Origin of the sequence: Edaphovirga cremea (assembly GCF_003332275.1) — a bacterium.
Lineage (GTDB): Bacteria > Pseudomonadota > Gammaproteobacteria > Enterobacterales > Enterobacteriaceae > Edaphovirga > Edaphovirga cremea.
Genome location: NZ_QOVA01000007.1, coordinates 1 through 57,671 on the forward strand (window position 1 = coordinate 1; position 57,671 = coordinate 57,671).

Here is a 57,671-nt window from a genome sequence, read left to right on the forward strand (position 1 = left end):
CGCCAGCAGGAACACGAGAATTATTTCATTCTTTGAATGGTGAAGGTAAAGAATACAAAGCCGGTTCAATTCTGCTTTTGGTTGACCCTGATAAGCAGGACAGTGAACAGATCGCCCACATGCAGGCGGCAAAAGAGCGCATTGATGCAGCATTAACGCCACTTACTCACCAGGAGGCCAACTTCCTGCATCGCAATAAAGATACCATTGATCTCTTCACCTCCCACACCAGCATGTACGGGGGCATGGCTGCTGAAGCTGCTGGAAAATATTTTGAAAGAGTGGAAGGTATTTTATCCAAAATCCAACAAACCTATAAAAATAAGTATATCAGCAGCGGTTCGTTAATCAGCCAACAATTCTTTATTGAACGACGCCAACTGTTCAATGAGCTGGACAGCGTCTTGAACGACTTCACGCGTTACAAAATTGGCCTTAAAGATTACCCCGATATCAAGCGGGCCTTGGGTCTTTCTTCAAGCTCAATCACTCACCGCTGGAACCAGACAGGTGTTGGGGATATTGAAGGTTATGCAACATACATGGAGAATGCAGCCAAGTATGTAAAGCTCATGAAAAAAGCTGGCTACGTAGGTATCGCCCTTGATGGTGTTAACCGTCTGGATATGATTTATGAAGCCTGCACGGTAGGAAGCGACTGTGAGAAAACAACTTACACAGAGATAGGTAGCTTCAGTTTAGGTGTAAGTGGTGGGGTATTTGCAGGAAGGCTTGCCGCTGGTACTACATCTACGGCAGTTTGTACATTTGCACTTGGGCTACTAACTATTGAGGCTGGTGGAGCAGGAATGCTTGCATGCGGCGTAATTTTTACAGGAGCTGCGGGATATGCTGGTGGAGAATTAGGTGGAAAATTTGGAGAAAAATTAGGGGAAAAAGTTTACGAGGTTACTAAATGAAAATAACAGTGCCTGATCTGCTGATATTTGCGATTTCAGGTGTGATGATTATCTCATTCATAGGGCTAGTCACTCTATCTTCCTTAAACAAAAAACGTTTTCTGGAAGTTTGCCAACTGTACAAATTGCGATTTGGTTCACTACCATTAGCTGCGGAACTATTGAAAGAGGCAGGTATCATTGGTTTCACCTCCGGTTATTCCACAAAAATAGATTTCATTATCAATCCTTTGATTTATGGAAAGAAATCCATCCATAGCAAGTATGATGATGTGGAGTTTATGCGAAACTTACCTGTTAATTTAAGACGCTGGTTTATCGCTGAGTTTCTATGTTCACTGTTTGGATTTGTTGCACTGATAGTTGGAGGGATATGCCTGCTTCTTGAATAAAATAGAGATAACTTCTTCTATCATCAGCTCAAAATCGGGCTTCTACGCCCGATTTTCTTGACTTCAAAGAAAACTGCTGAAAGTTTTCTACTCTACCGTTGGTTCTAGTTAGCTTCAACAGCACCCAGCCGTAACCAATCAGCAAGAAAATTATCAACATCCTCTTTGCTGGCTTTCCTGACCCAGGCGATCTCCATCTTAAACGCCTCTTCACTCATCGTTCAAATACCCGACACGGCCTTCACAGGCGTCGGGGGGGCGTTGTATCAGATTCGCACACCGTCCCGCGTTAGCGGAACGGTGTAGGGTCGCCAGCACCTTCGCGCACCAGCTCGGGCGAGGATTCGGTCAGATCAACGACCGTTGTGGGTTGTTGACCCAGGAAACCACCGTGGATGATCAGATCCACCTGCTTGCCCAGATGATCCTTGATCTCTTCCGGATCGGACTCAGCAAAATCATTGCCCGGCAACATCAACGTGGTCGACATCAGCGGCTCATTCAGGACTTCCAGCAGTGCCAGGGCGATCGGGTTTGACGGCACGCGCAGACCAATCGTCTTACGTTTTTCGCTCATCAGGCGACGCGGAACTTCTTTTGTCGCTTTGAGAATAAACGTGTAGTTACCCGGTGTATTGTTTTTCATCAGCCGGAATGCGGCGTTATCCACATACGCATAGGTGGAAAGTTCAGACAAATCACGACAGACCAAGGTGAAATTGTGGTTACTGTCCAACTGCCTGATACGGCAGATCCGCTCCATGGCCGCTTTCTCTTCCAGCATGCAGCCAAGTGCATAACCGGAATCGGTGGGATAGACAATCACTCCGCCTTTACGCAGCACATCCACAGACTGGTTAATCAGTCGCGGTTGCGGATTGTCGGGGTGTATATAAAAAAACTGGCTCATCACATACCTCTGTCTTCTTTTGTTCTGTCATCTACTGCTGATTAACACAGAGGCCATCAGCAAGGACACCACCTCATGGGTGCTTCCTTGGTCACGACCTCTGTAACATTCAGGTCATTGCGAACGTGCTGGCAATATCCAGTCACGCCATACGGGTTCAACGCCGCCGGGAAGCCACAGCTTTCTGCCGAGTTCAATCCATGAGCACGGTTGATGGAAATCCGAGCCCTGCGAACCCAGCAGTTGGTAATCTGCAGCGTATTTTGCCAACTGGCTGCGCTCATTCGGTGCCTGCTGGCACTGGGCGACTTCCATCGCGTCCCCACCTTGCGCTTTAAACCAGATCATCAATCTTTTTAGCCATTTGGCGGAAAGATCGTAACGGCCCGGATGCGCCAGCACCGCCTGTCCGCCAGATTGATGAATAACATCAATAGCCTGTTCTATTGTACACCACTGCGCGGGAACGTAACCGGTTTTGCCTTTTGCCAGAAAGTTTTTAAATACCTGGGCCATATTGTCGGCTACGCCGGCCTGTACCAGAAAACGTGCAAAATGCCCTCGGGTCAACGCGCCACCATCGGCCAACCGGCGAGCACCTTCCAGTGCACCTGCGATATGCGCCTTTTCCAAGCGACGGGCGATCTCTTCCGCCCGCTGATGACGGAACTCCGTTTGTTGCGCCAGCAAGGACGTTAATGCCGGATGGCTTTTATCTACCCGCAACCCGACAATGTGAATCTCGTGATGTTCCCACAGCGTTGAGATCTCCACGCCATCAATCAATATCAGGGGTAATTGCTGTAATTCAATGGCACGGGCAGCCGCAGCAAGCCCATCCGTCGTGTCATGATCGGTAATCGCCAGCACACCAACGCGCATCTCTACCGCACGCAGAACCAACTGTTCGGGAGTGAGGTAACCATCAGAAGCGGTAGTGTGGCTGTGCAGATCGAAGAGCGTAAATGCGGACGGCTGGGGAGTCTGTTCAGTCAAAATCGAATTCCGGAAAAAGCATTAATCCTTATCATAACCGTTAAGCACAGCAGACGTTAAATAATCTGTCTATGCCCATCCGACTTCGCCCACCTGCAACGTGAGTAACTCAGGTTAAAACGCTATTTTTTTCTGAATAAACAAAAGGAGTTGACATATCTCCTTCGAACTAGTTAACTAGTACACAAGTTCACGACAACAGAGTGCCTGATGATGAAATACAACCTGACTTCTCTTTTAAGCTGGTGGCGTAACTTCCCTTCGCGGGCGGTGTAATCGCGCATACCTGTCATCAGACATTGCAGATACCCGAAGCCCGCACGCAACGCGGGCTTTTTTGTGGATAAAATTTAGTGGAACTTCCAATGCAAACATCACGACCAAATCTCGAACTACTGACAGCGGAAGCCTGTTATCGCGATGATCCTACAGCGATTTTTAGTCAGCTTTGTGGCGCACGCCCTGCCACGCTGTTATTGGAATCTGCCGATGTCACCAGCAAGCAGAATTTGCAAAGCCTGCTGGTTATCGACAGCGCATTACGTATCACTGCGTTGGGCCGTCAGGTCTCTGTTCAGGCACTTACCAGTAATGGCGCCTCCCTGCTGCCATTACTCGACGACGCATTGCCCGCAGAAGTGACCATCGACGTGCGTCCAAACGGACGTGAGCTCACCTTCCCGGTTATCAACGCCATGCAGGATGAAGATGCCCGCCTGCGTTCATTGTCCGTTTTTGATTCCTTGCGCCAGCTTCTGACGCTGGTCAATACCCCGGAGAATGAGCGCGAAGCCATGCTGCTTGGTGGCCTGTTTGCCTATGATCTCGTAGCTGGATTTGAAGAGTTACCTGAATTACGCCAAGATCAACGTTGCCCGGACTTCTGCTTCTATCTTGCAGAAACCTTGTTGGTTATCGATCACCAGCATCGTTCGGCAAAACTGCAAGCGAGTATCTTTACGCCGTCGGCCACTGAAAAATCTCGTTTGCAGCAGCGCCTTGAGCAACTGCAACATCAGTTGATGCTGGCTCCGCGTCCGATCCCGCATCAGACCGTGACCGACATGGCACTGAGTTGTAACCAGAGCGATGAAGAGTACGGCGCGGTCGTCAGCCAGTTGCAGCAGGCAATCCGTGCAGGGGAAATTTTCCAGGTCGTCCCTTCACGTCGCTTCTCCCTGCCTTGCCCATCAGCGTTGGCGGCCTACCACACGTTGAAAGATAACAATCCCAGCCCTTACATGTTCTTCATGCAGGATAATGAATTCACGCTTTTTGGTGCCTCGCCGGAAAGTGCCCTGAAATACGATGCCAGTAACCGCCAGATCGAAATCTATCCGATAGCCGGTACCCGCCCTCGTGGCCGCTATCCTGATGGTTCGCTGGATCGCGATCTCGACAGCCGCATCGAGCTGGAAATGCGTACCGATCATAAAGAGCTGGCTGAACATCTGATGCTGGTCGATTTGGCGCGCAATGATCTGGCGCGAATCTGCGAGCCTGGCAGCCGCTATGTCGCTGACCTGACCAAAGTCGATCGCTACTCCTTTGTGATGCATCTGGTGTCACGCGTCGTCGGCAGCCTGCGCGCCGATCTCGATGTGCTGCATGCGTATCAGGCCTGCATGAATATGGGTACGCTCAGCGGCGCGCCAAAAGTTCGCGCCATGCAGTTGATTGCCGCCTCTGAAAAAAGCCGTCGTGGCAGCTACGGTGGCGCGGTGGGATATTTCACTGCCCGTGGCGATCTGGATACCTGCATTGTGATCCGTTCGGCGTATGTGGAGGACGGTATCGCCACCGTTCAGGCTGGCGCGGGCGTCGTCCTTGATTCAATCCCACAGGCTGAAGCCGACGAAACCCGTAATAAAGCGCGCGCCGTGTTACGTGCCATTGCCACTGCCCACAACGCCACGGAGGTGTTCTGATGGCCGATATCCTATTGCTCGACAACGTTGATTCCTTTACCTACAACCTGGTCGATCAACTGCGCGCCAACGGCCAGCGGGTAGTGATTTATCGCAACCTGATCCCGGCAGACACCATCATTGACAAATTACAGCAGATGGAACAGCCGGTGCTGGTGCTCTCCCCAGGTCCTGGCACGCCAGCCCAGGCCGGATGTATGCCCGAGTTGTTGCAACGCCTGCGTGGACAATTACCCATTATCGGCATCTGTCTGGGGCATCAGGCCATTGTGGAAGCTTACGGGGGCCACGTCGGTCAGGCCGGTGAAATTCTGCATGGCAAAGCCTCCGCCATTACCCATGACGGCCAGGGCATGTTCAGCGGGATGATGAATCCGCTGCCCGTTGCGCGTTACCACTCACTGGTCGGCAGCAATATTCCCGCGGATCTGACCGTCAATGCCCGTTTCGGCGAGATGGTGATGGCAGTCCGTCATGATGACGATCGCGTTTGCGGTTTTCAGTTCCATCCCGAATCCATTTTAACCACTCAGGGTGCCCGTCTGCTTGAACAGACACTGGCCTGGGCGTTGGCGTAATTTAAGGAGCTGACCATGCAAGCGATTCTTGAAAAACTCTACCGTGCTGAGCCAATGAGCCAGCAGGAAAGCCAGCAACTGTTCACCTCCATTGTGCGCGGCGAACTGGAGCCATCACAACTGGCGGCCGCGCTGATCAGTATGAAAGTACGCGGTGAGAGCCCGGCTGAAATTGCCGGAGCCGCTGAGGCACTGTTGGCCGATGCCCAACCCTTCCCGCGCCCCGATTATGCGTTTGCCGACATTGTGGGTACCGGTGGCGATGGCTCCAACAGCATCAATATTTCCACCGCCAGCGCGTTTGTGGCAGCCAGTTGCGGGGCGAAAATCGCCAAGCACGGCAATCGCAGCGTATCCAGCCGGTCGGGGTCATCCGATTTGTTGGCCGCTTTCGGTATTCGTCTGGATATGGCTGCCGAAGACTCACGCAAAGCACTGGACGAACTCGGCGTCTGTTTCTTGTTCGCACCGCAATATCACACCGGATTTCGCCATGCGATGCCGGTTCGTCAGCAACTGAAGACCCGCACGGTTTTCAACGTACTCGGCCCGCTGATTAATCCGGCTCGTCCACCGCTGGCGTTGATTGGCGTGTACAGTGCGGAACTGGTTTTGCCGATTGCCAAAACACTCCGCGCGCTGGGTTACCAACGTGCCGCTGTCGTTCACGGGGGTGGCATGGATGAGGTCGCCATTCACGCACCTACCCAGGTAGCCGAACTGAATAATGGCGACATTGAAAGCTATCAGCTCACGCCGCAAGACTTCGGTCTGGACAGTTTTCCCGTGGAGTCATTGTTGGGCGGCGCACCGGAAGAAAACCGTGACATTCTGGCACGCTTGTTACAAGGTAAAGGCGAAAAAGCGCACGCGACGGCAGTGGCTGCCAACGTGGCACTTTTGCTCAAGCTTTTCGGCCAGGAAAACTTACGACACAACGCGCAGCAGGCGTTGGAAATGATTCATAGCGGTCAGGCTTACCAGCGCGTAGGCGCATTGGCAGCAAGAGGATAAGTGATGCAGCAGGAAACCGTGCTCCACAAAATTGTTCGCGATAAAGCAGTGTGGATCGCCGCAAGAAAAGAACAACAACCATTGGCCAGCTTTCAGAATGAGATTACCCAGAGTGAGCGCAGCTTTTATCACGCGCTCAAGGGCGCCAGAACCGCGTTTATCCTGGAATGCAAAAAAGCGTCGCCGTCCAAGGGATTGATTCGTGAAGATTTCGATCCGTCGGCTATTGCTTCGGTCTATAAAGAGTATGCCTCGGCCATTTCAGTGCTGACGGATGAAAAGTATTTTCAGGGAAGTTTCGATTTTCTACCGTTGGTCAGCGCTGCCGTCACCCAGCCGGTTTTATGCAAAGATTTTATTATCGACCCCTATCAAATCCATCTGGCGCGTCATTATCAGGCCGACGCCATTTTGCTGATGCTCTCCGTGCTCGATGACGATCAATACCGTCAACTGGCCGCCGTCGCTCACAGCCTGAATATGGGCGTTCTGACTGAAGTGATCAGCGAAGATGAGCTGGCACGGGCGGTCAATCTGGGTGCCAAAGTCGTGGGCATCAATAACCGTGACCTGCGCGATCTCTCTATTGACCTCGATCGCACCCGACGTTTGGCTCCACAGTTGCCACATGGCGTGACGGTGATCAGCGAGTCTGGTATCAATCGTTATGCACAAATCCGCGAGTTGAGCCATTTCGCCAATGGATTCCTGATTGGCAGTGCGCTGATGTCGGAAGAGGATTTGCAGGCAGCGGTTCGCCGGGTGATCCTGGGTGAAAACAAAATCTGCGGTCTGACCCGGCCTGAAGATGCCAAAGCGGCACATACCGCTGGCGCACTGTTTGGCGGCTTGATTTTTGCCCCCCGGTCGCCGCGCTGCGTTGATCTGCAGCAGGTTCGCAGGGTTCAGCAGGCCGCACCGTTGAAATATGTTGGTGTATTCAGCGACCAGGCGATCAACGAGGTCAGCCATGTCGCCACTGAATTGGCGTTGACCGCCATTCAGTTACACGGGGCAGAAGATCAGAATTACATCAATCAGTTGCGTCAGGCGTTGCCTGCACATTGCCAAATCTGGAAAGCGCTGAGCGTCAAAAACAGTCTCCCTCCCCGCGATCTTCAGCATGTCGATCGCTACGTGTTGGATAACGGCACCGGGGGCAGCGGGCAGCAGTTCGATTGGTCCGTCCTTGCCGGTCAATCGCTGGAAAACGTGCTGCTGGCGGGCGGTCTGAGTGCAGATAACTGCGTGGACGCCGCGCAACTCGGTTGCGCCGGGCTGGACTTCAATTCAGGCGTAGAAAGCGCGCCGGGCATCAAAGATGCCAACAAGATCACGGCAGTGTTTCAGACACTGCGCGCTTACTGATATCCCGCGGAGAAGTCAGTATCTCATGGATAGGTAAGCAGGCCAGATAATCAGAATCAACCGACAGGATAAGAGACCCATGACACTACTTAACCCCTACTTTGGCGAATTTGGCGGCATGTACGTACCGCAAATTCTGATGCCCGCCTTGAAGCAGTTGGAAGAAGCCTTTGTCAGCGCGCAGAGCGATCCAGAATTCCAGGCTGAATTCCTGGATTTACTGAAGAATTATGCTGGCCGCCCCACGGCGTTGACGCTGTGTAAAAATCTGACCGCGGGCACCAAAACCAAGCTGTACCTGAAACGCGAAGACCTGCTGCACGGTGGCGCGCATAAAACCAACCAGGTGTTGGGTCAGGCCCTGCTCGCCAAGCGCATGGGCAAAAAAGAGATCATCGCGGAAACCGGCGCAGGTCAGCACGGCGTCGCCTCCGCACTGGCCAGCGCCCTGCTTGGTCTGAAATGCCGCATCTATATGGGTGCCAAAGACATTGAACGCCAGTCACCGAACGTTTTCCGCATGCGCCTGATGGGAGCCGAAGTGATCCCTGTCCATAGCGGTTCTTCTACGCTGAAAGACGCATGCAACGAGGCGCTGCGCGACTGGTCTGGCAGTTATGAAACGGCGCATTACATGTTGGGTACCGCAGCGGGCCCGCACCCTTACCCAACCATCGTACGCGAATACCAGCGCATGATCGGTGAAGAAACCAAAGCGCAGATGCTGGAGCGTGAAGGTTGTCTGCCGGATGCGGTGATCGCCTGCGTCGGCGGTGGCTCCAATGCCATCGGTATGTTTGCCGATTTTATTGACGAACCCTCCGTCGGTCTGATTGGCGTCGAACCCGCCGGTCTCGGTATCGAATCGGGTCAGCACGGCGCGCCCTTGAAGCATGGCCGCGTGGGCATCTATTTCGGGATGAAATCACCGATGATGCAAACATCCGAAGGTCAGATTGAAGAGTCCTACTCGCTTTCTGCCGGGCTTGATTTTCCCTCTGTCGGGCCACAGCACGCTTATCTCAACAGTATTGGCCGCGCCGAGTATGTGTCGGTTACCGATGATGAAGCTCTGGATGCGTTTAAAGCATTGTCGCGCCACGAAGGGATTATCCCGGCACTGGAATCTTCCCACGCGCTGGCCCATGCGCTGAGGATGATCAAGGCCGATCCGCAGAAAGAACAAATTCTGGTCGTCAACCTGTCCGGTCGCGGCGACAAGGACATCTTTACCGTTCATGACATCCTGAAAGCACGGGGAGAAATTTAATGGAACGTTATCAACAACTGTTCACGCGTCTGAAGAGCAACAAACAAGGTGCGTTCGTTCCCTTTGTCACATTGGGCGATCCGGGTCCTGAACTTTCCCTGGCCATAATCGACACGCTGGTTGAGGCCGGTGCCGATGCACTGGAACTGGGCATTCCTTTCTCCGATCCGCTTGCTGATGGGCCCACGATCCAGAACGCCAATTTGCGTGCCTTCGCGTCAGGCGTGACACCCACTCACTGTTTCGAGATGTTGGCCGCCATTCGCCAAAAACATCCGGATATTCCCATTGGCCTGCTGATGTATGCCAATCTGGTGTTTCATAACGACATTGATACTTTCTATCAACGCTGCGCCGAAGTCGGGGTAGACTCGGTATTGGTGGCTGATGTGCCTGTTGAAGAGTCAGCGCCATTCCGTAAAGCGGCATTGCGCCACGGGATTGCACCGATATTTATCTGCCCACCCAATGCTGATGACGCTTTGCTGCGTGAGATCTCTTCGCACGGGCGTGGCTATACTTATCTGCTTTCAAGGGCCGGTGTAACCGGTGCAGAGACCCGTGCTCAACTGCCCTTGGGGCATTTGGTTGATAAGTTGCGTGAATACAATGCAGCTCCGCCTCTGCAAGGCTTTGGTATCTCAGAGCCCTCTCAGGTGAAAGAAGCGCTTGATGCCGGTGCAGCAGGGGCAATTTCAGGCTCGGCTATCGTCAAGATTATTGAAAATAACCACACTCAGCCCAAAGAGATGTTGGCGCAATTGTCCGCTTTTGTTAAGAAAATGAAGGCAGCCACGCTGTAATTACTGATTAATTACGCTTTGGTTACGTCTCCAGCCCCGATCCTTTTTCAGGATTGGGGCGAAACTTCCCCTTTAGTGCCTTTTTCATATCCAAAATTTGTATATATCCTGTTAATAAACCACACTTAAAATAGTCCGCGTGATATCGAAACTCGATAAAGCGTGCCTTGGATGGTTTCGACAATCCTTTACCCGGTTTTAATCACAGATTGCATGGAGAGTAATTATGAAGCTATTGAAAACCTTGTCCTCCGTTTGCATGGCTGTTGTCGTCGTCTTTGCGGTAGCCGCATGCGCACCTACACAAAAATCAGAGGGGACGGGTGGTTATATAGATGACACAGTTGTTACTACCAAAGTGAAAACGGCGTTGCTGAATGATAAAGCCATCAAATCAACTGAAATCAGCGTCGAAACCTTTAAAGGTCGCGTACAGCTAAGCGGCTTTGTCAGTTCAAGTGCAGATGCGAATCGTGCCGTTCAGGTAACCCGCGGCGTGGCCGGCGTGAAGTCTGTTGAAAACGTGATGCAGATTAAATAGTTTGGCGCAGTAAAGAGACAAGAATACGAAAGGGGCGCCGTTTAATTGTGCGCCCCTTTGCAATTTATAGTGACAATCGTCAGTGCTACTCAGCTTATCAGAAGCGATAACCTGCACTGAACATGAATACCCACGGATCCAGACGTGTACTAATGCTCTGATGCTCGCCACCGGCCACATCAAAATCAACGTCTGTCTCGATATTCATCCACCACACCGACATGTTGATCAACCAGTTTTCATTGACCAGATAATCCAGGCCAGCCTGTCCTGCAATGCCCCACGAATCTTTCATGCTGAGATTGCTCAGGCCTGCATTCGATCCTGTATCGTTGAATTTTTCATCAAAGAAGGTGGTGTAGTTGACACCGATACCAAGATAAGGACGTAACGCATCGCGCTTATCCCCAAAATAGTATTGCGCCATCAACGTTGGCGGCAAATGTCTCACTTCGGCAATGGTGCCAAGCGCGTTCAGGCCGACCTTATGCTGGAACGGGGTAGCCGCCAGCAATTCAACGCCAATGTTATCAGTGATGAGATAACTTAAGGTCAACCCTAACTGGGTATTGTTGCTTACGTCAAAAGAGCCCAGACCTAACACATTGTCCGAACCTTCAGTAGGACGAGCTGTTGCAGTACCTGCACGGAAAATGAAATCTCCGGCTTCATGTGCGCTTACTGCGCCCGGCAACAGAGCTGCCAAAAAAAGAAACAAAGGTGCCTTTTTCATTGTCCATATCCTTTATGGGGTTTATGTCTCCGACGCAATATACTTACAATTGGGTAGACTTGATCGGTGTTCGATCACATCTTTACAATGAAAGTTACAAAAATCTACTCTTCTCAATTCCCCCTAACCTATTAAAAAGATAAGAGTTGATCTACATCAAAAATGACGTTTTTTTTGTTTATGGATCTCTGGCGTGATAATTGAGTTGCTATACTTGTTAGCGCTGCGTAATTTGCTATTTCCCACTAGGGTTTGGTTCGAAACCGTGAAGGGGTCGGTGGATAATCAAGATGAGCGAAAATCTGAATCCGTGCGTGAGCTGTGGCGCATGCTGCGCCTATTTCCGCGTCTCTTTTTATTGGGCTGAATCTGAAGATGGCGGCGGGATGGTTCCTTCCTCCCTGACAGAACCAGTCACTCCCTTCCTGAGTTGTATGCAAGGAACAAACTGTAAAACCCCGCGCTGTATTGCGCTTGAGGGTGAAATTGGTCAATCAGTGTCTTGCTCGATCTATCTTAACCGTCCCTCTCCCTGTCGCGAGTTTGATATGTCGGGTGAGCACGGAATCCATAGCGAAACCTGCGATCGCGCACGGGCGCACTATGGTCTTCCCGCTCTCCCGGTAAACTTTGCGATCGATAAATCTGTCTCGGATATCATGACAGTGGGGTGCAACAGGGCCCCGGAACAGGGTACAATCGCGACCTGATTGTTATTTTGTTTTATCGCCAAGGAGCCTTCATGCCTATCACGGCCAGTTCGTTGTACCGTGACAGTTTCAATTTTATGCGTAATCAGCTTGTCAGTATCATTCTGCTGGCGCTGATTACTGCATTTATTACCGTCATTTTGAATCAGGTGTTTATCCCGGACAGCGAACAGCTACAACTGCTGGCGACGACTGAAAACGACTTTACTGCATCCGCCGGCATGGGGATTCAGGAGATCGTTCAGCAGATGTCGCCAGAACAGCAGATGGTGCTGCTCAAAGTCTCCGCCGCCGCGACGTTTTCAGCGTTGGTGGGAAATGTTTTGTTGGTTGGTGGGATGCTGACACTTATTCAACTGGTATCGGAAGGTAAACGTACCAGCGCACTGCGTGCCATCGGCGCGGCTGCACCGGTATTACCGCGCATTCTGTTATTGATGTTTATCTGTACCCTGCTCGTTCAATTGGGTTTGACGCTGTTTGTTGTGCCCGGTGTGATTCTGGCAATCTCTTTCTCGCTGGCGCCGATCATTATCACTACCGATAAAGTCGGCGTATTTGGGGCGATGAGAAGCAGTTGTAAACTGGCGTTTGCCAATGCCCGATTGATCGTTCCGGCCATGATGATGTGGTTGCTGGCGAAACTCGTTCTTCTGTTGCTGGTCAGTCGCCTGACCGTTCTGAGCCCGACCGTTGCTACCGTCCTTCTTGGTGCGTTGAGCAATCTGGTTTCAGCGCTGCTGTTGATTTACCTGTTCCGCTTATACATGCTGCTGCGCAATACGGCTGCATAACGAAACGCCAAACGACTATTTTATCCGTGTTGCTGGCCTGATATGCCAGTCGGTTCTGCCGACTGGCATTTTTTTCCCTGAACACGAACAGTCTGGCGGAACTACCCTTCGCTCTCGGGGATCTGCGGTTTGTCTGCTGCCTGCTCTTTACTCTGTATCAACTTCAATGCCAGATACAAATCCGGAACGAGGACAATGTCGCTGTCGCGCCCGCTCACTCGATTGATGCGGAACCAACGCGTCAGTTCCGTGCGACGCCCCGCCAGCACCAGTGTGATATTTCTCTGCTTGAGATCGCGCTTCAACTCATCAATCGACGCAAGAACGCTGATATCGGCATGGGTAAAACTGGCCACGGCATCAATCACCACCCAACGCGGGTGGAACGGCGTACCGTCAACAAGATTGAGAATGCGACGCTTGAAGTAGGCGACGTTGAAGTAAGTCAGTGGTGAATTAAAACGATACATCATGACGCCGGGAACGGGTTTGATACCGTTGCCGTTGCCCATCGAATGGATCATTCCCTCATGATTAACGCCCAGCAGTTGTTCCGTAGGGCGAAATACCGTCCGCAGGAACTGTAACAATCCCAGCAACACCGCCAGCCCGATACCGCTGATAACCCCAACCAGCAGCACGGATAAAAAGGTAAAGACGGCCAGACTGAATGCTTGTCTGTTACGGCGGCGTAATTGCCAAATGCCACGAAAATCGATGAGCGTCCAGGAGGCATACATCAACACCACGCCCAAGGCGCAGACGGGAATATACTTCAACGGTGACGTCAAAAAGAACAGCACACAGGCAATCGCAAGCGCAGCAATAATTGATACCAGTTGGCTTTTCCCCCCATTGGCGTCATTCACTGCGGTGCGCGAATCCGCCCCGCTGATGGCAAAGCCCTGTGATAGCCCTGATACGATATTAATGATGCCCAACGCGCGGAATTCTTCATCCGCATTCACTTCATAGCCATTTTTACTGGCAAAACTTCGCGCCGTCAGCATCATGCTGACAAAACTCACCACGGCCAGGTTGAGTGCCGGAATCACCAGATCGCGCAGCAGGCCCGGTTGAAAATCAGGCCATTGCACCATCGGCAGTATCCCGCTGAATCCTTCGACCGTCATTACACCGTGAGAAGAGAGATCTCCCGCCCAAACCACGAGCATGGCAACAATGATCGCCAGTAGCGGCGCGGGCCAGCCCGGTCGCAATTTTTTCACACCAAAAAGTACTACGGCAGTCACAAGCGCAACACCCAACGTGGGCAGATGGCTGTGCAGCAGCGCCGGAGGAATGGCATAGATCCGCTCGATCAATTGCGATGGCGGAAGGCTGAAACCAGACACCTTTGAAATCTGATCAACAAAAATAGTAATTGCGACACCATTAAGCAGGCCGCTGAGTATCGGGCGGGAGAGCAAGTCAGCCAACGCACCCAACCTGAAACGGCTGGCGAGCAGGCACCAGCCTCCCATCATGAGCGTCATCATTATGGTCAATTGCCAGTGCAAATCGCTCTGTCCGGCAGCCAGAGGCGTGACGACAGCGGCGATGACCGCGCAGGTGGCCGCATCGGGGCCAACGATCAGTTGGCGTGAGGAACCGAAGATCGCATAAGCAATCATGGGCAAAATACAGGAATAGAGTCCCACCACGGCACCGACGCCCGCCAATTCGGCATAGGCAATCGCTACCGGTAGCGCCACTGCCGCGACAGAAAGTCCCGCGCGAATATCATCCTTCAACCAATCGCGCTGATATTGGCGTAAATTAGTCAACCCTGGGGTCCAGCGCGCAAAAGATCTGAACTGCATAGTTAATTCCGTAATATTGATGGGGCCAATAATGGCGGCATATAATGCGTTTTCAGGCGGCAGGTTGCAACTGACCTACGGCGCAGGTTGCTGCCAAAAGTAATGTTATGCAAATAATCGTGACTCTTAGCCCGCTTACGCTATGAAAAGCGGATAATGCGCATTGGTCTACGGTACACAGCCCCCATCGAATCCGGTATAGTCGGGCGATGAACAAATGATGGATTGAAGCATGAAGCAGTTTCTCGATTTTCTTCCCCTGATTGTATTTTTTGTCTTTTATAAACTGTATGACATTTATTATGCGTCTGGTGCCCTGATTGCGGCCACTGCGCTGGCGCTGATTTTTACCTGGCTGAAATACCGTAAAATAGAAAAAATGACGCTGATTACTTTCGTCATGGTGGCTGTGTTCGGTACGTTGACGCTGGTGTTCCATAACGATCTGTTTATCAAATGGAAAGTCACGGTGATCTATGCGCTGTTCGCCATTGCCCTGCTGGTCAGTCAGGTGATCCTGAAAAAACCGCTGATCCAACGGATGCTGGGTAAAGAACTGACGCTACCGGATGCCGTATGGGGCAAACTCAATATAGCCTGGTCGCTGTTTTTCCTGCTGTGCGGGCTGGCAAATATCTATGTCGCCTTCTGGCTACCGCAAAGCGTTTGGGTTAACTTTAAAGTATTCGGCCTGACCGCACTGACCCTGGTATTTACCCTGATCAGCGGGGTTTATATCTATAAGCACATGCCTGAAGAACAAAAAAAATCAGACTGAATTTATGAGCATGCCCGAATCTGGGCATGCATTTTGTCGACTCCTGTGTGAAGCATAGTGTAATGAACGAAAAACAGAGTTTTCCCAACGGTGAATTGGTATTGAGAACGTTGGCGATGCCCGCCGATACCAATGCAAACGGCGATATTTTCGGTGGTTGGCTGATGTCGCAAATGGACATGGGCGGCGCGATTCAAGCCAAGGAAATTGCTGAAGGACGTGTGGTCACCGTTCGAGTGGATGGCATGACATTCCTGAAACCCGTGGCCGTGGGCGATGTGGTGTGTTGTTATGCCCGTTGCATGCGCACGGGGCGCAGCTCCATTACGATCAACGTGGAAGTCTGGGTCAAGAAGGTCTCTTCGGCACCGATTGGCCAGCGTTACCGCGCAACCGAAGCGGTGTTTACCTACGTCGCGGTAGATGATGAAGGAATGCCCCGTCAGTTACCCGAAGGTAAAGACAATTTCCGCGTCGGTTTCGAATAACGTTGCTGGAAGTCGTGTTAGCAGGTTTTTCAGTCTAACCATCAAAGATAAAAAACCGGATCGCTGTCATGCAACGATCCGGTTTTTTATTGGCTGTTGAATAGGTTATTCCATCCGTGTACTGCCATCGATGCGAAAGACAATAGTCACCACCAGATCTTTGGCTTCTTTCGCTTCATAGCGCCATTTACGCATCGCCTGTTTCACTTCGCGCTCAAACATATTAGGCGGTTCGGCAGAAAGCACCCGGAAGTTACTGACGCGCCCATCGCTGTCGACATCAAATTGCACTTTCACCCGACCTTCCAGATTCAACGCAAATGCACGTGACGGGTATTGCGGTTCGGTCCGCTGCAAAGGCCGTGGCCCTTTATTGACCGTTGTACCTGGTGCTGGCGCGGCCGGAGCCGGGTTTACCGGTGCCGGGAGATCGGCTGTTTTCGGCGTCGTATTCAGCACTGGCGCTGGTGACGGTGTAACCTCGCGCTTAACCGGTTTCACCTCTTTCCTGGGCTTCGGTTTCTCAACCTTTTTCTCAACCGGTTTCGGTTTCGGCTTAGGTAAAGGCACCGCTTCCGGTGGCGGTTCCGGCTCCGGTTCGGGTTCTATTTGTGGTTCCGGTTCTGGCTCTGGTTGCGGCTGAGCCTGGGGTTGTTCTGGCTCTACAGGTTTTGGCTGCTCAAAATCGGCTGGGTTTACCATCATCACACTGATAGGCGTATCCAACTGTTGTGGCATCGACATTTCCTGGTTCATTGAAGCGTAAAGCAACCCTGCAACCAACGCGCTGTGCAAACCGGCTGAAAAAATCACCGGTAATGAAATCCTGCGAGCGAATGAAATCTGTTTTAGCGGCATAATGATTCTGTTTCCTCTGGAGCCGCAAGTTTAAATGCAAATAGCAATCATATTCAATAAGGATTCACCAAGTATTGCCCGGATTGCGTAAATTAGTTGAAATGTCCATTTACCGCAAAGTCCTTCCCTTGATGATAATTCTTACGCTATGTTATTCGCTCGGACTATCCAGATGATTTTAAAGGTGAAAGATGCTCTACGTAATTTATGCTGAAGACCATGCCGATTCACTGGCCAATCGCACGTCATCCTGCCCTGCCCATGTGGCGCGCTTGCAAGCGCTGCGCGATCAGGGCCGTCTGGTGATGGCCGGCCCCCATCCGGCGATCGACAGCATCGATCCCGGCGACGCGGGTTTTACCGGTTCGACCATCATCACCGAATTCTCTTCCCTGGCTGAAGCCAAAAGCTGGGCAGACGCCGATCCCTATCTGGCCGCCGGCGTGTACAAGACGGTGACGGTAAAACCCTTCAAGAAAACGTTCTGATTCAGCACGGCATCCGTTGTCGGAGTGGTGAGAAGTCTACCACTCCCCCCACAGACGATCATTGATCTGGTCAGAATGGTGATCACGGTTAATAATGTTCTGACTATCCTCAACTTCTGGGTTCTGTCAGCCTTTGGCTCACTGCGCAGCCATCAACCAAGTGAAAAGAAATTTGTGTATTCATCATCGGAGTCTTCCCCCATGGCCGTAGCCTATTCCAGCAAAGAGCTGACCCGCGCTGCGTCCATGATTTCCCTGGGTGTGGCGCTGATACTGGTCGGTGTGAAATTTTGGGGATGGTATGCCACCGGTTCAATCTCATTACTGACCTCGGCGGCAGATGGGTTTGTTGACGTTCTGGCCTCGCTGGTCACCCTCATTGGCGTTCGTTACGCCATACGGCCTGCGGATCAGGGGCACCGCTATGGGCACGGAAAAGCTGAAGCGGTAGCCGCTTTTGTGCAGGCACTGTTGCTGGCGGGCGTCGGGATCATCCTGGGTATCAAATCTGCCGAGCGGGCCTTTAACCCTGAACCTCTGGAACAACTTGGATTGGGTATTTGGGTGATCATCATCAGTTCCTTTGCCGCCATGGGTTTGGTCATGATGCAGAGTTATGTGGTGAAACGCACCGGCTCCACCGCCATTGCCGCCGATCGCGCACACTACGTTACCGATGTTGCCGTAAATATTGCCGTACTGTGCGCGCTGGTCCTGCATAAACTTTTTGGCTGGGTACGCGCGGATGCACTGGGTGCCATCGCCATTTCGATCTATATGTTATGGAATGCCCGCGGCATGGCGCTTAATGCGTTGACGCAGTTACTGGATCGCGAACTGAGTACCCGCGATCGTGAGCGTATCCGTGATGCCGTATTGAGTTGCGAAGGCGTGCAAGGGGTACATGATATCCGCACCCGTAACGGCGGTGATCGGGTATTTGTTGAATTTCATGTCGAGGTGGAGGGGAGCCTCTCCGTCGATATTGGACATGACATTGGTGATGCGGCTGAGGCCGCGGTAAGGAGAATATTCCAGGCGGCAGATGTTACCGCGCACCTGGAGCCAGCGGGCATCGTGGATGAGCGACTTGATGATTTAATCAAATAGCCCTCTCCATGCCTGAGTTCCACCCCTTATTCAGAGGTAGCCATGACTTCATCAACGCCGGATGCCAGCAAGCCAATGCCTGCGGCAGAACAACCCGATCACTTGCGTTTTCACCGCCCTCATGCCCACCTTTCACCCACGTTTGGTGAAGGCTGGTTTGCCCTCAAGGCCGAGGCGTTTGCGCGATTTTTTGGCACACCACTCTTTTTAGGTGCCCAGACATTGGTGGTGGCGATCTGGATTATCATCAACGTCACCGGCGTGGTGAAATTCGATATTTACCCGTTTATCCTGCTGAATCTCGCCTTCAGTCTTCAGGCCGCCTATGCCGCGCCGTTGATTCTGCTGGCACAAACCCGTCAGGCCGAGCGTGATAAAGCCCATGCGGATGCCGACGCGCAACATCGTGAGGCATTGGCGATGGCGAATGAGCAACGGCAGACGATTGCTGCTGATTGTGCAACACAAATGCTGGAGTTGTTGAAACAGAATACCGAACTGACGTCGTTGACCAAAGAACTCACCGAACGCATCGAGGTGCTGACTTCGCAGTTGCATAAGAAACTGCTGCAAGAAAAACAACAAGAGTGAGCCGTCGTTGGCTCAGGAATCATATCGTCCCTGACGGATAAGATTGTTAGATCATCCGAGACGACGGTACGGCAAAATATCTGAAACTGAATAATCCGGTTGATAACCTCACGCAGGTCATTCCGGTGGCCTGCTTTCCCTTCTTTTGGTGTTTTTTGTGCTGTTAATTCCCTAAAAAATGCCTCCAGTCACAATTCGGGAAGATAAAAAATCATCCTATTGCCTGCCAGATGTTATACGTTATGTTGATGTGGAGCTCACAAAATGTAACTGGAAGGTTAACGATAATGTCAAATAAATTACGAATCTCTCTGATTGCCACCGCTGTTCTGATGTCTTCCTCTGCAATATCTGCATTACCTACGGGCTATCCGGCTGACTATCAAAAAGTCGTCGATGCGGCGACCAAAGAAGGCAAAGTGGTCATCTATTCCACTACCGATACCAAAGCTGCCGGCCCGCTGATTCAAGGCTTCGAGGCGGCCTATCCGGGCATCAAAGTTGAATATAACGACATGAACAGTACCGAACTGTACAACCGTTTTATCAGCGAACAGGCCTCGGGTGGCACCAGCGGTGACGTAGTCTGGAGTTCTTCAATGGACACCGCGCTGAAACTTGCGGCCGACTATGCACAGGAATACAAATCGCCAGAGCAGGGTCAGTTGCCGAAATGGGCGGTATGGCAAGACAAGGCTTACGGCACAACTTACGAGCCGGTGGTGTTTATCTATAACAAACGGCTGATTCCGGCAAGTGACGTGCCTGATTCACATGCGGCACTGGCGAAACTGATTGCCAGCCAGACCGACAAGTTCAGCAAAAAAATCACCACCTACGACATCGAGAAATCGGGTCTTGGATTCATGCTTTCCGTGCAGGATTTCAAAGCCGATCCGAATTACTTCAAAACGCTGGCGGATGTCGCCAAAGGCGGCTTGTCGGTACAGTCTTCTACCGGCACCATGATGGAAAGGGTGTCATCCGGCGAAAACCTGATCGGCTTCAATATTCTGGGTTCTTATGCCGAAGCCCGCGCCAAAACGGACCCGTCGCTGGGTATTTCCTATCCGAAGGATTACACCCTGGTACTGTCCCGCGTTTCTTTCATCAGCCAGCAAGCTACAAATAGCAACGCAGCAAAACTGTGGCTGAACTATGTGCTGTCAGAAAAAGGGCAAAGCATTCTGGCTAATCAGTCCGACATTCCATCAATCCGTAACGATATCGAAGGTAAAAATGACATCGACGGCATGACCAAAATGTTGGGGACAGCGCTCAAACCTATCCCGGTCGACGAAACCCTGCTGGAATACCTGCAACAGAAAAAACGTTTGGATTACATCAAACAGTGGCGAGAAGCCGCTTCCAAGTAAGGGTATTACGGAAGCGCGTCACCATTCGCCGCGCTTCCCTTCCTCTTACCTGATTTCGCTGTTCAGGGTTGTCAACCGAAGGGATGTAACATGAGTGCATTGCGCAGAAAGTGGCAGAGCCTGCCGCGCGGCATTGTGGTGTTGATAACCGCGCTGGTTATCTACATTCCGTTGTCGTTCATTGTGATACAAAGTTTTCTTTCCGCACCGTTCTTTTCCCCGTCAAAAGAGTGGAGCCTCGAGTCTTTCGGATTCATTTTTACCGATCCAGATTTCTATAGAGCCCTAAAAAGCGGATTTATTCTGGCGTTCGGTTTAGTCGTGATTGCCATTCCGCTCGGGGGCATTCTGGCGTTCCTGATGGTACGAACTGATTTGCCGGGCCGCCGCGTGATTGAACCGCTGATCCTGGTACCGATTTTTGTCTCACCGATGGTACTGGCATTCGGCTATGTGGTTGCCGCTGGGCCGGTCGGTTTCTTCTCTCTGTGGACGCAATCCCTGATTGGTTTTGTACCGTGGAATATCTACAACATGTCGAGCATCGTAGTCATCGCGGGTCTGACCCACGTTCCTCATGCCTATCTCTATATCTCTTCAGCGCTGCGCAACGTTGGTTCCGATGTTGAAGAAGCCGCACGAACAATTGGTGCAACACCGTTACAGGTCATGACGGCGGTCAGCCTGCCGATGGTGCGTCCATCGATTCTCTACGCCACGGTTTTGCTGTTCTTCCTCGGGCTGGAAGTGTTTGGCCTGATGCTGGTGCTCGGTGATCCGGAAGGCAATATGGTGCTGGCGACCTATTTGTATCAGTTGACCAATAAACTCGGCACGCCTTCCTATCATCTGATGGCTGCTGTGGCTGTGGTGCTGATTTGTATCACTATTCCGCTCGTCATGTTGCAGCGCCGGTTGATGCGCACTGCCAACCGTTTTGTGACGGTAAAGGGGAAAGCCTCGCAAGCCCGCGCGTTGCCACTGGGGAAATGGCGCTGGGTGGCAGGCGCCGTGGTGGCATTCTGGTTGACCGTCACCATCGGCGTTCCGCTGCTTGGCGTCATACTCCGGGCGTTTATTTCCAACTGGGGCGTCGGTGTATCCCTCTGGGACGAGCTGTCGATCAACACCTTCCGCACTATCTGGGAACAACCAAATCTGCTGCGTGCCATTGTGAACTCCATGGCGATTGGCGTATTTGGCGGCGCACTGGCGGTGGCCTGCTACCTGTTTATCGGCATCTCCATGCATCGCAAACCGGACGGTGTAACGCGTTTCCTCGACTACAGCGTGCTGGTGCCGCGTGCTGTTCCCGGTCTGCTGGCCGGTCTGGCGTTCCTGTGGGTTTTCCTGTTCCTGCCGATGTGGCTCGATAACTCACTCAAATCCGGCTGGATATCAGGAATGCCTTGGTCGCAGTGGCTGCGGGATAATCTGGTGGTCTGGCTGCGTTCGCTACGCAGTACCATTTTCAGCGTCTGGTTAGCGTATACCGTGGTGTGGATGGCGTACGGATTACGGCTGATTTCCTCAACGTTATTGCAGGTAGGGCCGGAGCTGGAAGAAGCCGCGCGCAGTACCGGCGCAACCCGTGGGCAAATTACCCGACACGTCACTATTCCCTTATCGCGCTACGGGCTGATTGGCTCCTGGTTGCTAATGTTCCTGATTTTCGAACGCGAATACTCAACCGGCGTGTACCTGCTTTCGCCGGGTACCGAAACCATCGGTTCGATGTTGGTTTCCCTGTGGGCAACGGGTGCTATTGATATTGTCGCAGCACTTTCCTTTATTAACATCCTGCTGGTGGTGATAGGTCTGGGTATTGCCCTTCGTTTTGGAGTCAAATTACATGATTGAATTATCGGTCGAGAATCTGCACTTAACCTACGGCGAAAATCCGGTGTTAAAGGGCGTTTCCATGGATCTGAAGCGGGGTGAAGTGGTCTCTCTGCTTGGGCCTTCCGGCAGCGGAAAAACCACGTTACTGCGCGCCGTCGCTGGGCTGGAAAAGCCCACGCAGGGCACGATTATCATCGGAAAAAACAAGGTTTACGACGGCACGCCACGCAGCGAAATTCCTGCCGAAGAGCGCAATCTCGGGCTGGTATTCCAGTCTTACGCGCTATGGCCGCATAAGACCGTGTTCGAGAACGTGGCTTACCCGCTCAAATTGCGCAAAGTCGCAGCGGCTGAAATCACCCAACGGGTGCAGGACGTGCTGGATCAGCTCGGCCTCGGGCAACTCGGCAAACGTCACCCGCATCAGCTTTCCGGTGGTCAGCAACAGCGCGTGGCGATTGGCCGCGCGCTGGTCTACAACCCGCCAGTAATCCTGCTGGATGAACCCTTGTCGAATCTCGACGCCAAGCTGCGGGAAGAAGCCCGCGTGTTCCTGCGCGAGCTGATAATCAAACTGGGTTTGTCGGCGCTGATGGTGACGCACGATCAGAATGAGGCGATGGCAATTTCCGACCGTATTCTGCTGCTCAACAACGGCAAAATCGAACAACAGGGTACACCACAGGAAATGTACGGTTCGCCAAAAAAACTGTTTACGGCAGAATTCATGGGGAGCAACAACCGCCTGCATGGCAAAATTACCGAGGTACGCGACGGTAAAGCGCGCATTGAAGGCAAAGACTGGGCGCTGTGGGGATTGGCTGGTGAAGGTGTGCAAAGTGGTCAAGAAGGGACGGCGGTGATCCGCGTGGAACGCGTCGTGCTGGCAGACGGTCCGGGTGAAAATCAACTTGAGCTGCCGTTGCTGACCAGCATGTATCTCGGTGACCGCTGGGAATATCTGTTCCGTACTTTAGGCGATGATTTTGTCATCCGCGCCTACGGCACCGACGTTCGCGATCCGCAGCATTGTCATCTGGCGTTGCCTGAGAATCATGTCTGGATTTTCCCTAAATCCTGATTCGTTCAGGGAGCGATTGCTGGTCGCTCCCTGCAATACTTCTGGCATTCAGTTTGCTAAACCAGGAAAGTTTTTCCTGCCCCATGGCGGGTTGACAGAGATAAACCTGTAAGCCTACAGGCACGACGTTGAGACCCGTCGCATCACACGCTAGCCTCCTGCTGATTTACCACTCGTAAGCCACCGCATAGAGTGAAAGGCGGCGGAGCTGAAGGTGATGAACCTGACGGATACGATAAATATGGCGATAACGGCGCGATTGCCCTTCGAGCCAGCGGCTTTTACGACGCTGTTGCTGCCGTAACATTCTCCAACGCCCTACTTCATTTCTACTGCGTTTCATGAATAACAACTCTTCGAAAACCCACGACCGGGGCATTATATGCCTTTCATTTTGTGATCCAAGCCTTGTCTCTATGGCGGGAGGATTTTTCTGCATTACCCTGTGCCGCGCTAAAAAATCAAGATTTCATACTGCAAAAAAATAATTCTGACTGATACTTCTGTTATACAGATCGCCGCAAGATTATGTTGGATAAAAGGTTTCACCTTTCCATAACTCTGCGTACACTCAAACTTATCGTTCGCGAACGGAACTTTTCGCCCTTATGACAACATTTTATTCAGTAATCAGCTGGCTAATGGTTTTTGGTTATTGGCTGCTGATTGCCGGTGTCACGCTGCGCATTCTGATGAAGCGACGAGCGGTACCTTCCGCCATGGCGTGGCTGCTGATCATCTATATCATTCCCCTGGTGGGTATTATTGCTTACCTTTCGTTCGGCGAACTGCATCTCGGCAAGCGTCGTGCGGAGCGGGCGAAAGCCATGTGGCCCTCAACCGCGCGCTGGTTGAGTGAACTGAAAGATTGCCAACAAATTTTTGCCACGGAAAACAGTGAAGTCGCCAGACCCCTGTTTCAACTGTGTGAACGCCGTCAAGGTATCGCCGGAGTGAAAGGTAATCAGCTGCAATTGCTGACCACTTGTGACGACACGCTGAAGGCGCTCATCCGCGATATCGAACTCGCGAGATACAATATCGAGATGGTGTTTTACATCTGGCAACCCGGAGGGCTGGTGGATCAAGTGGCTGAGTCCTTGATGGCAGCCGCCCGACGGGGTATTCACTGCCGCCTGATGCTCGATTCTGCTGGCAGTCTGCAATTTTTCCGCAGCCCTTATCCGGCGATGATGCGCAATGCGGGCATCGAGGTCGTTGAAGCGCTGAAAGTGAATCTGCTCCGCGTTTTCCTGCGTCGCATGGATTTGCGTCAACACCGTAAAGTCGTGTTGATCGATAACTATGTCGCCTACACCGGCAGTATGAATATGGTCGATCCGCGCCTTTTCAAACAGGAGGCTGGTGTCGGGCAGTGGATTGATGTCATGGCACGCATGGAAGGCCCGGTGGCGACGACCATGGGTATTGTCTACTCTTGTGACTGGGAGATAGAAACCGGGAAACGTATCCTGCCACCGCCGCCTGACAGCAATGTTATGTCGTTTGAGCAGGAGAGCGGACACACCATTCAGGTGATCGCCTCAGGACCAGGCTTCCCGGAAGAGATGATTCATCAGGCACTGCTCACTGCGGCGTATTCAGCACGTGAGCAGTTGATTATGACGACCCCCTATTTTGTGCCGAGTGATGATCTGCTGCATGCGATTTGCACGGCAGCCCAGCGTGGTGTCGACGTGAGTATCATTGTTCCACGGGTCAACGATTCAATGCTGGTGGGCTGGGCCAGTCGGGCATTTTTCAACGAATTGCTCGAAGCCGGCGTAAAAGTTTATCAGTTCGAGGACGGCCTGTTACATACCAAGAGCGTACTGGTTGACGGTCAGCTCAGTCTGGTTGGAACAGTAAACCTGGATATGCGCAGTCTATGGCTTAACTTTGAAATTACGTTGGTCATTGACGATGATGGTTTCGGTTCTGATTTGGCCTGTGTGCAAGAGGATTATATTGCGCGATCCACGCTGCTGAATGCGACACAATGGCTTAAGCGTCCCTTCTGGCATCGAATTGTTGAACGCCTTTTCTACTTTTTCAGTCCGCTACTGTAAAAGCTATGGCGAGAATGTTCTAATACCCACATTGCGCGTGGCTAACTCATTTTAACGGGACTTTATATGGATCTGAATAATCGCCTGACAGAAGATGAAGCATTGGAACAGGCTTACGATATTTTTCTTGAATTGGCTGGCGATAATCTCGACCCTGCGGATATCCTGCTGTTCAATTTGCAGTTCGAAGAACGCGGTGGTGCCGAACTTTACGATCCTGCCGAAGATTGGCAAGAGCATGTCGATTTCGATCTGAACCCAGATTTTTATGTCGAAGTCATTATTGGACTGGCGGATGCCGATGGTGAGCCGATCAACGACGTATTCGCGCGGGTTCTGATCTGCCGCGAAAAAGCGCATAAATTCTGCCATATTCTGTGGAAAGAATAATCGCGTTACGCTTATCGCACTGATATTTTCTTCTTGGGTAGCGTGTTTCCACTTATAAGAAAGCCCTGTCGGCATCCCATCCTGACAGGGCTTTTTTGATCGTTATGCGGATTACAGTGGATCAACCTTCAGGCATGATACCGCATGACGGAAACTGCCTTCGAGTAACGGTCGGGTCTGCGCGCATTCCGGTCCGGCAATCGGGCAGCGGGTACGGAACACGCAGCCCGATGGCGGATTAATGGGTGACGGCAAATCACCTTCCAGCAACTGAATGGTTTTCGCCCTCTCCTTGGCGGGATCGGGAATCGGCACTGCCGACATCAGTGCCTTGGTGTAGGGATGCTGCGGATTGTGATAGACCTCATCATAGGTGCCCAGCTCAACCGCATGCCCCAGATACATCACCAGAACACGATCGGAAATATGTTTAACTACCGCCAGATCGTGGGCGATGAAGATCAGCGATAACCCCATCTCACGCTGCAATTTCTGCAACAGGTTGACCACCTGCGCCTGAATTGACACGTCCAGTGCCGACACCGGTTCATCACAGATTATCAGCTTGGGTTCCAGGATCAGCGCACGCGCAATACCAATACGCTGGCACTGGCCGCCAGAGAACTCATGCGGGTAGCGGTTAATCAGGTTCGGCAAAAGGCCAACCTTCAGCATCATCGCTTTTACTTTGTCCTTGACCTCTTGACGCGCCATCTTGGGATAATAAGTACGCAGCGGTTCAGCAATGATTTCCCCAATCGTCATACGTGGATTAAGGGAAGCCAATGGGTCCTGGAAGATCATCTGGATGTCGCTGCGCGTTTTCCGCCACTCCGCGTCATTCATGTTCAGCAGATCTTTCCCCAGCCACGCAACGCGTCCGCTGGTGGCCTTCACCAGCCCGATAATTGCGCGGGCAAACGTCGATTTGCCACAGCCAGATTCCCCCACCACACCGAGTGTTTCACCCTCGTAGAGACGCACCGTCACACCATCCACCGCCTTCAGGGTTTTTGGCGGTTGCCAGAACCACTGCTTGCTGTCGCGGATGTCGAAATACACCTTGAGATCGGCGACTTCGAGTAACACTTTTTTGTCAGCAACCGTACTCATACCAACTCCTCTACCGGCTTGAAGCAGGCACGCAAACGGCCTTCACCAAAACGTTCCAGCGGCGGTGCGCTGGAGCAAATGTCCATTGCATACGGGCAGCGAGGTTGGAAAGGACACCCTTTTGGCAAACGCAGCAAGTTTGGCGGGTTACCTGGAATAGTCATCAGTGACTCCCCTTGCGCATCAAGGCGTGGAACCGCACTTAATAAACCCATTGAATAAGGGTGTGTAGGGTTGTAGAACACATCGCGCGCTCGGCCATATTCCATGGTGCGGCCCGCATACATCACCAATACCTTGTCACAGATCCCGGCCACAACGCCGAGATCGTGGGTGATCATGATAATCGCCGTGTTGAACTCATCTTTCAGTTCATTCAACAGCGTCATGATTTGCGCCTGTACGGTCACATCCAGCGCAGTTGTCGGCTCATCCGCAATCAGTAATTTCGGTCGGCATTGTAACGCCATCGCGATCATCACCCGCTGGCGCATGCCCCCTGAAAATTCATGGGGATACATTCTCATGCGCTTGCGTGCTTCCGGCATTTTCACCGCATCCAGCATGCGGATCGACTCTTCAAACGCGTCATGCTTGCTCATCTTTTTATGCAACTGCAACACTTCCATCAGTTGCTCCCCGACGCGCATGTAAGGGTTAAGAGAGGTCATGGGATCCTGAAAAATCATCGAGATTTCTTCAGCGCGTAGCTTGTTGAGCTGTTTCTCCGGCAGGTTGAGGATTTCGCGGCCATTGAATTTCGCCGAGCCGCCAATGCGCCCGTTGCTTGCCAGCAATCCCATCAACGCAAAGGCCGTCTGAGATTTGCCTGAGCCGGACTCGCCCACGATGCCCAGGGTCTCGCCTGCACGCAGGTCGAAGTTGAGATCGTTGACGGCGGTGACATCGCCATCCGGCGTACCAAACGTCACCCGCAGGTCTTTAACGTCCAGGAGGATCGGGGGTTTTACGCTGCCGTCGAGGGTTTGCGCATCCGTGACGGTATGATCAATAGTGCTCATGGTTGCACTCCTTACCGATCTTTCGGATCGAGGGCATCACGCAAGCCATCGCCGATAAAGTTAAAACAAAACAGAGTGACAACCAGGAAGACTGCCGGAAACATCAGCAACCAGGGTGAAACTTCCATCGAGTTGGCACCGTCGCTCAACAGCGCGCCCCAACTGCTCAGTGGTTCCTGCGTACCCAGACCCAGGAAACTCAAAAAAGACTCGAACAGGATCATGCTTGGAACCAGCAATGATGCATACACCACCACCACGCCCAGAACGTTGGGAACGATATGGCGCAGCACAATGTTGCGGGTGGAAACACCACATACCTGCGCCGCTTCGATGAACTCTTTACGTTTGAGGCTGAGGGTCTGGCCGCGCACGATACGCGCCATGTCCAGCCAGGAAACCATGCCAATCGCCACAAAGATCAGCAGGATGTTCTGACCAAAAAAGGTCACCAGCAGAATGACGAAAAACATAAAGGGGAAGGAGTTGAGGATCTCAAGCAGGCGCATCATCACGGAGTCGGTCTTGCCGCCGAGATAGCCTGACAGCGATCCATACAGCGTTCCCAGGATCACAGCAACAAACGCCGCAGCAATCCCCACCATCAATGAAATCCGGCCACCAATTGCCACGCGAACCAGCAGGTCGCGGCCCGATGAATCGGTACCGAAATAGTGTCCCGACGCCAGATCCGGTGCGGCAGACATCATATTCCAGTCGGTATCATCATAAGTAAATTGCGCCAGCATCGGGGCGAACACCACAAAAAGCGCAATCAGGAACAGCACGACCAGACTGGTCACGGCAGCGCGGTTATGCATGAAACGTCGGCGGGCATCCTGCCACAGACTGCGCCCCTCAACATCCAGTTTTTCGCTGAAATTTTCCAGAGCTTCGCTACTTTTATCACTTAACATCATGGGCGTGCTCCAACATCAGTAACGGATCTTCGGATCGATAACGGCATACAACACGTCAACAATCGCGTTAAACAGAATAGTTAAACCACCCACCAGAATTGTCAGGCTCAGCACCAGAGAATAGTCGCGGTTCAATGCTCCATTTACGAACAGTTGGCCAATACCCGGCAGACCAAAAATGGTTTCAATAACCATCGAACCCGTGATGATCCCAACAAATGCAGGCCCCATGTAAGACATGACCGGCAACAATGCCGGCTTGAGCGCATGACGGAAGATAATCCGGCGCATCGGCAGACCTTTCGCCCGTGCGGTACGTATAAAGTTGGAGTGCAGAACTTCAATCATCGAGCCGCGGGTAATACGCGCGATACTGGCGATATACGCCAGCGACAACGCCACCATCGGTAAAATAATGAATTTGGGCGCGCCGCCGTTCCATCCACCACCCGGAAGCCATTTCAAGGTGATGGCAAAAATCAGCACCAGCAACGGCGCGACGACAAAACTGGGGATCACCACACCGGTCATGGCAAACCCCATCACCGTATAATCCCATTTCGTGTTTTGATTAAGCGCAGCAATCACCCCGGCACTGACACCCAGCACTACGGCCAAAATAAACGCCGCCAGGCCGAGCTTGGCCGAAACCGGAAAAGACGCCGAGACCAGGTCATTGACCGAATAATCTTTATATTTGAAGGAAGGGCCAAAATCCCCTTTTGCCAACTGTCCCAGATAGTTGAAATACTGTTTATAGACAGGATCATTGAGATGATACTTTGCCTCAATATTTGCCATCACTTCCGGGGGAAGATTACGCTCGCCGGTGAAAGGACTACCCGGTGCAAGACGCATCATGAAGAATGAAATGGTGATCAGAATAAATAGCGTCGGAATCGCTTCCAGACAGCGGCGGAAAATAAACTTTAACATTGCCCGTACCTGTTTTAAGCCTTAACAGCGGCCTTATAACGACAAATCTACAGCGATCTCTTTATATTTATCATTGGAAAGGCCGAGCACCCGGAGATGCTCAGCCTGACTGTTATTAATGCTTGATAATATAGAGATCTTTCACATAGACGTTATCTTGTGGATCTTTGCCGGTATAGCCGCCCACATACGGTTTCACCAAACGGGCGTTAACGTAGTAATAGACCGGGACAATGACAGAGTCTTTATCCAATTGCTGTTCAGCTTTCTGGTACAGTGCTGCGCGCTCTTCATCGCCCTTGACTTGCAATGCAGCAGCAATCGCTTTGTCAAAGTCCGCGCTCTTGTAATGCGAGGTGTTGTTGCTGCTGGTAGACAGCATGGTGTTCAGGAAAGAGGTGGGTTCGTTATAGTCGGAACACCAGGCTGCACGTGCGACATCATAATTACCCTGATGGCGGCTATCCAGGAAGGTTTTCCACTCCTGGTTTTCCAGCTTGACGTCGATGCCGAGGTTTTTCTTCCAGATAGACGCCGCTGCGATAGCCAGTTTCTTATGCAGATCCGACGTGTTGTACAGCAGGTTCAACGTCAGCGGTTTCGCTGAGCTATAGCCCGCGTCTGCCAACAGTTTCTTCGCTTCTTCGTTGCGTTTTTCCTGCGTCCAGCCAAACCATTCTGGTGCAGTCAGCTTACCATCCGCACCATCCGTGTAAGGTGGGGTGTAACCGTAGGCTGGCAGGTCGCCCTGATTCTTCACTTTATCCACGATGATATCGCGATCCATGCCCAGTTTCAGTGCGGTACGGACGCGCACATCATTGAATGGGGCTTTCTGGTTGTTGATTTCGTAGTAATAAGTACACAGGTATGGGTCAACGTGCACTTCGGTCGGGACTTCTTTCTTCAGTTTCTGGAACAATTCGATCGGCATGTTGTTATAGGTCATGTCGATTTCACCGCTGCGATAGCGGTTGACATCAGTCACTTCAGAAGAGATTGGCAGGTAGGTAACCTGATTGATGATGGTCTTCTCGTTATCCCAATATTCCGGGTTACGCTCAAGCACGATACGTTCGTTAACGGTCCAGGCTTTCAGTTTGTAAGCGCCATTGCTGACATAGTTCTCAGGCAAGGTCCATTTGTCACCAAATTTCTCAACGGTTTTTTGGTTCACCGGCTTCATCGCGGTGTGGGACAACATTTTAACGAAATAAGGAACAGGTTCGGACAGCGTCACTTCCAGCGTGTGGTCGTCGATCGCCTTCACACCCAGCGTGTCAGGACTTTTCTTGCCAGCGATAATGTCATCGATATTGACGATATGCCCGTACTGCAGATAGCTCTCGTAGGGGGAGGCTGTTTTTGGATCAGCCAGACGCTGCCAACTGAACACGAAATCTTCGGCGGTGACCGGATCACCATTTGACCATTTTGCATCTTTACGCAGGTGGAAGGTCCAGACTTTAAAGTCTTTATTGTCCCAGCTTTCGGCCACACCCGGAATAACGCTGCCATCGGCGGCGCTGGTAGTGATCAGCCCTTCCAGCAGATCGCGGATGACATTGGATTCGGGAACACCTTCGACTTTATGCGGATCGAGTGACTGAACCTCTGAACCGTTATTGCGAACCAGAACCTGTTTTTCTGCCAGTTGCACACCCGCCGGCACTGTCGCCGCAAAAGCACTCCCGGTTGCCATAACTCCCATTGCGGCAATAATGCCTGCTGCCAGAAGACTTCTTTTTGTGATGTTGGTCATTTTTATACAACTCCAGTTTTTATTATAAACTTACCCTTGAGGAGCAAGATTACCCCGCTTTGCGGTTTTTATTTTCTATCTGGCTCAAAGGAACGGATTTGATCCAGACAGTTCCCACATCGTATTACCCTGCAATTAGCGGATAATACCCCCACTCATATTACGGTTTAAGAATATACAAATTCTTGAAGTCGGTTAGATCCTGAGGATCTTTACCCGGAAAACCGTCGACTGCCGATTTTATCAATCTTGCGCATACTCGGGTTGCCACTCTATTTACCCATCACAAGCAAGATCCGTACTCACTCTGCGTTGTGACGAAACTTTCTTTAACCAGGCCGTTGCTGTTAACTAAACCATCGTTGCCGGAAATTATCAGAAGCAATTCTGGAGAGCCAATATATTTTGCAAAAATGTTAACCATTTCTCTTTTGCGTTAACTATTGCCCACAGAATGAAGAGGGAGATTAGCACGCAACTAACTTTTAAATCATTGATAAATATTGATATAATTTGATGCTTCCCCAAAATATTTTATAAATAAAGCGGATATAAAATAATCAAAAACAATACATTAGCATTAACATTTATCTAAGAATAATCTGCTGCGTGACTGCGGATAAACACTCATAACATCTCGATACACTGTGCACAAGCCCTACAGAATGATGTGATTAAATTAACATCAAAACGGGCCGTCAAGTTGGAAGGATTGCTTAGAAGTGAATGAGATAAGCGATATAAATGGCGTATTTGGCGTGATCTAGCCACGAAGTCGCGCTTTATGCGACATTACGGTGCAAGTAGCGAGTTTTGAATCTAACATTGCACTATATTAATGCGCAATACTGTGATGGGAACAGACAATACGCTGGCGGGAAACGCGTTGACAGCGTTATCCCGCAGTTAATTCACGATGAGTAATAATGACAATGCGTGGCGACTTCAAAGCAATCCGGGGAAAATTGCTTTTATACCCGTAACGATAAATTCTATTCCGAGCGCCATCAATAACAGGCCCATTATACGGGTAATGACGTTAATTCCTGTCTGGCCCAAGAGACGGACCAATAGCGGCGCCGCCCTGAACAAAAGCCAGCAACAGAAGGCAAAAAACGCGATAGCGATCGTCAGGCCAATCAGGTTCTGCCAACTGTGATAGCGGGAACTCCACACAATGGTTGAACTGATTGCGCCCGGTCCCGCCATAAGAGGCAAAGCCAGCGGCACCACACCAACACTTTCACGAATAGCCGTTTCTGACTTTTCTTGCTTGTTCTGTTTGTCCTCACCCAATTTACCGCTGATCATCGACATGGCGATAGTGACCACCAGAATCCCACCGGCAATACGGAACGAATCGATGGATATGCCGAAAAGATGCAAAATAGCATCCCCCAGGAAAAGTGAGGTGCAGAGAATAATGGCCACGGACAAGTTGGCAGTCAGGTTGGTTTTATCCCTGCCTGCTGCGGCCTGATAGCTGGTCATACTAATAAAAACAGGGAGTATGCCAACGGGATTCACCAGCGCAAAAAGTCCGACGAAGAATTTGATATAACCTGAAAAATCCAGAATAGATGGGCTCACGCAAAACTCCGCAAACAAGCACTATAATAAGGGGGATATTCGATGGCCGCTAATGTAAAGCAAACAGTTGGCGGAATCCATATCCTTAGTTGGTATTTTATACTGTTAATTTGTAAGTATTAAAAACAATACACCTATGTTAAACAGAAGCCTCAGATAAAGATTATTCGCTACAAGAATGTCACAAGCCCCATTCAAATGAGAACCACTCTCAACAATGGCTTGCTGAAAGGAGTCAGCATCTTCATTTATTGATCTACATCACAAAAAGAATAGCTAAGAGTAGGTAAGCTACCATCGTCATCAGAAGGTAGTAGACTACGATTAAAGTTTTCCCGTTAGGAGTCTGTTAATAAATTACCACCTGACAAATGACAGACTTCTGAAAAGCTCTTTAAGTAAATAAGCGGTTATTACAGCGAAATAGCCTTCTTTGGGGTTAATCGGCAGACAGTTTCAAGGGTTAACCCACCGGACACGAAGCCTTGTTGGCGGGCTATACTTATTGTTCCGACAGCTCATTTACTAAAAGAGTTTAACATTATCAGGAGAGCATTATGGCTGTAACCAATGTCGCTGAACTGAACGAGTTAGTAGCCCGTGTCAAAAAAGCCCAGCGCGAGTATGCCAACTTTACTCAAGAGCAAGTAGACAAGATCTTCCGCGCGGCCGCCCTGGCTGCTGCTGATGCCCGTATCCCCCTGGCCAAAATGGCTGTGGCGGAATCCGGCATGGGTATTGTCGAAGATAAAGTGATTAAAAACCACTTTGCTTCCGAGTATATCTACAATGCCTATAAAGATGAAAAAACCTGTGGGGTTCTGGACGTAGATGCGACTTTCGGCACTATGACCATCGCAGAACCTATCGGTCTTATCTGTGGTATTGTTCCTACTACCAACCCTACTTCCACGGCGATCTTCAAAGCATTAATCAGCTTGAAAACCCGTAACGGTATTATCTTCTCCCCGCACCCACGTGCGAAAAATGCCACCAACAAAGCCGCAGATATCGTGCTGCAAGCCGCTATCGCTGCGGGTGCACCAAAAGACATCATTGGCTGGATTGATGAGCCTTCTGTTGAGCTCTCCAACCAATTGATGCATCACCCGGATCTGAACCTGATTCTGGCAACCGGTGGCCCAGGCATGGTTAAAGCTGCCTACAGCTCAGGTAAACCTGCCATCGGTGTAGGTGCGGGTAACACACCAGTCGTGGTTGATGAAACCGCTGACATCAAACGCGTTGTGGCATCCATCCTGATGTCCAAAACCTTTGATAACGGTGTTATCTGTGCGTCAGAACAGTCCATCATTGTTGTGGACTCCATTTATGAAGCCGTGCGTGAGCGTTTCTCTACCCACGGTGGTTACCTGCTGCAAGGTTCTGAGCTGAAAGCCGTTCAGGGTATCATCCTGAAAAATGGTGGCCTCAATGCTGCCATCGTGGGTCAGCCAGCCACCAAGATTGCAGAAATGGCCGGAATCAGCGTGCCATCAAGCACCAAGATCCTCATCGGTGAAGTGGTTCTCGTTGATGAATCCGAGCCTTTCGCTCACGAAAAACTGTCACCGACCCTGGCTATGTACCGTGCGAAGAACTTTGAAGACGCGGTGGACAAAGCAGAGAAATTGGTCGCAATGGGTGGTATCGGCCACACCTCTTGCCTGTATACCGACCAGGACAACCAACCAGAACGCGTTAATTTCTTCGGCGACAAAATGAAGACCGCACGTATTCTGATCAATACCCCGGCTTCACACGGTGGTATCGGTGACCTGTATAACTTTAAACTTGCTCCTTCACTGACGCTCGGTTGTGGTTCCTGGGGTGGTAACTCCATCTCTGAGAACGTTGGACCAAAACACCTGATCAACAAGAAAACTGTAGCGAAGCGGGCAGAAAACATGTTGTGGCATAAATTACCGAAATCAATCTACTTCCGCCGTGGCTCACTGCCAATCGCGCTGGATGAAGTTGCATCAGACGGTGCAAAACGTGCCTTCATCGTGACTGACCGTTTCTTGTTCAATAACGGTTATGCCGATCAAATCGTCAGCGTGTTGAAAGGCCACGGCCTTGAAACCGAAGTGTTCTTTGAAGTAGAGGCCGATCCTACCCTGAGCATCGTACGTAAAGGTGCTGAGCAGATGAACTCCTTCAAACCAGACGTGATTATCGCGCTGGGTGGTGGTTCACCAATGGATGCCGCGAAGATCATGTGGGTGATGTACGAACATCCGGAAACGCACTTCGAAGAACTGGCATTGCGCTTTATGGATATCCGTAAACGTATTTACAAGTTCCCGAAAATGGGCGTGAAGGCAAAAATGATTGCCGTCACCACCACGTCCGGCACCGGTTCAGAAGTCACGCCGTTCGCTGTTGTAACTGATGATGCAACGGGCCAGAAATATCCATTGGCTGACTATGCCTTGACTCCGGATATGGCGATTGTCGATGCCAACCTGGTCATGAACATGCCGAAATCGCTTTGCGCCTTCGGTGGTCTGGATGCCGTAACCCACGCACTGGAAGCCTACGTTTCCGTGCTGGCGAACGAATACTCCGACGGCCAGGCTCTGCAAGCATTGAAACTGCTGAAAGAATTCTTGCCAGCCAGCTACAAAGATGGCGCGAAAAACCCGGTTGCCCGTGAGCGCGTCCACAATGCTGCCACTATCGCGGGTATCGCGTTTGCCAACGCCTTCCTTGGGGTATGTCACTCAATGGCCCACAAACTGGGTTCCGAGTTCCACATTCCACACGGTCTGGCTAACGCCATGTTGATCTCCAACGTTATCCGTTATAACGCCAACGACAACCCAACCAAGCAGACTGCATTCAGCCAGTACGACCGCCCACAGGCACGTCGTCGCTACGCTGAAATCGCTGACCATTTGGGTCTGAGTGCACCGGGTGACCGTACTGCACAGAAGATCGCCAACCTGCTGAACTGGCTGGATGAGATCAAAGCTGAATTGGGTATCCCAACGTCTATCCGTGAAGCTGGCGTGCAGGAAGCAGACTTCCTGGCGAAAGTGGATAAACTGTCTGAAGATGCGTTCGATGACCAGTGTACTGGCGCTAACCCGCGCTACCCGCTGATCTCTGAATTGAAACAGATTCTGATGGATACTTATTACGGCCGCGACTTCTCTGAGTCTTCTTCCAACGTTGCTTCTGTTGAAGCCACAGTGACTGCTGCCCCAAAAGCAGCGGCAGTGAAAGAAGCCAAAGCTGAGAAGAAAGTGAAGAAATAACTCTTCCCGAAAGTTAATACTGAAAACCCGCCGAACGAAAGGCGGGTTTTTTTATATCTGAATTTTGCTGGCATGGGTAAACAGGAAACGCGCTCTCTAACAGCACCAGAAACGCCACACCGCATGATGACCGGAGTTTGCTGTCTCTCCCCGGGTTGAACCTGTCAGCGCCCTATGTACCCTTTCATTACGCCTAATCGGTGTCCAAAGAACCAATAGCTTCTTTATAGTGACGTCGGCAGACGGACACATAGCTCTCGTTGCCCCCGATAACCACCTGTTCGCCATCGTGCAGGGCTTTCCCACGCTCGTCGAGGCGTAGGACCATGTTGGCCTTGCGGCCACAGTGACAGATGGTTTTAAGCTCTATCAACTTATCCGCCCAGGCAAGGAGGTATTGACTGCCGCCGAAGAGTTCCCCACGGAAGTCGGTACGCAATCCATAGCAGAGGACGGGAATATCAAGCTGATCCACCACATCGGACAGCTGATTCACCTGATCCTTGGTAAGAAACTGCGACTCATCGACCAATACGCAGTGTACGCTCTGTTGTGTATGCTCCTGGGTAATCATATTCAGCAATTCAGTGTCTTTATTATACAACTGTGCCTGGGATGACAAACCAATGCGGGAACTGACTTTACCTACGCCAAAACGATGATCGATTTCAGCGGTAAACACCAGGGTGCGCATACCACGCTCTTGATAATTATACGATGATTGTAATAATGCCGTCGATTTTCCGGCATTCATCGCCGAATAATAAAAATATAGTTGAGCCATGGGCCCGTGACTCCAATGATAAAGAGAATGCTCATGCGGGAAGGTGTAAAGTGTACCATAATCACCCTGCTGCGGCGACATGGACGGGCATGGCGCTAACGCCCTCAAGCGGTATGAGGGTCTTTCTTATATCCATAACATCTATTTACAAACGTAATAATTTGCGACAGATCACAGTTAAATACTACTTTATAAGAATTGGCTAATACGCTGAGGGTATTACGAAATTTCTTTTTTTAATGCGTCGAGCTTTTGCGAAAAAACCTTTTTTTGACTAATAACGTAAGTAGCTGCGTATTTGGTACTGTTAGTCGCTTCTTCTGTCGCTGTTTATCCCGTCGCGGGGTCAACCAGAACATTCCATACATCTATATCCTTAGTATTTGCAGTGATAGTTGTCTCATTATCTGCATAACCGATTAATTTGACACACCCTGTTTATAAATCTCAGTATAACGGGGAGCAAAAACTTAGTTTTTGTCGCTAATGCACTGACTGTAATCGTCCAAAATTTGACTTAATGCTGTCCAACATTCTCTTCCTGCGATTGTATATTTGTGTCTGGCAACAAGTTAAATGCTTTTAAAAAGGGAATTTCTAACTAATAGCCCACATTGTCTATTGCAGAATCCGAAATAGCATTCTATTATTATCGCGACGCCCCCCACCAATATAATTTGAGACTAGGACAATGAGCGAAGCATTAAAAATTCTGAACAACATCCGTACTCTTCGTGCTCAAGCTAGAGAATGTAGCCTTGAAACTCTGGAAGAGATGCTCGAGAAATTAGAAGTCGTGGTTAACGAACGCCGTGAAGAAGATACTCAGGCAGCTGCTGAAATCGAAGAGCGTACTCGTAAACTGCAACAATATCGTGAAATGCTGATTGCTGATGGTATTCATCTGGAAGAATTGATGCAGACTATGACTGTAAGCAAAGCTACGGGTAAAGCCAAGCGTGCTGCACGTCCTGCTAAATATCAGTACAAAGATGAAAATGGCGAAATGAAAACCTGGACCGGCCAGGGCCGTACTCCCGCTGTTATCAAAAAAGCTATCGACGATGGCAAAAAGCTGGAAGATTTCCTGCTGTAATATTTCCTGCATACTTGCAAGCTATTACTGCTTAAAAAGTACTGTCTAAAAAGCTCCCTTTTAAAGGGGGCTTTTTTTATGGAAACATTTTATCTCACCTGTTTCCGTTAGGTAACAAAAAAGGACCCATAAAGGATCCTTTAAAGAAACAGCAACCTTCGCCATTACACGTTGTAGAACGCTCTGTACCACGCCACAAAGCGCGCAATACCTTCATCAACGCTCGTCTGCGGTTTAAAGCCTATCGCCTCGTACAGGGGCTGTGTGTCAGCACTGGTCTCAAGGACATCACCCGGTTGCATCGGCATCAGATTCTTAGTCGCCGTAATACCCAGCGCACGCTCCAGTGCGCTTATGTATTCCATTAATTTGACCGGCTGACTATTACCGATATTATACACCCGATATGGCGCTGAACTGGACGCAGCTGAACCCTGTTCCACTGTCCAATTTTTATCAATTGTTGGAATTACTGACAGCAGGCGCACGATAGCCTCGGCAATATCATCGATGTAAGTAAAGTCACGGCGCATTTCACCGTGGTTATATACATCAATGCTTTCTCCGGAAAGTATGGCTTTAGTGAATTTAAACAGAGCCATATCCGGACGTCCCCACGGACCATATACAGTAAAGAAGCGTAATCCTGTCGTAGGTAAATTGTAAAGATGCGAATAAGTATGTGACATCAGTTCATTCGCTTTCTTTGTTGCCGCATAAAGCGAAACGGGATGATCGACAGAATCATCCGTGGCGAAAGGCATTTTCCGGTTAAGACCATATACTGAACTTGACGACGCATACAGCAGATGCCCAACCTTATTATGGCGGCACCCTTCCAATACATTGAGGTGGCCCACTAAATTCGAATCCGCATAGGCTAACGGATTTTCGAGCGAATAACGTACACCCGCCTGCGCGCCCAAATGGATAACCCGCTGGAATTGCTGTGCTGCAAATAAGTCGGCCATCCCCTGACGGTCAGCCAAATCAAGTTTAATGAAGGTAAAATCAGAATTAGTCTCAAGCCGTCCCAATCGGGCGAGCTTCAAATTGACATCATAGTAATCGTTAAGGTTATCGATACCGACAACCTTATGGCCTGCATCAAGCAGGCGCTCCGTTACGTGATAACCAATAAATCCTGCCGCACCGGTCACCAGAAAATTCATAGCCTCAGCCTCTTAACGTTCCTGATTAATCGATGCTCCGCGGCCAATACCATAATAAGTAAAGCCACGTTTCGCCAAACGCTCTGGATCGAATAGATTGCGACCATCAAAAATAATGGGTTGTTTGAGCGCAGACTTAATCACATCAAAATCAGGGGCGCGGAAGTTCTGCCATTCAGTACAAATCACCAATGCATCGGCACCTTGCAATGCCGCTTCTTTGGTGCCCATTAGTTTCAGATCCTCGCGGTGGCCATAAATACGCTGAGTTTCATCCATCGCTTCCGGATCAAACGCCTGGATTTGTGCACCCGCTTCCCACAAGGTTTCCATTAATACGCGGCTGGACGCTTCACGCATATCATCGGTATTCGGTTTGAATGCCAGGCCCCACAGTGCAAACGTTTTGCCCTTCAGGTCATTACCAAATTCACCTTTGATGAATTGGCTCAGCTTATATTTCTGCTGATAGTTCACTTGTTCAACGGCTTGCAGGAGCTTAGGCTGGTAGCCGATATTCTCCGCAGTGCGAATCAGCGCCTGAACGTCTTTCGGGAAACAGGAACCGCCGTAGCCGCAGCCTGGATAGATAAAGTGATAACCAATACGTGAATCAGAGCCGATACCTTGACGCACTTTTTCAACATCCGCGCCAAGTAACTCAGCCAGATTGGCAATTTCATTCATAAAGCTGATTTTGGTCGCCAGCATACAGTTGGCAGCATATTTGGTCAGTTCAGCACTGCGAACATCCATCAGGATCATACGATCGTGATTACGGTTGAACGGCTCATAAAGTTCACGGATAGGTTCGATGGCTGCCGGATTATCTGTACCGATGACAATACGCTCAGGACGCATGCAGTCAGCCACTGCCGCGCCCTCTTTCAGGAATTCAGGGTTAGAGACCACATCAAACTCAACATTGCTGCCACGTTGCTTCAGCGTCTCTTCCATCACGGCACGAACTTTATCTGCCGTGCCCACCGGGACAGTGGACTTATCAATAACAACTTTACGGTCGGTCATGTACTGAGCGATCGTTTTGGCAACGGCGGTCACATATTTGAGGTCAGCGGAACCATCTTCATCGGGAGGTGTACCTACGGCGATGAACTGGATCGTACCGTGAGCCACACCGGCTTGCGCATCGGTAGTGAAATGAAGGCGACCGGCTTCGAAGTTTTGCTGAACCAAAGGCGTCAAACCCGGCTCATAAATCGGGATAATCCCTTTTTTGAGGTTTTCTACTTTGTGTGCATCAACATCGATACATAACACATCGTGACCAACTTCAGCTAATACGGCAGCCTGGACCAAGCCGACATAGCCAATACCAAAAACTGTTACTTTCATGGGAAAATCCTAGTTTTTAAAATTGAAGAACAAATTAAATGTAGAGATGATTCTTTTCTGCGCGTCATTGACGGGATTTGATTCTGTCATTATCCAACTAAACCCACATTGTGCAAAAGCCAAAATCGGGCAATTCGGATTATCTTTAGCCAAATGTACACTACCCCGCTCAATTACTTGCACACCAAAATGATCCTAATGCCGCCGTCAGTCTCTTTTGGCTAATTGAATCAGACATTAAGTCTGGGTCAGCCACGCTCATATATTGAGCAATTGCAGCATGACACTTAATTAATCTTGCGAGTATACCATTTTGATCCAGCAAGGTTTATTCAATACAACTGTTTGGTAAATTTTAAGATAATTACCCGGGTTTTCTCCGCGGTCTTATGGAAAAGCGTCATGGGGGTAAGAGCGGGATGTGAACTGCACTACTCATCAGCGGAAAGCATTAATCTCAAGCGACCACCAGCACCCCATATCTGGCACTGCCAGGCGTCACAACGTTGACTAATCTGATTCGAATACGTTGCACCCAACGTCCCCAAAGGGACACCGTTGCTCAATTGGATCTGGTTTTCATCGGTATTGATGGTGGCATGCAAACCCGCGGAGACCAAAATCAGGTTTTTATATTCGGCATGGTAATAACCCAACAGCAAGGGGAATTGTCCTTCCAGATGTGCCTGACGCAATAACTGGTTCACCTGTTTTAATACCGTCGACATGTGCGGCAGACGCTGGCGCTGATTGGTCAGGTGATCGCGTAATAAGCCGCTGAATATTGCTCTGAGCAATAATGCTGCCAAAACACCGTTTTCCGAGGCACGAGTGACATCAAGACAATAGAATGCCAAGTCGTTGGAGGATAAAGCCGCAATATCAAGGACCAAACCGGGTTGCTCTGCCATGGTCAACTGACGATAGTTAATCCGGCAGTTGGCCAGCGTTTGCTGCACCGGGGGCTGCAGTTGCTTCAATAACCTGGCCGCCTCTTCCGGATTTTGGCAAAGTGCCGACCAATCCTGGATCAGATCGTTTTTCTCAATCGCCTGTGAAGTAAACAGATTGGGGTAAAGTGCCGCAAGCAAGGCTTCGCGCAAACGGTTAAGATCGGCGAGCGGTTTCAATAACACATCTTCTACACCCAATCGCAATACCTGGGCGATATCGCTCATGTTGTCCGTCGCGGAGATAATCACAATGGGGATTTTATTGCCTTGCAGGCGCAGGTTCTCAACGAGCTCTATTCCACCCATTTCAGGCATGGCAAGATCGCAGAGGATCAGATCCGGTGGCTGGTCTTCAACGGCTGATAGCGCCTCAAGACCGTTTACCGCTTCGCTCGTCGTCGCACCAAGGGAAGTGAGGTAGCCAGCAAGCACAGAGCGGAATACCGCTTCATCCTCAACGATCAGAATATGCTTGCTTGTTAACGGTTTGTCCATCAGGCCCCCTCACGGTCACTCATGTAATAGTGGCCTAAAAAGTGCGTTTCCGCTTGCCTGAATTGTCAGCAGGTTATGGTTTTGCACAAAAAAACTCACAAATGTCTATTTTTGATTAAGGGTAAAAGCCGATCGCGTTGTTTTTCAACGGCCACTCTTCCCGCTTCGATCGCTTCATCTTCACGATGAAAATCCAGTCGTGAGATCTACGGGCAAAATGGTTGAATCAAGACATCCGACAGAGCATCCGGCAACAACATCAATGTCGATGCCCATCTCTTTCAGCATGTTAATCACACCAATGTGTGCCCATCCCCTCGCTGCACCAGAACCTAATGCTAAACCAACTTTTACCTGTCGCATGCTGTTTTTGTGCTTTCATCCTTATAAACTCCCCATCCGGGAGTCGACTGATGCGCTAAAGACCGCCAGTTACGTTGTCAGCGGGTGATATTGTTAGGTAACATAGGCCCCTTTCACATTCACGGCTGCGGTCACTATGCTTGCGCCGCAAATCAGGAGTTGCTTTGACACAGCCATGCCCTTGCGGCAGCACCTTACCTTTTTCCGAGTGCTGCAAACCGTACCTGAGTGGTCAGAAAAACGCCACCACGCCCGGCATATTAATGCGTTCCCGCTACACTGCTTATGTCACAAAAGATGTCGATTACCTGATCGCCAGTTGGCATCCAGACTGCGGGGCGGAGAAATGGCGTAACAGCATTCTTGAAAGTTTCACACAGACTATGTGGTTGGATCTACGAATTTTGTCTGAAATTGCGGGGTCCCACGATCGGGAGGGCTTTGTCGAGTTCAGTGCCCGCTATCAGGAAGGTTCATCCAATAAAGTTAGCGTGATGCATGAACGGTCACGCTTTATTCAGTTGAATGAACGCTGGTACTATATTGATGGCATCCACCCACAATCAGGCAGGAATGATCCCTGCCCTTGTGGTTCTGGAAAAAAATATAAGAAGTGTTGTGGTCAGTAAATGTTGATACACAACACACTGAAATTATCGTAACGCCCTGGACAGGACTAAGACACGCCAATGCAACACCAACATGTACAAAGAAAGGTATTACGCACGATTTGCCCCGATGCAAAAGGGTTGATCGCCAAAATTACCAACATCTGTTACAAGCACCAATTAAACATTGTGCAAAATAATGAATTTGTGGATCACCGCACGGGTCGCTTTTTCATGCGCACCGAATTGGAAGGTATCTTCAACGACACCACGCTGTTGCAGGATTTGGATGATGCTTTACCGCAGGGTTCCATCAGAGAATTACACAGCGCGGGCCGCCGCCGCATTGTTGTTCTGGTGACCAAAGAGGCGCATTGTCTGGGCGATCTGTTGATGAAAAGCGCCTATGGTGGCCTCGATGTAGAAATCGCCGCTGTCATCGGCAACCATGAAACCTTGAAAGTGCTGGTCGAACGTTTTGATATTCCGTTCCAACTGGTCAGCCATGAGGGTCTCACCCGCGAAGAACACGATCGGCAGATGATTGAGCAGATCGATCAATATCAGCCTGACTATGTGGTTCTGGCGAAATACATGCGCGTTCTGACGCCGGGTTTTGTACAACATTACCCGAACCAGATTATCAATATCCATCACTCCTTCCTGCCAGCCTTTATCGGCGCACGTCCTTATCATCAGGCGTACGAGCGTGGCGTGAAGATTATCGGTGCAACGGCGCACTATGTGAATGACAGTCTGGATGAGGGACCGATCATTATGCAGGACGTGATTAATGTCGATCACACCTATGCTGCGGAAGATATGATGCGAGCAGGCCGCGATGTTGAGAAAAATGTTTTGAGCCGCGCGCTGTATCTGGTTCTCACACAGCGGGTATTTGTCTATGGAAACCGCACGGTAATTCTATAAAAAGCGGTTGGCGATGCTGGATTTTGTACAGGTAAACATCGCCCCGCGCAAAAAAACGGCAATCAAATCAATTTCTTCATCACAAGTCTTTACAGAGGCGTTTCATTTGATATGATGCGCCCCGCTTAGCAAGACTCTAGGCGAAAGCAAGGCCAGTGGTGGGGTTCCCGAGCGGCCAAAGGGAGCAGACTGTAAATCTGCCGTCATCGACTTCGAAGGTTCGAATCCTTCCCCCACCACCATTTCAAACGTGCTTCACTTCCGATAACTTCCCTTTCACGTCCATATTCCCGTTGGGGAAGGATGAGAAGCTTCGACCAAGGTTCGAGCCGAGCGCAGCGAGACAGCGTTGCGAAGCAACGACCCGAAGGGCGAGGAACGAAGTGACGAGTAATCCTTCCCCCACCACCATTTCAAACGTGCTTTACTTCCCGATAATTTCCCTTTCCATCCATATTCCCGTTGGGGAAGGATGAGAAGCTTCGACCAAGGTTCGAGCCGAGCGCAGCGAGACAGCGTTGCGAAGCAACGACCCGAAGGGCGAGGAACGCAGTGACGAGTAATCCTTCCCCCACCACCATTTCAAATGTACTTCACTTCCGATAACTTCCTTTCACGTCCATATTCCCGTTGGGGAAGGATGAGAAGCTTCGACCAAGGTTCGAGCCGAGCGCAGCGAGACAGCGTTGCGAAGCAACGACCCGAAGGGCGAGGAGCGAAGTGACGAGTAATCCTTCCCCCACCACCATTTCAAACGTATTTTACTTCCCACTCTCAGCTACACATCATTTCTTCTCAGCTTTCTGCATAGTCTGTTTAATTTGCCCAATCAGTTCGCGGCGGAAATCCCCTAACCGCGGTTTATCGTCGTCGAGCCACGGCAACGGGCGGCATAACTCCATCGCCTTGATACCCAAACGCGCCGTCAATAATCCCGCCCCGATCCCTTGCGCAGCCCGCGCAGAGAGACGCGCAGCCAGATCCTGGGACATCCAGTCCATCCCGACTTCACGCACCAATTCCGATGCCCCGGCAAACGCAATATTCAGCAAAACCAATCTGAAAAGTCGCAACCGGCTGAAATAGCCCAGCTCAATGCCGTAAAGCATCGCAATACGATTCACCAAACGAATATTGCGCCAGGCAATAAAAGCCATATCAACCAGAGCCAGCGGGCTGACCGCAATCATCAACGCAGACTCAGCGGCGTAGCGGCTAATCTCACGACGCGCCTGAATATCCAATGCAGGCTGTACCAGCCTGGCGTACAGCGCGACAACTTCCCGATCGTTATGCGTGTCATGGAGCGAGGCCAGCCAGCGCTGCAATGCCGGGTGACTCTGATCCAATCCGGCCTGACGCGCCAATTTTTCACAAAACTCGCGCCCTTTGCCCAAACCATGGCTATGAAGCAAATCACGGGCAATATCGCGTTCCTCAGCGCGCAGCCGTAACCGATATAACCGCCGCCATTCGGTCACCAATGAACCGACGCCTGCCAGCACAATCATACCGCCCGCTACCGTCGCGCCCAACGCAGTCCAATCCTGCGTCACCCACGCCTGATGAACCCATTGCACCCCTTGTGCGACCACGCTTAGTCCAAACAATGCCAATCCGGCGTTGACCATTTTTCGCCACACGCTGCGGCGGGGTTTTAGCGCGCGCATAATGATGCCTTCTGCACGCCCTTCTTCCTGCTCAGCCTCAATTTCTGGCGCAACAGGATAAAAATTTTCAGCTTCATGCGGCTCGAAGGTCTGGCCTGCACGTAAGATCGGCTCTTTTGGCACGTCTAAAGGCTGTTCAAAATCGATACGCGGTTTTAAAGGTTCGCTCATCGCAACTTATCTCCCAATAAAAACTCCATGACCGAATCCAGCCGGATATGGGGCAACGGTGTATCTACGCTCATTTGCTGCGGACGAAATTGATCAAAATGAAATCCCTGCTTCTGCCAAAACGCTACGCCCGGCAAACGTGCCGGTACTTCACCGGGAAACACGGTCAACGGCGCGCCATCTTCCAGGCGATGACCTTTCAAGGCAGGAATGCGTTGCCCCTGATGTTCAACCATGCCACTTTCTGTCGCCTGTACGGAAGCGAGCCCCACGCAGTCCATGCTGATACCCTCAAAGGCGGCATTCTGCCAAGCTTCCTGAACCAATTGCTGCAAGAGCGACACCAGATTGGCGTGTTGATCCCCGGTAATATGGTCCGCCTTGGTTGCCGCAAACATCAACTTATCAATGCACGGTGAAAATAATCGACGGAAAAGCGTCCGTTTGCCGTAATGAAAGCTCTGCATCAACTGCGTCAACGCCAGCCGCATATCGTTGAACGCCTGGGGACCACTGTTCAGCGGTTGCAGGCAGTCAACAAGGACAATCTGCCGATCAAAACGGACAAAATGCTCTTTATAAAAACCCTTCACGATCGACTGGCAATAATAGTTGAAGCGCTCACGCAACATACCGATATTGGAATGTTTATCGGCTTGTGCCAGTCGCGATTCGCCGAGCGTATTAACGTCGGGCCACGGGAAAAACTGCAGTGCCGGTGCCCCGGCCTGATCGCCCGGCAGCACAAAACGTCCTGGCTGAATAAAATGCAGCCCTTCTTTTTTACAGCGCAGCAGATAATCGGTGTAGGCCTGGGCAATCGCTGCCAATTGATTCTCGTCGGCTGGCGCAAACGGATCGCACTGCTGACAAAGCGCCAACCAGGGCTTGGCCCATTCGGCGCGATCGCCCTGTAGCAAACCCGACATCTGCCGTGACCAGTCGAGGTAATTCTGCTCAAGCATCGGTAAATCCAACAGCCACTCGCCGGGATAATCGACAATCTCCAAATAGAGTGTCGACGTATCTTTGATATGCCGTAACAACGACTCTCCGGAACGGTAACGTATCGCCAGGCGAATTTCACTCACGCCACGCGTCGGTGTCGGCCATGCGGGAGGAGTACCATAAAGGGAGGCCAAACCTTCGTCGTAGGTAAAACGGGAGATACCCAAATCGCGCTGCGGCACACGCTTCACACCCAGCACACGCTCTTCGCGCGCAGCAGAAAACAGCGGCAAGCGTGCTCCGCTGTGAACGTGAAGGAGTTGATTGACCAGTGCTGTTATAAATGCCGTTTTTCCGCTGCGGCTCAGACCGGTCACGGCGATTCTCAGGTGACGATCCATACCGCGGTTAACTAATGAGCTGAGTTCATTTTGTAATCTTTTCATTGCTCTCCTTCGCGAAACGACCAAATACCCGGTTAAGGCCACGCCTCAACAACGGTTCAAGAATCAATGCCAGTAAAAAACGTAGCGGCCCGTGCCTTACCGCGCCCAAAAGACGCGTTGCGACACCCGCCGGACCGTAACTCAGGGCGAGCATCAGGCACAAGCGTGCCACTTTTTTCAGTACTCGTCCGTTACGTGGAGCGGTTTGAGTGTAATAAGACATGGCGTTTTCACCGTGAAGTGCGTTTCAATTTAGCGAAAAGTACGCTTAAAGGGCCATTACCTGCCCGGCTTACCGGCAGGCAATGACGTTATTGTACCTGTGCGGGGCAACTACAAATGGCGAAAGCGACTGCGTACACCGAAAGTTTCTGACGTCACGTAGCGCTCAACATCACGCAGGCGCTGTTCGCTGGCACGTAACTGCCGATCGGCCTCGTTCAGCAGTTGATGCGATGTCACGGTGTGGTGTTCATCGGCAAATCGGCTGGCTGGTGCTGCCTCAAGCACAAAGCTCAAAATGATATAGGCAGCAATGGTGAATATAAACAGTCCAAAGAATAGCGACAGCACGACAATGATTCGCACTAATTTGACAGGGACATCAAAGTAGTGGGCGATACCAGCGCAAATGCCTTTCACCATGCCTTCTTCTGGAACGCGGTACAGTTTTTTATTCGCCAGTGAGTAGGTCATTATGACTGTCTCCAATTCGGATGTTCAGCATCAAGAATCTCTTCCAACGCCTGAATACGATCGCGCATACGCGTTGCATCGCGCGTAAGTTGGGTCAATTGCTGCATTTCCTGCTGACTAAGCTGTGTGCCATTCTGCTGGCGGCTGCTGTAATGTAACCAGAGCCAAATAGGCGCGACAAACAACGCAAAAATAGTTAGCGGAATGGCCAAGAACAGAGCGCTCATTTCATCTCCTTCAATTTATTATGCGGTCGTGTGGGGGTTACCGCCGTAGCGGCAACCCGATACGCCATTTATTCCGGACGCTGCATTTTAGCTTTAAGCGCCGCCAATTGCGCACTGATCTCGTCATCCGCTTTCAGTTCGGCAAATTCCTGATGCAGGTTTTTCTTTTTACCGACGCTTACCGTTTCTGCTTCGGCTTCCATATGGTCGATACGGCGTTCAAATTGTTCAAAACGCGCCATCGCTTCATCAATTTTACCGCTATCCAATTGGCGGCGAACGTCACGCGAAGACGACGCGGCCTGATGACGCAAGGTCAATGCCTGCTGACGTGCGCGGGTCTCATGCAGCTTGCTTTCCAGCTCGGTGATTTCACCTTTCATGCGATCCAGCGTTTCATCAACGGTTCCCACTTCGCGTTTGAGTGTCGTAACCAAATCCAGCAGTTTCTGTTTTTCGATCAATGCGGCGCGGGCCAGATCCTCTTTATCTTTACGCAACGCCAGTTCTGCTTTTTCCTGCCACTCCGCTTGCTGTAACTCGCCGTTACCGATACGGCGAATCAGCTGTTTCTTTTCTGCCAACGCACGCGCAGACGTAGAGCGGACCTCCACCAGCGTATCTTCCATTTCCTGAATCATCAGGCGTACGAGCTTTTGCGGATCCTCTGCTTTATCGAGCAGCGTATTGATGTTGGCGTTTACAATGTCGGCAAAGCGCGAAAAGATACCCATAATAAAATTCCTCTTTGATGTTTACCCAAACCATCGCGGCAACATTACCGCTGATGCATACCCGGAGTAATGACTGCCGGGCTAATGTCGAACCGTCGTATGACTCATGACGTTTCGCGTAACTGAAAGAGTGGAGGCCAATAACCTCGGCGCTCGTTTCTCTGCATAGTCTCTTTCAAGAGTCGTGCCAACTTTTTTAAATAAATATCTTACTGAATAAATAGACTTTTTTATTTTTCACTCTGCTATGATTACATTAGTCCTGATTAATTTAACCAACTATTGGCGAATTTCATCATGAAAGAGATTGATAATTTACTGGGCGAGGCCAACTCTTTTGTCGAGGTTCTGGAACAGGTTTCGCGTCTGGCAAAACTCAATAAACCGGTGCTGGTCGTTGGGGAGCGCGGAACCGGGAAAGAGCTTATCGCCCACCGGTTGCACTATCTCTCCGAGCGTTGGCAAGGTCCGTTTATTTCCCTGAATTGTGCAGCATTGAATGAAAGCCTGCTTGATTCTGAACTTTTCGGTCATGAGGCTGGGGCTTTTACCGGTGCCCAGCGCCGACACTTTGGCCGTTTTGAGCGTGCCGATGGCGGAACGTTATTCCTGGATGAGTTGGCCACTGCGCCCATGCTGGTTCAGGAGAAGTTACTGCGGGTGATCGAATACGGTCATCTCGAGCGGGTTGGTGGCAGTCAGCCACTACAGGTGGATGTCCGGCTGGTGTGTGCAACCAATGACGATCTCCCTGCCCTGGCAGCGGCCGGTAAATTCCGCGCCGATCTGCTGGATCGCCTGGCTTTCGACGTCGTACAACTGCCGCCGCTTCGCCAGCGACTGCAAGACATCATGCTGTTGGCCGAACACTTCGCCATTCAGATGTGCCGTGAACTCTCTTTGCCACTGTTCCCGGGCTTTACCGAGCGGGCACGCGACACCTTGCTGGCCTATTCCTGGCCAGGAAATGTGCGTGAACTGAAGAATGTGGTTGAACGTTCGATGTACCGCCATGGCACCAGCGATGCCCCGCTGGATGCGATTGTGATCAATCCTTTCAATCCGACGACCGACATCGATGACACAATAGAAAGCAATGAAATGTCGAACACAGAGTTGATGCAAGGGGCACTGCCATCCTTGCCGTTGGACGTAAAAAGCTGGTTGCACAGACAAGAACGAATAATGATCCAGCGAGCGCTGGAGCAGGCACGATTCAATCAGCGCAAGGCTGCTGAACTATTGGGCCTGACGTATCATCAGCTGCGGGGAATGCTTAAGAAGCATGCCATGCACATCAGCGAGGAAGAATAAGTCGGATTGAGAGGCCATCTCCACAGGGATTGCCCGCGCGAATTTCAGGCAAAAAAAAGCCAGCACCCGTGCTGGCTAAATAATACTGGAAGCAATGTGAGCAATGTCGTATCCGCAGCAGACCCGTCGTATAAACCGTCCCTGCAGCGGATGGCAGGATGATAATGGTTCTCAGTATCAGTTGTAAAGTGGTTTGTTGAGAATTTTTATCATCCCCATACTAAAGTTATGCGTATAAAGAGTAAGCAATACATTCTCTTTACTGAATGATCCCCCGGTGAATTCTCTTCTGGGGCAGATTTTTAGCCTGAATTTGCCCATAACCCCGACTTTTTGCCGAATCGTTCGCCAGCCAATGATCAGAATGCTGCAACCGATTGGGGTGATCGCCAGAGTGCGATACACTAAGGTATTGCTTACTTAACTTTGAAGCGTTTATGCGTGGTCTAACTCTTTGGATGCTGTCGCTGGGTTGCCTGGCAACATCAGCGTTTGCTGCCCCGGCACCGGTAACAGCAACAACGTCACCTGATATTCGTCAGAGTGGATTCGTTTACTGCGTGAGCGGTGTCCTGAACACCTTTAATCCGCAGATGGCGAGCAGCGGCCTGACGGTTGACACGCTGGCCGCACAGCTTTTTGACCGCCTGCTGGATGTTGATCCCTACACCTATCGTTTGATGCCTGAACTGGCGCAAAGCTGGGAAGTGTTGGATAACGGCGCAACCTATCGCTTCCACCTGCGTAGGGATGTGCCGTTCCAGACGACGCGCTGGTTTACGCCTACACGAAATATGAATGCAGATGACGTCGTGTTCAGTTTCGAACGCGTATTCAATCAGCTCCACCCTTTCCACGCCGTCAACGGTGGCGAGTATCCCTATTTTGAAAGCCTGCAATTCGCCGATTCGGTTCTTAGCGTTAAAAAGCTCGACAACTACACCGTCGAGTTTCGACTCAGCAGCCCGGACGCCTCCTTTCTCTGGCATCTGGCCACCCACTACGCACCGATTCTCTCTGCGGAGTATGCCGAACGTCTGACTCTCGCCGATCGTAAAGAGCGGATTGATCGTGAGCCGATCGGAACCGGTCCGTTCATGTTGGATGAGTACCGCACGGGTCAATATATCCGCCTGGCACGCAATGGTAACTATTGGAAAGGTGTGCCGCGCATGCCGCAGGTGGTGATAGATCTTGGCGCGGGTGGCACGGGCCGCCTGTCAAAACTGCTGACCGGGGAGTGTGATGTGCTGGCTTACCCGGCTGCCAGCCAACTGTCGATACTCCGCGACGACCCGCGTTTGCGCCTCACGCTGCGACCAGGGATGAACGTTGCCTATCTGGCTTTCAACACCCGCAAACCGCCGCTGGATAATGTCAGGGTACGACAGGCCATTGCGCTGGCGATCAACAACCAGCGCCTGATGCAGTCAATTTATTACGGCACGGCAGAAACGGCGGCGTCGATTTTGCCCCGCGCCTCCTGGGCTTACGATAATAATGCGCAGGTGACGGAATACAATCCGCAAAAAGCGCGGGAAACCCTCAAAGAACTGGGTATCGAGAATCTGCATTTTCAACTGATGGTGCCGACGGCCTCACAGTCATTTAACCCCAGCCCGCTGAAAACCGCCGAATTGATTCAGGCTGATTTGGCACAGGTCGGTATTCAGGTGACCATTGTGCCTGTCGAGGGACGTTTTCAGGAGGCACGTCTGATGGAAATGAACCACGATCTGACTCTGACGGGTTGGGCAACGGACAGTAACGATCCAGACAGTTTCTTCCGACCGCTGCTGAGCTGTGCAGCAATCCGCTCACAAACCAACTATGCTCATTGGTGTAATCAGCCCTTTGACGATTTATTGCATCAGGCTTTGCTCTCCCAGCAACTGGCGCAGCGAATTGACGTCTATCAGCAGGCACAGAAAATCCTCGAACAACAACTGCCCGTCTTACCCCTGGCGTCGTCCCTGCGTCTGCAAGCCTACCGTTACGATATCAAGGGCCTGGTGCTCAGTCCGTTTGGCAACGCCTCGTTTGCCGGCGTCTACCGGGAAAGCGATCAAGGAGCAAAACCATGATCATTTATATCCTGCGGCGATTGCTCCTGCTGCTGATTACCTTGATGATGCTCACGCTGGTGGGATTCAGCCTGAATTACTACACCCCGCATGCGCCACTTGAGGGGGCTGCCGTTCTGGATGCATACCGGTTCTATTTTCGCAGCCTGCTGCAGTGGGATTTTGGCGTTTCCAGCATTAACGGCCAGTTGATCAGTGAACAACTGAAAGAGGTGTTCCCGGCCACGATGGAGCTTTGCGTTCTCGCGTTTGGACTGGCGCTGGTAATAGGTATTCCACTGGGGATTATCGCGGGAGTGATGCGCAATAAATGGCCAGATACGCTGATCAGTGCGCTGGCGCTGCTCGGTTTTTCCATCCCCGTATTCTGGTTGGCGCTGCTGCTGATACTGTTCTTTTCCCTGCATCTCGGCTGGTTGCCGGTGTCGGGCCGGCTGGATCTGCTTTACCAATTGAAAACGGTCACCGGACTGACGCTGGTGGACGCCTGGCTTTCTGACTCACCGTATCGTGAGGAAATGATCATCAGCGCGCTGCGGCATATGGTGTTACCGATCGCCGCGCTGGCTGTCGCCCCCACCACTGAAGTTGTTCGTCTGATGCGTATCAGCACGGATGATGTTTTCGGCAAGAATTATATAAAAGCGGCCGCCACGCGCGGGTTATCACGAGTGACCATTATCCGCCGCCACGTTTTGCACAACGCGTTGCCACCGATCATCCCCAAATTGGGGCTACAGTTCTCAACCATGCTGACGCTGGCCATGATCACTGAAGTGGTCTTCAGTTGGCCGGGGTTGGGGAGATGGATCATCAACGCCATTCGCCAGCAAGACTATGCCGCCATTTCCGCCGGTGTCATGGTCGTTGGCACGCTGGTGATTGTGGTGAACGTTCTGTCCGACATATTGGGTGCCATAGCCAACCCGCTAAAACATAAGGAATGGTATGCCCTTAGATAACATTTACCAGGAACAGCGCATACCCAATCCGCTGCGTGATATCTGGCGAATCTTCTACCGCGATGCATTGGCGATGATTGGCTTTTACGGCATGCTGGTGCTGATTTTCCTGTGTCTTTTCGGCCACTATGTCGCGCCTTATGCCCTTGATCAGCAGTTCCTCGGTTATCAGCTACTGCCGCCGTCCTGGTCGCGCTACGGCAATGTCTCTTTCTTCCTCGGTACCGACGACCTTGGCCGCGATATTCTTAGCCGATTACTGTCGGGAACTGCGCCAACTGTTGGTTCTGCGATCATCATTACCTTCGCCGCTGCGCTTTTTGGTACGATTTTGGGGGTGTTTGCCGGTATTACGCGGGGTCTGCGCTCCGCCATCCTCAATCATATCCTCGACACCCTGCTTTCGATCCCGTCGTTATTACTGGCTATTGTGGTCGTGGCCTTCATCGGGCCGAAACTGGAACATGCTATGCTTGCTGTATGGCTGGCGCTTTTGCCGCGGGTGGTACGTACCGTATACAGCGCAGTCCATGATGAGCTGGATAAAGAATATGTGGTGGCCGCGCGACTTGATGGCGCGTCGACCCACGATATTCTCTGGAACGCCATCCTGCCCAATATTGCCGCCGTCATGGTCACGGAGTTCACCCGTGCACTCTCCATGGCCGTGCTGGATATTGCGGCGCTGGGCTTTCTCGATCTGGGTGCGCAACTCCCCTCGCCAGAATGGGGGGCGATGCTGGGCGATTCGCTGGAACTGGTGTATGTTGCGCCCTGGACCGTCATGCTGCCCGGCGGGGCGATATTGGTAAGTGTGTTGGTGATAAATCTTCTCGGTGATGGTATGCGACGCGCGATCAATGCGGGTATAAAATGATGCTGTGGTTGACGACTACGGGAGCTGAATAATGCCATTATTGGATATTCGTAACCTGACGATTGAGTTCATGACCCCCGACGGCCCGGTGAAAGCGGTGGATCGGGTGAGCATGACGTTGACCGAAGGCGAAGTACGCGGTTTGGTCGGCGAATCCGGCTCAGGTAAGAGTTTGATCGCCAAAGCGATCTGTGGTGTAACCAAAGATAACTGGCGGGTCACCGCCGATCGCTTCCGCTTTGATGATATCGACCTATTGAAACTGACCCCGCGCCAACGGCGTAAAGTGGTCGGGCACAACGTGTCGATGATCTTCCAGGAGCCGCAATCCTGCCTCGATCCCTCTGAAAGTATTGGCCGACAATTGATGCAGGCCATTCCCGGCTGGACCTATAAAGGCCGCTGGTGGCAGAGATTCCACTGGCGCAAACGCCGCGCCATCGAACTGCTGCACCGGGTGGGCATCAAAGATCACAAAGATATTATGGGCAGTTACCCTTATGAGTTGACTGAGGGGGAATGCCAGAAAGTCATGATTGCCATTGCGCTGGCGAACCAGCCGCGCTTATTGATCGCCGATGAGCCCACCAATGCGATGGAACCGACCACGCAGGCGCAGATATTCCGACTACTGGCCCGGCTGAATCAGAATAACAACACTACCATTTTGTTAATCAGCCATGACCTGCAAATGATGAGCAAGTGGGCCAATCGCGTAAACGTGTTGTATTGCGGACAAACCGTGGAGACAGCCGTATGTGAAGAGTTGCTTGTCGCACCGCATCATCCGTATACGCAGGCGCTGATCCGCTCCATGCCAGACTTTGGCCGCGCCCTGCCACATAAAAGCCGGTTGAATACCCTGCCTGGCGCGATCCCGTCACTGGAACATCTGCCGATCGGTTGTCGTCTCGGGCCACGCTGCCCCTACGCGCAGAAAAAATGCATTGAAACACCCAGACTGCGTACGGTTAAAGCGCATGCCTTTGCCTGTCACTTCCCACTGAATATGGAGGATCAATGATCGGTGAAACCCTGCTGGAAGTGCGCAATCTGACCAAAACCTTCCGTTACCGCACAGGTCTGTTTCGCAAAATGCATGTCGAGGCCGTAAAGCCCATTAGTTTTACGCTGCGTGAAAAACAGACGCTGGCGATTATTGGTGAGAACGGCTCCGGGAAATCAACGCTGGCGAAAATGCTCTCGGGAATGATCGAACCCACCGCTGGCGAAATGCTGATTGACGATCATCTGCTTGAGTTTGGGGATTATCGCTACCGTAGTCAGCGCATTCGCATAATTTTTCAGGATCCGAGTACCTCCCTCAATCCCCGCCAACGTATCGGTTTGCTGCTGGATGCGCCTTTGCGCCTCAATACTGAACTTGAACCGCACGCCCGGCTGGAGCGCATCAATCAGACGCTGCGGCAGGTCGGTTTGCTGCCAGATCATGCCAATTACTATCCCCATATGCTGGCCTCCGGCCAGATTCAACGCATCGCCCTGGCACGCGCGTTAATCCTGCAACCCAAAGTGATCATTGCCGATGAGGCGCTGGCGGCGCTGGATATGTCCATGCGCTCGCAGATCATCAATCTGATGCTGGAATTGCAGGAAAAACAGGGTATCTCCTACATCTATGTCACCCAACACCTGGGGATGATGAAACATATCAGCGATCAGGTGATGGTGATGCACGAAGGAGAAGTCGTTGAGCGAGGCAGTACCGCCGAGGTTCTGGCGGCACCCTTGCACGATCTGACCAAGCGACTGATTGCCAGCCATTTTGGTGAAGCCCTGACTGCCGATGCCTGGCGGCGCGATGGCGGAAGATACTGAGACTCCCTATTCTCTCCGGGCATGCTAGAATCGCCCGGATTATTAACGCAGGGCGCGTTGGGCGTGGATTTTTTACCCGTCTCGACATCGGCGTCCTGATGCAACAATGACTACAAGGATTATTGCTATGGGTTTTCTTACCGGCAAACGCATTCTGATTACGGGTGTCGCCAGCAAGCTTTCTATCGCTTTTGGCATCGCGACAGCTATGCATCGTGAAGGGGCTGAACTGGCTTTCACCTACCAAAATGACAAACTGAAATCTCGCGTTGAAGAGTTTGCCAAAAACCTGGGTTCCAGTATCGTCCTGCCTTGCGATGTGGCTGAAGATGCCAGTATCGATGCACTTTTTGTTGAGCTGGCAAAAAGCTGGCCAACGTTTGACGGTTTCGTTCACGCCATTGCCTATGCGCCTGGTGCCGAACTGGACGGTGATTACGTCAATGCGGTTACCCGCGAAGGCTTCGCCATTGCCCATGACATCAGTTCCTACAGCTTTGTTGCGATGGCAAAAGCCTGCCGCTCAATGCTGAATCCGAAATCAGGTCTGGTTACACTGAGCTATCTGGGTGCTGAGCGGGCGATCCCTAACTACAATGTGATGGGTCTGGCGAAAGCATCCCTGGAAGCCAACGTCCGTTATATGGCAAATGCCATGGGCCGTGACGGCGTGCGCGTCAATGCCATCTCTGCGGGGCCAATCCGCACTCTTGCAGCCTCAGGCATCAAAGACTTCAGAAAAATGCTGGCGCATTGTGAAGCAGTCACACCGCTGCGCCGTACCGTAAACATTGAGGATGTGGGCAATTCTGCCGCGTTCCTCTGTTCCGATCTGGCCGCAGGCGTTACCGGCGAAGTTCTGCACGTGGATGGCGGTTTCAGTATCGCGGCCATGAATGAACTGGAGCTGGATACCAAAGCAAAAAGCGAGTAATCCCCTCTCGTCGGCAAATTGAAAAGTCCGGCTCCGCAAGGGGTCGGATTTTTTTATGTACGCGATTTTATGTGTAAGTCCGGAGATGCGCGGTATCTGTGAGAAAAGCGCCATTTTTTACCAAGGCTTATGCTTTCTTTAGCTAAACAAATCACATAATTGATTAATAAGGATTTTTATACTTTTTTGCTATGGATTATGGCGTAAGAGTATTTTGTCTGAGGTTCGCTTTCGGGGAGTATGTACTCTAAATAATTCGAGTTGCAGGAAGGCGGCAAGTTCGTGAATCCCAGGAGCATAGATAACTATGTGACTGGGATGAGCGAACGAAGCCAACGTACCTGCAACTTGAAGTATGACGAGTATGCAGAATTTGCCCTACCGCAAAAGGAACCCTTTATGGAGCAACGTCGCCGCACCCAAACAGCTGGCTGGTATCATAAAACCCAGCGCAGCCTGCACGGTGGCCTCCCCCTCGATCCCCACGCAGACACCCATCGCGATCGCTTTCTGCTGGGTATTGATGCCTACGCCAATGCCTCATTACGCCGCGTC

At 51.2% G+C, this 57,671-nt stretch carries 53 protein-coding genes, 1 tRNA gene, 3 other RNA genes, 3 pseudogenes and 1 other annotated feature (1 of these 61 running past the window's edge); of the genes and pseudogenes, 36 read left to right on the forward strand and 24 right to left on the reverse strand.

The annotated features are described in order from the left end of the window. Both DRI82_RS11395 and DRI82_RS11400 read left to right on the forward strand, forming a co-directional pair. On the forward strand, positions 1-920 hold a 920-nt coding region (locus DRI82_RS11395), incomplete at its 5' end, for a PAAR domain-containing protein (RefSeq protein ID WP_114193712.1). Continuing rightward, positions 917-1,312: a hypothetical protein gene (locus tag DRI82_RS11400; protein WP_114193714.1), complete on the forward strand. Its 396-nt coding sequence runs from the start codon at positions 917-919 to the stop codon at positions 1,310-1,312. The genes DRI82_RS11395 and DRI82_RS11400, both read left to right, overlap by 4 nt. 289 nt (positions 1,313-1,601) lie before the next feature. Here the strand turns inward: DRI82_RS11400 and DRI82_RS11405 are convergent, their stop codons facing one another. Further along, a complete protein-coding gene (locus DRI82_RS11405) occupies positions 1,602-2,222 on the reverse strand; it encodes an L-threonylcarbamoyladenylate synthase (protein WP_114193716.1) in 621 nt (206 codons plus the stop codon). A 114-nt stretch (positions 2,223-2,336) separates the two neighbouring features. Next, positions 2,337-3,218, reverse strand: coding sequence for an RNase RNM (gene rnm / locus DRI82_RS11410; RefSeq protein ID WP_114193718.1), 882 nt, complete (start codon positions 3,216-3,218; stop codon positions 2,337-2,339). A 237-nt stretch (positions 3,219-3,455) separates the two neighbouring features. Further along, positions 3,456-3,559 (forward strand) — a sequence feature (Trp leader region). Between the two features lie 24 nt (positions 3,560-3,583). On the opposite strand from rnm, the gene DRI82_RS11415 reads away from it, so the two are divergent. The 6 genes and pseudogenes from DRI82_RS11415 to DRI82_RS11445 all read left to right on the forward strand — a co-directional run bounded on the left by DRI82_RS11415 (position 3,584) and on the right by DRI82_RS11445 (position 10,720). After that, positions 3,584-5,146 carry an anthranilate synthase component 1 gene (locus DRI82_RS11415; protein ID WP_114193720.1) on the forward strand — a complete coding sequence of 521 codons (1,563 nt, stop codon included), beginning with the start codon at positions 3,584-3,586 and terminating at the stop codon, positions 5,144-5,146. After that, positions 5,146-6,738 (forward strand): annotated as a pseudogene (gene trpD / locus DRI82_RS24845) (bifunctional anthranilate synthase glutamate amidotransferase component TrpG/anthranilate phosphoribosyltransferase TrpD). Before DRI82_RS11415 ends, trpD begins: the two are co-directional and overlap by 1 nt. A gap of 3 nt (positions 6,739-6,741) precedes the next feature. Continuing rightward, entirely contained in the window at positions 6,742-8,106 is a 1,365-nt protein-coding gene (gene trpCF, locus DRI82_RS11430) for a bifunctional indole-3-glycerol-phosphate synthase TrpC/phosphoribosylanthranilate isomerase TrpF (RefSeq protein ID WP_114193726.1), read from the forward strand. Positions 8,107-8,185: 79 nt separating this feature from the next. Next, positions 8,186-9,376, forward strand: a complete 1,191-nt coding sequence (trpB, locus tag DRI82_RS11435; RefSeq protein ID WP_114193728.1) for a tryptophan synthase subunit beta — start codon at positions 8,186-8,188, stop codon at positions 9,374-9,376. Continuing rightward, positions 9,376-10,179, forward strand: coding sequence for a tryptophan synthase subunit alpha (gene trpA, locus DRI82_RS11440; protein ID WP_114193730.1), 804 nt, complete (start codon positions 9,376-9,378; stop codon positions 10,177-10,179). The genes trpB and trpA overlap by 1 nt, the downstream gene beginning before the upstream one ends. Positions 10,180-10,405: 226 nt before the next feature. Next, the gene (locus tag DRI82_RS11445; protein ID WP_114193732.1) at positions 10,406-10,720 is read left to right on the forward strand and encodes a BON domain-containing protein; all 315 of its coding nucleotides are present in this window, start codon (positions 10,406-10,408) and stop codon (positions 10,718-10,720) included. Positions 10,721-10,817: 97 nt separating this feature from the next. On the opposite strand, the gene ompW is transcribed toward DRI82_RS11445, so the two are convergent. Beyond that, positions 10,818-11,453 carry an outer membrane protein OmpW gene (gene ompW, locus DRI82_RS11450; RefSeq protein WP_114193734.1) on the reverse strand — a complete coding sequence of 212 codons (636 nt, stop codon included), beginning with the start codon at positions 11,451-11,453 and terminating at the stop codon, positions 10,818-10,820. 290 nt (positions 11,454-11,743) lie between these two features. Here ompW and DRI82_RS11455 point away from each other — a divergent pair, with 290 nt between their 5' ends. Both DRI82_RS11455 and DRI82_RS11460 read left to right on the forward strand, forming a co-directional pair. Beyond that, complete coding sequence (locus DRI82_RS11455; protein WP_114193735.1) at positions 11,744-12,163, forward strand: YkgJ family cysteine cluster protein; 420 nt, start codon at positions 11,744-11,746, stop codon at positions 12,161-12,163. A 32-nt stretch (positions 12,164-12,195) separates the two neighbouring features. After that, a complete protein-coding gene (locus DRI82_RS11460) occupies positions 12,196-12,957 on the forward strand; it encodes a YciC family protein (RefSeq protein WP_114193737.1) in 762 nt (253 codons plus the stop codon). A gap of 101 nt (positions 12,958-13,058) precedes the next feature. Here DRI82_RS11460 and DRI82_RS11465 read toward each other — a convergent pair whose 3' ends face one another. Next, positions 13,059-14,780, reverse strand: coding sequence for a SulP family inorganic anion transporter (locus DRI82_RS11465; protein WP_114193739.1), 1,722 nt, complete (start codon positions 14,778-14,780; stop codon positions 13,059-13,061). A gap of 232 nt (positions 14,781-15,012) precedes the next feature. Here DRI82_RS11465 and DRI82_RS11470 point away from each other — a divergent pair, with 232 nt between their 5' ends. Beyond that, positions 15,013-15,558, forward strand: coding sequence for a septation protein A (locus DRI82_RS11470; protein ID WP_114193741.1), 546 nt, complete (start codon positions 15,013-15,015; stop codon positions 15,556-15,558). 62 nt (positions 15,559-15,620) lie between these two features. Continuing rightward, positions 15,621-16,046 carry an acyl-CoA thioester hydrolase YciA gene (gene yciA / locus DRI82_RS11475; protein ID WP_114193743.1) on the forward strand — a complete coding sequence of 142 codons (426 nt, stop codon included), beginning with the start codon at positions 15,621-15,623 and terminating at the stop codon, positions 16,044-16,046. 105 nt (positions 16,047-16,151) lie between these two features. Here yciA and DRI82_RS11480 read toward each other — a convergent pair whose 3' ends face one another. Then, the gene (locus DRI82_RS11480; RefSeq protein WP_114193745.1) at positions 16,152-16,904 is read right to left on the reverse strand and encodes an energy transducer TonB; all 753 of its coding nucleotides are present in this window, start codon (positions 16,902-16,904) and stop codon (positions 16,152-16,154) included. 191 nt (positions 16,905-17,095) lie between these two features. On the opposite strand from DRI82_RS11480, the gene DRI82_RS11485 reads away from it, so the two are divergent. The 6 genes from DRI82_RS11485 (at position 17,096) to DRI82_RS11510 (ending at position 23,392) form a co-directional block, all read left to right on the forward strand. Beyond that, positions 17,096-17,392: a YciI family protein gene (locus DRI82_RS11485; protein ID WP_114193747.1), complete on the forward strand. Its 297-nt coding sequence runs from the start codon at positions 17,096-17,098 to the stop codon at positions 17,390-17,392. Positions 17,393-17,593: 201 nt separating this feature from the next. Next, positions 17,594-18,502, forward strand: a complete 909-nt coding sequence (locus DRI82_RS11490; protein WP_114194139.1) for a cation diffusion facilitator family transporter — start codon at positions 17,594-17,596, stop codon at positions 18,500-18,502. Positions 18,503-18,544: 42 nt separating this feature from the next. Further along, positions 18,545-19,093, forward strand: a complete 549-nt coding sequence (locus DRI82_RS11495) for a DUF1003 domain-containing protein (RefSeq protein ID WP_211317652.1) — start codon at positions 18,545-18,547, stop codon at positions 19,091-19,093. A 287-nt stretch (positions 19,094-19,380) separates the two neighbouring features. Beyond that, entirely contained in the window at positions 19,381-20,469 is a 1,089-nt protein-coding gene (locus DRI82_RS11500) for an ABC transporter substrate-binding protein (protein WP_114193749.1), read from the forward strand. A 90-nt stretch (positions 20,470-20,559) separates the two neighbouring features. Beyond that, on the forward strand, positions 20,560-22,329 hold the full coding sequence (locus DRI82_RS11505) for an ABC transporter permease (protein WP_114193751.1): 1,770 nt from the start codon (positions 20,560-20,562) through the stop codon (positions 22,327-22,329). Beyond that, positions 22,322-23,392 carry an ABC transporter ATP-binding protein gene (locus tag DRI82_RS11510; protein ID WP_114193753.1) on the forward strand — a complete coding sequence of 357 codons (1,071 nt, stop codon included), beginning with the start codon at positions 22,322-22,324 and terminating at the stop codon, positions 23,390-23,392. The genes DRI82_RS11505 and DRI82_RS11510 overlap by 8 nt, the downstream gene beginning before the upstream one ends. A 166-nt stretch (positions 23,393-23,558) precedes the next feature. On the opposite strand, the gene DRI82_RS11515 is transcribed toward DRI82_RS11510, so the two are convergent. Further along, complete coding sequence (locus tag DRI82_RS11515; protein ID WP_157968054.1) at positions 23,559-23,735, reverse strand: YciY family protein; 177 nt, start codon at positions 23,733-23,735, stop codon at positions 23,559-23,561. A 265-nt stretch (positions 23,736-24,000) separates the two neighbouring features. Here DRI82_RS11515 and cls point away from each other — a divergent pair, with 265 nt between their 5' ends. Further along, positions 24,001-25,461 (forward strand): cardiolipin synthase, encoded by a 1,461-nt coding sequence (gene cls, locus DRI82_RS11520; protein ID WP_114193757.1) that lies wholly within the window; start codon positions 24,001-24,003, stop codon positions 25,459-25,461. 66 nt (positions 25,462-25,527) lie between these two features. After that, positions 25,528-25,851 carry an HI1450 family dsDNA-mimic protein gene (locus DRI82_RS11525; RefSeq protein ID WP_114193759.1) on the forward strand — a complete coding sequence of 108 codons (324 nt, stop codon included), beginning with the start codon at positions 25,528-25,530 and terminating at the stop codon, positions 25,849-25,851. 111 nt (positions 25,852-25,962) lie between these two features. Here the strand turns inward: DRI82_RS11525 and oppF are convergent, their stop codons facing one another. The 6 genes from oppF to DRI82_RS11555 form a co-directional block, all read right to left on the reverse strand. Then, positions 25,963-26,964 (reverse strand): murein tripeptide/oligopeptide ABC transporter ATP binding protein OppF, encoded by a 1,002-nt coding sequence (gene oppF, locus DRI82_RS11530; RefSeq protein ID WP_114193761.1) that lies wholly within the window; start codon positions 26,962-26,964, stop codon positions 25,963-25,965. Then, a complete protein-coding gene (gene oppD / locus DRI82_RS11535; protein WP_114193763.1) occupies positions 26,961-27,986 on the reverse strand; it encodes an ABC transporter ATP-binding protein in 1,026 nt (341 codons plus the stop codon). The genes oppF and oppD overlap by 4 nt, the downstream gene beginning before the upstream one ends. Before the next feature lie 11 nt (positions 27,987-27,997). Continuing rightward, positions 27,998-28,906 carry an oligopeptide ABC transporter permease OppC gene (oppC, locus tag DRI82_RS11540; RefSeq protein WP_114193765.1) on the reverse strand — a complete coding sequence of 303 codons (909 nt, stop codon included), beginning with the start codon at positions 28,904-28,906 and terminating at the stop codon, positions 27,998-28,000. Positions 28,907-28,921: 15 nt separating this feature from the next. Further along, entirely contained in the window at positions 28,922-29,842 is a 921-nt protein-coding gene (gene oppB / locus DRI82_RS11545; protein ID WP_114193767.1) for an oligopeptide ABC transporter permease OppB, read from the reverse strand. 115 nt (positions 29,843-29,957) lie between these two features. Beyond that, positions 29,958-31,604, reverse strand: a complete 1,647-nt coding sequence (oppA, locus tag DRI82_RS11550; protein WP_114193769.1) for an oligopeptide ABC transporter substrate-binding protein OppA — start codon at positions 31,602-31,604, stop codon at positions 29,958-29,960. Between the two features lie 945 nt (positions 31,605-32,549). Continuing rightward, positions 32,550-33,194, reverse strand: coding sequence for a YchE family NAAT transporter (locus tag DRI82_RS11555; protein ID WP_114193771.1), 645 nt, complete (start codon positions 33,192-33,194; stop codon positions 32,550-32,552). 557 nt (positions 33,195-33,751) lie between these two features. Here DRI82_RS11555 and adhE point away from each other — a divergent pair. After that, positions 33,752-36,457 (forward strand): bifunctional acetaldehyde-CoA/alcohol dehydrogenase, encoded by a 2,706-nt coding sequence (adhE, locus tag DRI82_RS11560; RefSeq protein ID WP_114193773.1) that lies wholly within the window; start codon positions 33,752-33,754, stop codon positions 36,455-36,457. A 193-nt stretch (positions 36,458-36,650) separates the two neighbouring features. On the opposite strand, the gene DRI82_RS11565 is transcribed toward adhE, so the two are convergent. Further along, positions 36,651-37,241 (reverse strand): thymidine kinase, encoded by a 591-nt coding sequence (locus tag DRI82_RS11565; protein WP_114193775.1) that lies wholly within the window; start codon positions 37,239-37,241, stop codon positions 36,651-36,653. Between the two features lie 691 nt (positions 37,242-37,932). On the opposite strand from DRI82_RS11565, the gene hns reads away from it, so the two are divergent. After that, positions 37,933-38,337 (forward strand): histone-like nucleoid-structuring protein H-NS, encoded by a 405-nt coding sequence (gene hns, locus DRI82_RS11570; protein WP_114193777.1) that lies wholly within the window; start codon positions 37,933-37,935, stop codon positions 38,335-38,337. A gap of 164 nt (positions 38,338-38,501) precedes the next feature. On the opposite strand, the gene DRI82_RS11575 is transcribed toward hns, so the two are convergent. From DRI82_RS11575 to DRI82_RS11595, 5 genes and pseudogenes are all read right to left on the reverse strand, one after another. Continuing rightward, on the reverse strand, positions 38,502-39,509 hold the full coding sequence (locus DRI82_RS11575) for an NAD-dependent epimerase (RefSeq protein ID WP_114193779.1): 1,008 nt from the start codon (positions 39,507-39,509) through the stop codon (positions 38,502-38,504). A gap of 12 nt (positions 39,510-39,521) precedes the next feature. Beyond that, complete coding sequence (locus DRI82_RS11580; RefSeq protein ID WP_114193781.1) at positions 39,522-40,865, reverse strand: UDP-glucose dehydrogenase family protein; 1,344 nt, start codon at positions 40,863-40,865, stop codon at positions 39,522-39,524. A 431-nt stretch (positions 40,866-41,296) separates the two neighbouring features. Beyond that, positions 41,297-42,313: a two-component system response regulator RssB gene (gene rssB / locus DRI82_RS11585; RefSeq protein WP_114193784.1), complete on the reverse strand. Its 1,017-nt coding sequence runs from the start codon at positions 42,311-42,313 to the stop codon at positions 41,297-41,299. Between the two features lie 95 nt (positions 42,314-42,408). After that, positions 42,409-42,549, reverse strand: a pseudogene (locus DRI82_RS24605) (patatin-like phospholipase RssA); the annotation flags it as partial. Next, positions 42,542-42,676, reverse strand: a pseudogene (locus tag DRI82_RS11595) (patatin-like phospholipase family protein); the annotation flags it as partial. The pseudogenes DRI82_RS11595 and DRI82_RS24605, both read right to left, overlap by 8 nt. A 164-nt stretch (positions 42,677-42,840) precedes the next feature. Here DRI82_RS11595 and DRI82_RS11600 point away from each other — a divergent pair. The 6 genes from DRI82_RS11600 to DRI82_RS11625 all read left to right on the forward strand — a co-directional run bounded on the left by DRI82_RS11600 (position 42,841) and on the right by DRI82_RS11625 (position 44,962). After that, the gene (locus DRI82_RS11600; RefSeq protein WP_114193786.1) at positions 42,841-43,305 is read left to right on the forward strand and encodes a YchJ family protein; all 465 of its coding nucleotides are present in this window, start codon (positions 42,841-42,843) and stop codon (positions 43,303-43,305) included. Positions 43,306-43,365: 60 nt separating this feature from the next. Continuing rightward, positions 43,366-44,214: a formyltetrahydrofolate deformylase gene (purU, locus tag DRI82_RS11605; protein WP_114193788.1), complete on the forward strand. Its 849-nt coding sequence runs from the start codon at positions 43,366-43,368 to the stop codon at positions 44,212-44,214. A gap of 157 nt (positions 44,215-44,371) precedes the next feature. Then, positions 44,372-44,456: transfer RNA gene (locus DRI82_RS11610), tRNA-Tyr, on the forward strand. 40 nt (positions 44,457-44,496) lie between these two features. Continuing rightward, positions 44,497-44,625, forward strand: a non-coding RNA gene (locus tag DRI82_RS11615) — RtT sRNA. Between the two features lie 40 nt (positions 44,626-44,665). Beyond that, positions 44,666-44,794, forward strand: a non-coding RNA gene (locus tag DRI82_RS11620) — RtT sRNA. Positions 44,795-44,833: 39 nt separating this feature from the next. Beyond that, positions 44,834-44,962: non-coding RNA, RtT sRNA (locus tag DRI82_RS11625), on the forward strand. A 37-nt stretch (positions 44,963-44,999) separates the two neighbouring features. Here DRI82_RS11625 and DRI82_RS11630 read toward each other — a convergent pair. The 6 genes from DRI82_RS11630 to pspA all read right to left on the reverse strand — a co-directional run bounded on the left by DRI82_RS11630 (position 45,000) and on the right by pspA (position 49,106). Next, entirely contained in the window at positions 45,000-46,055 is a 1,056-nt protein-coding gene (locus tag DRI82_RS11630) for a YcjF family protein (protein WP_114193790.1), read from the reverse strand. After that, positions 46,052-47,449, reverse strand: a complete 1,398-nt coding sequence (locus tag DRI82_RS11635) for a YcjX family GTP-binding protein (protein WP_114193792.1) — start codon at positions 47,447-47,449, stop codon at positions 46,052-46,054. The genes DRI82_RS11630 and DRI82_RS11635 overlap by 4 nt, the downstream gene beginning before the upstream one ends. Beyond that, on the reverse strand, positions 47,430-47,672 hold the full coding sequence (locus DRI82_RS11640; protein WP_114193793.1) for a phage shock protein PspD: 243 nt from the start codon (positions 47,670-47,672) through the stop codon (positions 47,430-47,432). The genes DRI82_RS11635 and DRI82_RS11640 overlap by 20 nt, the downstream gene beginning before the upstream one ends. A 110-nt stretch (positions 47,673-47,782) precedes the next feature. Further along, complete coding sequence (gene pspC, locus DRI82_RS11645) at positions 47,783-48,145, reverse strand: envelope stress response membrane protein PspC (protein WP_114193794.1); 363 nt, start codon at positions 48,143-48,145, stop codon at positions 47,783-47,785. Further along, positions 48,145-48,372 (reverse strand): envelope stress response membrane protein PspB, encoded by a 228-nt coding sequence (pspB, locus tag DRI82_RS11650; RefSeq protein ID WP_114193796.1) that lies wholly within the window; start codon positions 48,370-48,372, stop codon positions 48,145-48,147. Before pspB ends, pspC begins: the two co-directional genes overlap by 1 nt. Before the next feature lie 68 nt (positions 48,373-48,440). Further along, a complete protein-coding gene (gene pspA, locus DRI82_RS11655) occupies positions 48,441-49,106 on the reverse strand; it encodes a phage shock protein PspA (RefSeq protein WP_114193798.1) in 666 nt (221 codons plus the stop codon). 297 nt (positions 49,107-49,403) lie between these two features. On the opposite strand from pspA, the gene pspF reads away from it, so the two are divergent. The 8 genes from pspF to DRI82_RS11700 all read left to right on the forward strand — a co-directional run. Further along, a complete protein-coding gene (pspF, locus tag DRI82_RS11660) occupies positions 49,404-50,420 on the forward strand; it encodes a phage shock protein operon transcriptional activator (protein ID WP_114193800.1) in 1,017 nt (338 codons plus the stop codon). Positions 50,421-50,857: 437 nt separating this feature from the next. Next, positions 50,858-52,504, forward strand: coding sequence for an ABC transporter substrate-binding protein SapA (gene sapA / locus DRI82_RS11665; RefSeq protein WP_114193802.1), 1,647 nt, complete (start codon positions 50,858-50,860; stop codon positions 52,502-52,504). After that, complete coding sequence (gene sapB / locus DRI82_RS11670) at positions 52,501-53,466, forward strand: putrescine export ABC transporter permease SapB (RefSeq protein ID WP_114193804.1); 966 nt, start codon at positions 52,501-52,503, stop codon at positions 53,464-53,466. Before sapA ends, sapB begins: the two co-directional genes overlap by 4 nt. Further along, positions 53,453-54,343 (forward strand): putrescine export ABC transporter permease SapC, encoded by an 891-nt coding sequence (sapC, locus tag DRI82_RS11675; protein ID WP_114193806.1) that lies wholly within the window; start codon positions 53,453-53,455, stop codon positions 54,341-54,343. The genes sapB and sapC overlap by 14 nt, the downstream gene beginning before the upstream one ends. Positions 54,344-54,374: 31 nt before the next feature. Beyond that, positions 54,375-55,367 carry a putrescine export ABC transporter ATP-binding protein SapD gene (sapD, locus tag DRI82_RS11680; RefSeq protein ID WP_114193808.1) on the forward strand — a complete coding sequence of 331 codons (993 nt, stop codon included), beginning with the start codon at positions 54,375-54,377 and terminating at the stop codon, positions 55,365-55,367. Further along, the gene (sapF, locus tag DRI82_RS11685) at positions 55,367-56,182 is read left to right on the forward strand and encodes a putrescine export ABC transporter ATP-binding protein SapF (protein WP_114194143.1); all 816 of its coding nucleotides are present in this window, start codon (positions 55,367-55,369) and stop codon (positions 56,180-56,182) included. Before sapD ends, sapF begins: the two co-directional genes overlap by 1 nt. A gap of 127 nt (positions 56,183-56,309) precedes the next feature. Then, on the forward strand, positions 56,310-57,116 hold the full coding sequence (gene fabI / locus DRI82_RS11690; protein WP_114193810.1) for an enoyl-ACP reductase FabI: 807 nt from the start codon (positions 56,310-56,312) through the stop codon (positions 57,114-57,116). Between the two features lie 399 nt (positions 57,117-57,515). Then, positions 57,516-57,671 carry the start of a CMD domain-containing protein gene (locus DRI82_RS11700; RefSeq protein WP_114193812.1) on the forward strand. The gene runs 1,047 nt beyond the window's last position, so only the first 156 of its 1,203 coding nucleotides appear in the window; its start codon is at positions 57,516-57,518; the stop codon falls past the right edge of the window.

Bases quoted from the DNA above. Each gene is read 5' to 3' on its own strand.
- DRI82_RS11400 (WP_114193714.1), top strand. From the start codon at position 917: ATGAAAATAACAGTGCCTGATCTGCTGATATTTGCGATTTCAGGTGTG.
- DRI82_RS11405 (WP_114193716.1), bottom strand. From the start codon at position 2,222: ATGAGCCAGTTTTTTTATATACACCCCGACAATCCGCAACCGCGACTG.
- DRI82_RS11415 (WP_114193720.1), top strand. From the start codon at position 3,584: ATGCAAACATCACGACCAAATCTCGAACTACTGACAGCGGAAGCCTGT.
- trpCF (WP_114193726.1), top strand. From the start codon at position 6,742: ATGCAGCAGGAAACCGTGCTCCACAAAATTGTTCGCGATAAAGCAGTG.
- trpB (WP_114193728.1), top strand. From the start codon at position 8,186: ATGACACTACTTAACCCCTACTTTGGCGAATTTGGCGGCATGTACGTA.
- trpA (WP_114193730.1), top strand. From the start codon at position 9,376: ATGGAACGTTATCAACAACTGTTCACGCGTCTGAAGAGCAACAAACAA.
- DRI82_RS11445 (WP_114193732.1), top strand. From the start codon at position 10,406: ATGAAGCTATTGAAAACCTTGTCCTCCGTTTGCATGGCTGTTGTCGTC.
- ompW (WP_114193734.1), bottom strand. From the start codon at position 11,453: ATGAAAAAGGCACCTTTGTTTCTTTTTTTGGCAGCTCTGTTGCCGGGC.
- DRI82_RS11455 (WP_114193735.1), top strand. From the start codon at position 11,744: ATGAGCGAAAATCTGAATCCGTGCGTGAGCTGTGGCGCATGCTGCGCC.
- DRI82_RS11460 (WP_114193737.1), top strand. From the start codon at position 12,196: ATGCCTATCACGGCCAGTTCGTTGTACCGTGACAGTTTCAATTTTATG.
- DRI82_RS11465 (WP_114193739.1), bottom strand. From the start codon at position 14,780: ATGCAGTTCAGATCTTTTGCGCGCTGGACCCCAGGGTTGACTAATTTA.
- DRI82_RS11470 (WP_114193741.1), top strand. From the start codon at position 15,013: ATGAAGCAGTTTCTCGATTTTCTTCCCCTGATTGTATTTTTTGTCTTT.
- yciA (WP_114193743.1), top strand. From the start codon at position 15,621: ATGAACGAAAAACAGAGTTTTCCCAACGGTGAATTGGTATTGAGAACG.
- DRI82_RS11480 (WP_114193745.1), bottom strand. From the start codon at position 16,904: ATGCCGCTAAAACAGATTTCATTCGCTCGCAGGATTTCATTACCGGTG.
- DRI82_RS11485 (WP_114193747.1), top strand. From the start codon at position 17,096: ATGCTCTACGTAATTTATGCTGAAGACCATGCCGATTCACTGGCCAAT.
- DRI82_RS11490 (WP_114194139.1), top strand. From the start codon at position 17,594: ATGGCCGTAGCCTATTCCAGCAAAGAGCTGACCCGCGCTGCGTCCATG.
- DRI82_RS11495 (WP_211317652.1), top strand. From the start codon at position 18,545: ATGACTTCATCAACGCCGGATGCCAGCAAGCCAATGCCTGCGGCAGAA.
- DRI82_RS11500 (WP_114193749.1), top strand. From the start codon at position 19,381: ATGTCAAATAAATTACGAATCTCTCTGATTGCCACCGCTGTTCTGATG.
- DRI82_RS11505 (WP_114193751.1), top strand. From the start codon at position 20,560: ATGAGTGCATTGCGCAGAAAGTGGCAGAGCCTGCCGCGCGGCATTGTG.
- DRI82_RS11510 (WP_114193753.1), top strand. From the start codon at position 22,322: ATGATTGAATTATCGGTCGAGAATCTGCACTTAACCTACGGCGAAAAT.
- DRI82_RS11515 (WP_157968054.1), bottom strand. From the start codon at position 23,735: ATGAAACGCAGTAGAAATGAAGTAGGGCGTTGGAGAATGTTACGGCAG.
- cls (WP_114193757.1), top strand. From the start codon at position 24,001: ATGACAACATTTTATTCAGTAATCAGCTGGCTAATGGTTTTTGGTTAT.
- DRI82_RS11525 (WP_114193759.1), top strand. From the start codon at position 25,528: ATGGATCTGAATAATCGCCTGACAGAAGATGAAGCATTGGAACAGGCT.
- oppF (WP_114193761.1), bottom strand. From the start codon at position 26,964: ATGAGTACGGTTGCTGACAAAAAAGTGTTACTCGAAGTCGCCGATCTC.
- oppD (WP_114193763.1), bottom strand. From the start codon at position 27,986: ATGAGCACTATTGATCATACCGTCACGGATGCGCAAACCCTCGACGGC.
- oppC (WP_114193765.1), bottom strand. From the start codon at position 28,906: ATGATGTTAAGTGATAAAAGTAGCGAAGCTCTGGAAAATTTCAGCGAA.
- oppB (WP_114193767.1), bottom strand. From the start codon at position 29,842: ATGTTAAAGTTTATTTTCCGCCGCTGTCTGGAAGCGATTCCGACGCTA.
- oppA (WP_114193769.1), bottom strand. From the start codon at position 31,604: ATGACCAACATCACAAAAAGAAGTCTTCTGGCAGCAGGCATTATTGCC.
- adhE (WP_114193773.1), top strand. From the start codon at position 33,752: ATGGCTGTAACCAATGTCGCTGAACTGAACGAGTTAGTAGCCCGTGTC.
- DRI82_RS11565 (WP_114193775.1), bottom strand. From the start codon at position 37,241: ATGGCTCAACTATATTTTTATTATTCGGCGATGAATGCCGGAAAATCG.
- hns (WP_114193777.1), top strand. From the start codon at position 37,933: ATGAGCGAAGCATTAAAAATTCTGAACAACATCCGTACTCTTCGTGCT.
- DRI82_RS11575 (WP_114193779.1), bottom strand. From the start codon at position 39,509: ATGAATTTTCTGGTGACCGGTGCGGCAGGATTTATTGGTTATCACGTA.
- DRI82_RS11580 (WP_114193781.1), bottom strand. From the start codon at position 40,865: ATGAAAGTAACAGTTTTTGGTATTGGCTATGTCGGCTTGGTCCAGGCT.
- rssB (WP_114193784.1), bottom strand. From the start codon at position 42,313: ATGGACAAACCGTTAACAAGCAAGCATATTCTGATCGTTGAGGATGAA.
- purU (WP_114193788.1), top strand. From the start codon at position 43,366: ATGCAACACCAACATGTACAAAGAAAGGTATTACGCACGATTTGCCCC.
- DRI82_RS11630 (WP_114193790.1), bottom strand. From the start codon at position 46,055: ATGAGCGAACCTTTAAAACCGCGTATCGATTTTGAACAGCCTTTAGAC.
- DRI82_RS11635 (WP_114193792.1), bottom strand. From the start codon at position 47,449: ATGAAAAGATTACAAAATGAACTCAGCTCATTAGTTAACCGCGGTATG.
- DRI82_RS11640 (WP_114193793.1), bottom strand. From the start codon at position 47,672: ATGTCTTATTACACTCAAACCGCTCCACGTAACGGACGAGTACTGAAA.
- pspC (WP_114193794.1), bottom strand. From the start codon at position 48,145: ATGACCTACTCACTGGCGAATAAAAAACTGTACCGCGTTCCAGAAGAA.
- pspB (WP_114193796.1), bottom strand. From the start codon at position 48,372: ATGAGCGCTCTGTTCTTGGCCATTCCGCTAACTATTTTTGCGTTGTTT.
- pspA (WP_114193798.1), bottom strand. From the start codon at position 49,106: ATGGGTATCTTTTCGCGCTTTGCCGACATTGTAAACGCCAACATCAAT.
- pspF (WP_114193800.1), top strand. From the start codon at position 49,404: ATGAAAGAGATTGATAATTTACTGGGCGAGGCCAACTCTTTTGTCGAG.
- sapA (WP_114193802.1), top strand. From the start codon at position 50,858: ATGCGTGGTCTAACTCTTTGGATGCTGTCGCTGGGTTGCCTGGCAACA.
- sapB (WP_114193804.1), top strand. From the start codon at position 52,501: ATGATCATTTATATCCTGCGGCGATTGCTCCTGCTGCTGATTACCTTG.
- sapC (WP_114193806.1), top strand. From the start codon at position 53,453: ATGCCCTTAGATAACATTTACCAGGAACAGCGCATACCCAATCCGCTG.
- sapD (WP_114193808.1), top strand. From the start codon at position 54,375: ATGCCATTATTGGATATTCGTAACCTGACGATTGAGTTCATGACCCCC.
- fabI (WP_114193810.1), top strand. From the start codon at position 56,310: ATGGGTTTTCTTACCGGCAAACGCATTCTGATTACGGGTGTCGCCAGC.